This window comes from Pseudomonas piscis (assembly GCF_009380155.1).
Taxonomy (GTDB): Bacteria; Pseudomonadota; Gammaproteobacteria; order Pseudomonadales; family Pseudomonadaceae; genus Aquipseudomonas; species Aquipseudomonas piscis.
The window spans coordinates 227,339-284,159 of sequence record NZ_WHUV01000007.1 but is presented as its reverse complement, the minus strand read 5'-3'; the positions used below and the strand labels follow the sequence as shown (position 1 = coordinate 284,159).

Sequence of the window (56,821 nt, the reverse complement as noted above, 5' to 3'; positions counted from 1 at the left end):
TCGACCGTTGCCACCCAGCGCACTCCGGAACTTACGTTCCAGCCAGCATCGACCACCAATGACGACTCGCCAGGGGGAGCGCACCGCACTGGCGTCGCACATACCGGCCAGGCGCCCCCCTTGCGCACTTGCGCCTCGCCCAGGCGCAATGCCGTCTCGGCGGCCTGGAAGGCACGATGCTGCTGGGCCAGGCTGGCGGCCATCCGCTCCTGCAAGGTGGCATTCTGCATGGCTGAAACACCGATCATCGTCAACAGCGACAGGAACAACAGGCTGGCCAGCAAGGCCATGCCTCGTTCGAAGCGCAAACCGGGCAGCGACTGCATCAGGACAACCTGTTGCGCAAGGCCGCCACGAGAGTGAACTCCTGGGGCCGGACGGCACCACTTGGGTCGCTCAAGGTCAGGCGCAGCCGTACGCTGAGGATCAATGCGGGGTCGCCAGGCTGGCGGCTATAGCCTGCCAGGACATTGTCCGTAGCCGAGCGGGCCAGGCCAAAACCGACGTCGAAGGACTGGACGTTGTCCAGCAGCACCATCTGTTGTTGCTCAAGGCCGGTACCGAACAGCAACTGCTGGTTCCTGAAGCGGTAGGACACCCGGCGCAAGGCGAACACCTGTTGCCCCTCACCGGCTTTTCGAGCTCCCGAATAGACTACTGCCTCCTTCCGGCAGTCGGTGACCAGGCTCCAGGTCGGCGCGCCATCGACCTCTCCTGCATCGACGGTCACCAGGCTCAGCCTCTGCTCCGTGTCACTCCAGTGAATTGGCGTTGCCGCCAAGCGAGAAAAACTCCCACCCTCACTGGCATCGCGAATCCTCTTCAGGCAACCAGAGAATCCAGCCATGCGGATTTCCCGGAGCATCTTGCTCAGGACGAAACGCGCCTCTTCTTGCTGGTAGGCCGAGGCACCCTGGCTGAGATAGGTCTGCTTGGCCGCCATGAATACCCGACTCGCCCCGAGCATCAACACCAGGCTCAGCAACAGCACCATCATTACTTCCACCAAGCCGAAACCCCGACTCCAACGATTCACGGCGTACCATCCGAGGCTATTGCCAGCCGGCTGCCAAGCATCAACTCACGCGGCTGCCCGCCGGAACCCGAGGCACGCGAATCATCCCAAGTGATGTGAACGATGTAGAGGCCCTGGCCGGCATCGACGCGGCCCCGGGCATCGACACCAGCGAAATTCGCAACATCACTGGCGAAATCCGCCAGGTCCTGGGCTCGCAGGCCGCCTGAAGCCGCCTCCCCCGGCTTGGCCTGGAGAACATCCGACTGGGTACTGGTTCGAATCCGCTCGAGCATGCCGTGGGCGATGAAGCTCGCCTGGGTACTCATCCGTGCGCTATCGGTGTACTGCAACGCCTTGAGCTGCACCGCCGCAGCCCCCAGCAAGCCCAAGGCGAGGACCAACAACGCCACCAGGACCTCGACCAGGGTCATGCCGAACTCGCTTCCTGCTCCTTTCATCCGAAGTTCTTCCGATCCGTGGAGAGCGACATACCAGGCTCGATCAGCCTCGCCGCCTCTTGAGGTTAGCCGGCAATGGAGCGCGGTTTGGTATCTGGTACACCCGGCAACACATTGCCGGGATTGGCCCGGGGCCAGGTGCCAATGGTCGGCAATTCCTTGTAAGCAAATTGACCATCTAACCTGGGAACGCCCGGGCTATAACAAACGAGTCCTTGAATCACCAAGGGCCGCGCACGTATAGCGTGAAGTTGTGTTTCCAAGGAGGGAGACGCCATGCAACAGAAAGGCTTCAGCTTGCTAGAACTCCTGGTCACCCTGGCCTTGCTGGCGATCCTGCTGCCTCTGTCCGGCACCGGACTCGGCCAACTGCTGCAATCGAATCGACAATTGGATACTGCTCGAACCCTCGCCAGCGACCTGCGCAACGCCCGGGCGGCAGCCATCCTGCAACGTCATACGGCCCTGGTACACGGGCTGGACGGTGACTGGAGCAAGGGTTGGCGAATCATCCTTGATGCCAGCGGCAAGGGGCCGGACGATCCGGAAAATCCCCTGCTGATAGAGCGTCGGCATGCCGGGCACGTGCAGATAATAGGCAATCGCCCGGTGCAGCAATTCGTGCGCTTTGGCGTTCTGGGCAACCCATTGCTGCCCACGGGCGCCTTCCAGGCCGGCACGCTGCACATCTGCCAGAAGGGTCGAGGAGACAGCCGCCACCAGGTGGTGCTGTCGCGTAGCGGTAGGATCAGCCTGCGCAGCGACATCGCCGAGCAGGCCCTGTGCATGAGTGCAGGATGATCAGAGCAGGGAACGGACCCGCAGTTCCTTGGGCATGGAGAAGGTGATGTTCTCTTCACGGCCGGCCAACTCGTCGGCACCGGTGGCGCCCCAGGCTTGCAGCTGCTGGATCACGCCACGTACCAGGACTTCCGGAGCCGAGGCGCCGGCGGTGATACCGATGCGCTCGACGCCATCGAACCAGTTGCGTTGCAGGTCCTCGGCGCCATCGATGAGATAGGCCGGGGTGGACATGCGCTCGGCCAGCTCACGCAGGCGATTGGAGTTGGAGCTGTTGGGGCTACCCACTACCAATACCACGTCGCACTCGTCGGCCAGTTGCTTGACGGCGTCCTGGCGGTTTTGCGTGGCGTAGCAGATATCGTCCTTGCGCGGCCCGCCAATGGCCGGGAAACGAGCACGCAAGGCGTCGATCACCCGGCTGGTGTCGTCCATGGACAAGGTGGTCTGGGTCACGAAGGCCAGTCGCTCGGGATTCTGTACCTGCAGCTTGGCGACGTCGTCCTCATCTTCCACCAAGTAGATGGCGCCGCCGTTGCTGGCGTCGTACTGGCCCATGGTGCCTTCGACCTCCGGATGACCAGCGTGGCCGATGAGGATGCATTCCCGACCATCACGGCTATAGCGCGCGACTTCGATATGCACCTTGGTCACCAACGGGCAGGTGGCGTCGAATACCTTGAGGCCGCGACCGGCCGCTTCGCTGCGTACAGCCTGGGATACGCCGTGGGCACTGAAGATGACGATGACATCGTCCGGCACCTGGTCTAGCTCCTCGACGAAGATCGCCCCGCGATTACGCAGGTCCTCGACGACGAACTTGTTATGCACCACTTCGTGCCGGACATAGATCGGGGGCCCGAAGACCTCCAGGGCGCGATTGACGATTTCGATCGCCCGGTCCACACCGGCGCAGAAGCCACGGGGGTTGGCGAGTTTGATTTGCATGCTGTGCCTCGTGTCTTGCGCGCAAGGAATAATCATGGCAACCGCTTCGCGGTTGATCGCAAGCAAGCCCGCCCCCGCAAGAACACCGAGGTTCTTGCGGGGGCGGGCTCGCCCGTGATGCGGTTAAAGCGCCTTGACGTCGATGATCTCGACATCGAAGGTCAGGGTCTTGCCGGCCAGCGGATGGTTGAAATCAACGGTGACCTGGGCGTCATCGAAGCTTTTGACCACGCCGGGCAATTCGGTGTTCGCCGCATCGTTGAAAATCACCAGCAACCCCTCCGACAGCTCCATGTCCTGGAACTGCGAACGGGGAATCACCTGCACGTTCTGCGGGTTTGGCTGGCCAAAGGCGTTTTCCGGCTCGATGGTCAGGTTACGCTTGTCCCCTGCCTTGAAGCCGAACAGCGCCGCCTCGAACCCTGGGAGCAGGTTGCCATCGCCAACCTTGAAGGTCGCCGGGGCCTTGTCGAAAGTACTGTCCACCGTGTCACCGTTCTCCAGGCGCAATGCGAAATGCAAGGTGACTTCGGTGTTCTGGCCGATACGTTGTCCAGCCAATACCTGTTCAGTCATGAACGGTTTCTCCGGTTTTCTTACTCTTGAACATATCCAGGGCCAGCATCACGGCACCGACGGTAATAGCGCTGTCGGCGAAGTTGAATGCCGGGAAGTACCAGCGGTTCTGCCAGTGCACCAGGATGAAATCGATCACATGACCCAGGACGATACGGTCATACAGGTTGCCCAGGGCACCACCGAGCACCAGGGCCAGGGCGATGGCCAGCCAGGTTTCGTTACGCCCCAGGCGCTTGAGCCAGACCACCAGCACCGCGCTGACCACGATGGCGATCAGGGCGAACAGCCAGCGCTGCCAGCCCGAACCATCGGCCAGGAAACTGAAGGCGGCACCGGTGTTGTAGGCCAGGGTCCAGCTGAAGTAGTCGGGAATCACCACGATCTGCTGGTACATGGTCAACGAGTTTTCGAAGTGCAGCTTGCTGACCTGGTCGATGACCAGGACCAGCACGCTCAGCAACAGCCAGCCCAGACGACCGAAACGGCCTGCGGCATTAGGCATAGTGACGGACCTCGCCTTCACCGCTGATGTTATCTACGCAGCGACCGCAGATCTCCGGATGCTCAGGGTGGACGCCGACATCTTCACGGCAATGCCAGCAACGGGCGCACTTGGCGAAGCTCGACTTGACCACTTTCAGCTTGAGACCGCTGACCTCGGTGGCTACCGCGTCCGCCGGAGCCTGCACCAGGGGCGCGACACTGGCGGTGGAGGTGATCAGCACGAAGCGCAGCTCATTGCTCAGCTTGGCCAGGTCGGCAGACAGCGCGTCCTCGGCGTACAGCGTCACTTCGGCCTGCAGGTTGCCGCCCACCGCCTTGGCGGCACGCTGGTTCTCCAGTTCCTTGTTGACCGCGACCTTGACCGCCATGATCCGCTCCCAGTAGGTGCGATCCAGCTCGAAGCCTTCCGGCAGCTCGCTCAGCCCCTCGTACCAGGTGTTGAGCATCACCGACTCGTTGCGCTCGCCCGGCAGGTATTGCCACAGCTCGTCGGCGGTGAAGGCCAGGATCGGCGCGATCCAGCGCACCAGCGCCTCGCTGATGTGGAACAGCGCGGTCTGGCAGGAACGACGGGCCTTGCTGTCGGCGCCGGTGGTGTACTGGCGGTCCTTGATGATGTCCAGGTAGAAACCACCCAGCTCCTGCACGCAGAAGTTGTGCACCTTGGAGTAGACGTTCCAGAAGCGGTACTCGCCGTAGTGCAGCTCCAGCTCACGCTGCAGCAGCAAGGTGCGGTCCACGGCCCAGCGATCCAGGGCCAGCATGTCTTCGGCCGGCAGCAGATCGGTGGCGGGGTTGAAGCCGCTCAGGTTGGAGAGCAGGAAACGCGCGGTATTGCGGATCCGCCGGTAGGCGTCGGCACTACGCTGCAGGATCTGGTCGGATACCGCCATCTCGCCGGAGTAATCAGTGGCCGAGACCCACAGGCGCATGATGTCGGCACCCAGGGTGTTGTTGACCTTCTCCGGCTCGATGGTATTGCCCAGCGACTTGGACATCTTGCGCCCGCTCTCGTCCACGGTGAAACCGTGGGTCAGCAGTTCGCGATACGGCGCGTGGCCGTCGATGGCGCAACCGGTGAGCAGGGAAGAATGGAACCAGCCACGGTGCTGGTCGGAACCTTCCAGGTACAGGTCGGCACGCGGGCCAGTGGCGTGGCCGATATCGTGGGAGCCACGCAGCACATGCCAGTGAGTGGTGCCGGAATCGAACCAGACGTCCAGGGTGTCGGCGATCTTGTCGTACTGGCCAGCTTCATCGCCGAGCAGCTCGGCGGCATCCAGCTTGAACCAGGCTTCGATGCCTTCCTGCTCGACACGCTTGGCCACTTCTTCCATCAGCTCGACGGTGCGCGGGTGCAACTCGCCGCTTTCCTTGTGCAGGAAGAACGGGATCGGCACGCCCCAATTGCGCTGGCGGGAAATGCACCAGTCCGGACGGTTGGCGATCATCGAGTGCAGGCGCGCCTGGCCCCAGGCCGGCACGAACTGGGTGTTCTCGATAGCCTGCAGGGCACGCTCGCGCAGGGTGTCGCCGGCCACCGGCTGCTTGTCCATGCCGACGAACCATTGCGCGGTGGCGCGATAGATCAGCGGAGTCTTGTGACGCCAGCAATGCATGTAGCTGTGGCTGATGGTCTCGGTGTGCAACAACGCACCGACTTCGCTCAACTTGTCGACGATGGCCGGGTTGGCCTTCCAGATGAACTGGCCACCGAAGAACTCCAGGGAAGGTGCGTACACACCATTGCTCTGGACCGGGTTGAGGATGTCGTCGTTGACCATGCCGTAGCGCTTGCAGGTCACGAAGTCGTCTTCACCGTAGGCCGGCGCGGAGTGAACCACGCCGGTACCGGCGCCCAGCTCCACGTAGTCGGCCAGGTATACCGGCGACAGGCGATCGTAGAACGGATGGCGGAAATTGATCAGCTCCAGGGCAGAGCCGGGGGCCGTGGCGATCACCGAACCTTCCAGGCCGTAACGGGCCAGGCAGGACTCCACCAGCTCCTCGGCCAGGACCAACAGGCGCTCGCCGGTATCCACCAGGGCGTAGTTGAACTCCGGATGGATGTTCAGGGCCTGGTTGGCCGGGATGGTCCACGGGGTGGTGGTCCAGATCACGATGGCTGCGGGTTTGGCCAGCTTGGCCAGGCCAAAGGCGGCGGCCAGCTTGTCCTCGTCGGCGACCGGGAAGGCCACGTCGATGGTGGCGGACTTCTTGTCCTGGTACTCGACTTCCGCCTCGGCCAGGGCCGAACCGCAATCGAAGCACCAGTTAACCGGCTTGAGGCCCTTGAACACGAAGCCACCCTTGACCATCTCCGCCAGGGCACGGATTTCTCCGGCCTCGTTGGCAAAGTTCATGGTCTTGTAGGGATTTTCCCAGTCCCCCAGCACGCCCAGGCGAATGAACTCGGTCTTCTGGCCTTCGATCTGCTCGGAAGCGTAGGCACGGCACAGCTCGCGAGTCTGGTCCGAGGTCAGGTTCTTGCCGTGGGTCACCTCGATCTTGTGCTCGATCGGCAGGCCGTGGCAGTCCCAGCCCGGTACGTAGGGCGCGTCGAAGCCGGACAGGGTCTTGGAACGAACGATCATGTCCTTGAGAATCTTGTTCAGCGCGTGACCGATGTGGATCTTGCCATTGGCATAGGGAGGACCGTCGTGCAGAACGAACTTGGGACGATCCTTGCCAATCTCGCGCAACTTTCCGTACAGGCCAATGCTGTCCCAACGCTGCAGAATCTGTGGTTCGCGCTGAGGCAGGCCGGCCTTCATTGGGAAGGCGGTGTCCGGAAGGTTTAACGTGGCTTTATAGTCGGTCATTTAAGGCTCTTCATTAGCGATTGGCGCTATGGATACGTGCAACTTGGGCACGGGCGGCGGCAACATCCGCATTGATCGCCGTCTTCAACGCCTCCAGGGAGGCGAAACGCTGCTCTTCACGCAGCTTTTGGTGGAAAACCACCGTCAAACGCCGGTCGTACAGGTCACCGGCAAAATCTAGAAGGTGAATCTCCAGGTGGGCCTTGCCATCACCTGCGACCGTGGGCCGGACGCCGATGTTGGCGACTCCGGGCCAGGCCTGGCCATCGATATCGACACTGACCAGGTAAACCCCGGAAAGCGGTACGCGACGGCGTTTCAACTGCACGTTGGCAGTGGGGGTGCCCAGCTGGCGCGCCAGCTTCTGCCCATGCAGGACCCGACCGGCAATCCGGAAGGGGCGACCGAGCAGACGCTCGGCAAGATCGAAATCGGCAGCGGCCAGGGCATTGCGGACCTGGGTGCTGCTGATGCGCAACCCATCCATTTCCACAGTGCGGGCCGCTTCGACGGTGAATCCGTGGGTCGCACCGGCCTGCTGCAGGAACTCGAAGTCACCGACCCGGTCGCAGCCGAAGCGGAAGTCGTCACCGACCTCCAGGTGCCGCACACCCAGGCCATCCACCAGGATTCGCTCGACGAACTCGCTGGCGCTGAGCTTGCTCAGGCGCTGGTTGAACGCCAGGCACAGAACCCGGTCGACCCCGGCTTGCGCCAGCAATTGCAGCTTGTCCCGCAGGCGGGTCAGGCGCGCTGGAGCGGTTTCGGGAGAAAAGAACTCACGCGGCTGCGGTTCGAAAATCACCACGCAGCTGGGTACGCCCAACTCGAGCGCACGCTCACGCAGCCGGTCCAGGATAGCCTGGTGACCACGGTGAACACCGTCAAAGTTGCCAATAGTGGCGACGCAGCCCCGATGCTGGGGGCGCAGATTGTGAAGGCCTCGAACCAGCTGCATAACGCGCTTCTTGCTCATAAAGTGGCCGATTATAACCACACCGGGCGGCTGACGACAGGCAGCACCGCAACCCAAAGTGATCGAACCGACAAAACCTGTGTCCACCCTGCTGCGACGACCGGATCCTCGTCAGCCCAGGGCCTTGCGATTGAAATCCCGCAGGCGGAAGCCCTGCAGGGCCAGCATGCCGAAATAGGCCACCACGCCGGCTACCACCAGAGCGCCCAGGCGCAGGAAACGCTGGAGCATATGCCCCTCGTCCCAGGCTGGCATGTAGTGCATCGCACCCAGCAGCACCGCCGACATGACTACCACGGCAACCAGCAACTTGAGGATGAACATTCCCCACCCTGGCTGCGGCTGGAACATCCGCTGCTTGCGCAGCTGGTAGAACAGCAGGCCGGCGTTGATGCAAGCCCCGCCACTGATGGCCAGGGCCAGCCCGGCATGCTTCAGGGGGCCGATCAGCGCCAGGTTCAACAACTGGGTGACCACCAGAGTGAAGATGGCGATTTTCACCGGGGTCCGGATGTTCTGCTGGGCATAGAAGCCCGGAGCCAGCACCTTGATCATGATGATGCCCAGCAAACCGATTGCGTAAGCCACCAGCGCCCGCTGGGTCATGGATGCGTCGAAGGCGCTGAATTCACCGTACTGGAACAACGATACCGTCAACGGCTCGGCCAGGATCCCCAGCGCCAGGGAGCAAGGCAGCACCAGGATGAAGCACAAGCGCAGCCCCCAATCGAGAATTCGCGAATACTCATGACGATCCTTGCTGGCGTAGGTCTTGGCCAGGGTCGGCAGCAGGATGGTCCCCAGCGCCACGCCCAGCACTCCGGACGGCAGCTCCATGAGCCGGTCGGCGTAGTACATCCAGGAGACCGAGCCAGCCACCAGGAACGAGGCGAAGATCGTGTTGATGATCAGCGAGATCTGGCTCACGGATACCCCGAGGATCGCCGGCAGCATCTGCTTCAACACTCGCCAGACCCCGGTATCGCGCAGGTTGAGGCGTGGGAGCACGAGCATGCCGATCTTCTTCAGGTGCGGCAGCTGGTACAGCAACTGTGCCAGGCCACCGGCCAGTACCGCCCAGCCCAGGGCCATCACCGGCGGATCGAAATACGGCGTGAGGAACACCGCGAAGATGATCATGCTGACATTGAGCAGGGTCGGCACGAAGGCCGGTACCGAGAAGCGGTTCCAGGTATTGAGGATGGCTCCGGCCAGGGATGAGAGGGAGATCAGCAATATATAAGGAAAGGTCACCCGCAACAGGTCCGCAGTCAGGGCGAACTTTTCCGGGGAATCGACGAACCCCGGCGCCGTGGCCCAGATGACCCAGGGCGCGGCGATCATTCCCAGGGCCGTGACCAATGCCAGCACCAGGGTCAGCAAGCCGGATACGTAGGCGATGAAGGTGCGCGTCGCCTCTTCGCCCTGCTGGGTCTTGTATTCCGCCAGGATCGGTACGAAAGCCTGGGAGAACGCCCCCTCGGCGAAGATCCGTCGCAGCAGGTTGGGCAGTTTGAAGGCGATGAAAAAAGCATCCGTGGCCATGCCGGCACCGAAGGTGCGCGCGATGATGGTGTCGCGCACGAAGCCCAGCACGCGGGAAAGCATCGTGATAGAGCTGACGGCGGCCAACGACTTGAGCAAGTTCATGAAAAGGTTTGTGCCTTGTAGATAAACAGTGGGCGAAAAGACGCCCACTTGTGCGATACTCCGCGCCGCAACAGCACAGAGCCAAAGCTCGCGAGTTTACAGGTCAAGCGCCGGAAATAAATATCCCGCCTCTACAGATCGACCACTCAGCGGAACGCATCAGCTGCCCTTGACAACACACCAACTCATCGGCATGATTCGCGGCCTATTTTGTTTGCTATTTCCCAAAAAGTCTTTCGAGGAGCTCGACGGTGGCCAACTCACCTTCCGCCAAAAAACGTGCAAAACAGGCTGAGAAGCGTCGCAGCCACAACGCCAGCCTGCGTTCCATGGTTCGTACCTACATCAAAAACGTAGTTAAAGCCATCGACGCAAAAGACGCCGAAAAAGCGCAAGCCGCTTACGTTCTGGCCGTGCCAGTTATCGACCGTATGGCCGATAAAGGCATCATCCACAAGAACAAAGCTGCTCGCCATAAAGGCCGCCTGAATGGCCACATCAAGGCTCTGAAGCTCGCTGCTGCAGCCTAAGCGACACGCTTGTTGAAAAACCGACCCAAGGGTCGGTTTTTTATTGCCTGCGATTTACCCCGCCCAGCGAGCCAACCCAGCATTCACTGGACCGACCCGCCAGCGATCAGATCACTGATGCGACCACGGCAGGATCGGAATCGCCGTCACCGCATTCTGCGGACTACCCTCGATCAACCGGTCGCTATAGACCAGGTACACCAGGGTATTGCGCTTCTTGTCGAGAAACCGCACCACCTGCATGGTCTTGAACACCAACGAGGTGCGCTCCTTGAATACTTCCTCGCCATCCTTCAGATCACCCTTGAAGGCGATCGGCCCGACCTGGCGACAGGCAATCGAGGCCTCGGCCCGATCCTCGGCCAAGCCCAGGCCGCCCTTGAGACCACCCGTCTTGGCTCGCGACAGATAACAGGTGACGCCATCGACCTTGGGATCATCGAACGCCTCGACCACGATCCGATCATTCGGCCCGACGAACTTGAAAACCGTGGACACCTGGCCAATCTCCTCGGCCGACACCATGAACGGCATCACCAAGAACAAACCCAACAATCCCTTTGCCATGCGCATGCGTTTTTTCCTTATGCCACTCAAACCAGAATCAGATTGTCACGATGGACCAGCTCCGGCTCAGCCATGTAGCCCAGCACACCGACAATCGCATCGGAAGGCTGGCCGATGATCTTCTGCGCCTCCAAGGCGCTGTAGTTGGCCAAGCCGCGGGCGATCTCGCGCCCATCAGGCGCCACGCAGACCACCATCTCGCCGCGCCGAAAGCCGCCCTGGACCTGCTTGACCCCCACCGGCAACAAGCTCTTGCGCCCTTCGGACAAAGCGGACACCGCGCCCTCGTCCAGCACCAGGGTGCCACGGGTTTGCAAATGACCGGCCAGCCATTGCTTGCGCGCAGCCAACATACCGCGCTCCGGAGACAGCAAGGTACCAATGCGCTCGCCCGCCTTCAGCCGATCCAGCACCCGCTCCAGGCGCCCACCGACGATGATGGTGTGCGCCCCGGAACGCGCCGCCAGACGCGCCGCACGCAGCTTGGTCTGCATACCGCCACGCCCCAGGGCACCGCCAGTACCGCCAGCCACCGCATCCAGGGCCGGATCATCGGCTCGCGCCTCGTAGATCAGCTGGGCGCCTGGATTGCTGCGCGGGTCGGCATCGAACATGCCATCGCGATCGGTCAGGATCACCAGCAGGTCAGCCTCCACCAGATTGGCCACCAGCGCCGCCAGGGTATCGTTATCGCCAAAACGGATTTCATCGGTGACCACGGTGTCGTTCTCGTTGATCACCGGGATCACCTTGAGCTCGACCAAAGCCCGCAGGGTACTGCGCGCATTGAGGTAACGCTTGCGATCCGACAGGTCGTCATGGGTCAGGAGGATTTGCGCGGTATGCCGATCATGCTCGGCGAAGCTCGACTCCCAGGCCTGCACCAGACCCATCTGGCCAATGGCCGCCGCCGCCTGCAGCTCATGCATCGCACTCGGTCGTGCGGTCCAGCCCAGCCGGCTCATGCCAGCAGCAACAGCACCGGAAGATACCAGCACCAATTCGACACCAGCCTCATGCAAGGCCACCATCTGCTCGACCCATACCCCCATTGCCGCACGATCCAGCCCCTTGCCGTCCGCCGTCAGCAACGCGCTACCGATCTTCACGACCCAGCGCTGTGCACCCGTCACCTTGCTCCGCATCTCATTCAACCTTTGCCAGCGAGCGGCGCGACCGAGCGCCACTCATGGGGTTATTCGTATTTACGCCGTGCAGACACCAAAACGCCGCTCAGATGAGCGGCGCATTGAAAGCTGGCCCGACAGCGATGATAACACCGCACCAAGCCAGATAAACCGTCTTCGCGGGCAAGCCCGCCAACGATGAATCAGTCGCGAACGTAGATGATTTCCGGGCCATCCTCGTCATCCACATCTTCCTCGTCCCAGTCATCGTCGCCGATGTCGTGGACGCTCTTCACGCCAGTGCGGCGCAGGGCCCGCTGGTCATCCAGGGCCTGCAGCTGGGCACGCGCCTCATCCTCGATGCGCTGATCCAGCTCGGTCAGCTCATCGGCAAAGGCCGGGTCAGCCGCCAGGCGATCGGCACGATCCTCCAGGTACCGCATGATGTCGCGGCTCAGGCGCTCGGTCCCCTCTTTGGAGATGGCCGAGATCACATACACAGGACCGGTCCACTCCAGACGCTCGACAACCTCCTTGACCCGCTCCTCCTGCTCCTCCTCGAGAAGCATGTCGCTCTTGTTCAGCACCAGCCAGCGCTCGCGCTCAGCCAGGGACGGACTGAACTTCATCAGTTCGTTGACGATCACCTCAGCGGCATCGGCAGGACTACTCTCATCCAGCGGCGCCATGTCCACCAGGTGCAGCAGGATCCGCGTACGCGCCAAGTGCTTGAGGAAGCGAATCCCCAGGCCGGCACCATCGGAAGCCCCTTCAATCAGACCAGGAATGTCGGCGATCACGAAGCTCTTCCAGCGATCGACACTGACCACGCCCAGGTTCGGCACCAGGGTCGTGAACGGATAGTCGGCGACTTTCGGCTTGGCTGCGGAAACCGAACGGATGAAGGTGCTCTTGCCGGCATTCGGCAAGCCCAGCAGACCAACGTCCGCCAGCACCTTCAACTCCAACTTGAGGTCACGCTGCTCGCCCGGCTTGCCCGGCGTGGTCTGGCGCGGCGCACGGTTGGTACTGGACTTGAAGCGAGTGTTACCCAGGCCGTGCCAACCACCCTGCACCACCATCAGGCGCTGGCCCGCCTTGGTCAGGTCACCAATGACCTCCTGAGTACCAGCATCGATCACAGTGGTACCAACCGGAACCCGCAACTCCAGGTCCTCACCTTTCTTGCCAGTGCAATCGGTGCTGCCGCCATTGGAGCCACGCTCGGCATCGAAATGACGGGTGTAGCGATAGTCCACCAGGGTATTGAGGTTCTCGTCGGCGACCATGAAGATCGAGCCGCCATCACCACCATCACCACCGTTGGGACCACCGTTCTCGATGAACTTTTCGCGACGGAAACTCATGCAACCATTGCCGCCGTCGCCAGCCTTTACTCGGATCGAAACTTCATCAACAAACTTCATGATCAAACGCCTCTCGCCGCCTGGGCGAGCTGAAAAAACCAAGACATAAGACTCTTGCAAAAATGAGCGCAGCGGCCTCAATCAACGACCGAAAATTCCAACGCTGGCAGCCCGTACAAACAGCTTTGCAAGAGACTCATCCCACAAACGAAAAAGCCCCGTCGCGAGACAGGGCTTTTCCAGCGATCGCGCAATTAAGCTGCGACAACGCTCACGTAACGACGACCGAAGGCGCCTTTTACTTCAAACTTGATCACGCCTTCGATTTTCGCGAACAGGGTGTGATCTTTACCCATGCCAACGCCGTAGCCAGCGTGGAATTGGGTGCCGCGCTGACGCACGATGATGTTGCCGGCCTTGATGACCTGGCCGCCATACATCTTCACGCCAAGGCGTTTGGCTTCTGAGTCGCGACCGTTACGGGTACTACCACCAGCTTTTTTGTGTGCCATGAGTTCAATTCTCCTAGTGAGGAATTAGGCTGAAATTAAGCCTGAATACCGGTGATTTTGATCTCGGTGAACCACTGGCGGTGGCCCATACGCTTCATGTGGTGCTTACGGCGACGGAACTTGATGATGCGGACTTTATCGTGACGACCTTGGGAGATCACTTCAGCCTTGACGGTTGCGCCAGCAACAACAGGTGCGCCGATGTTCACGTCGTCGCCATTGGCGACCAACAGAACGCGGTCAAAAGTCACGGATTCGCCAGTGGCGACTTCCAGTTTTTCGATCTTCAGGTATTCACCTTCAGCGACCTTGTATTGCTTACCGCCGGTAACGATTACTGCGTACATGGTATTTCTCCGATAATCCTGCTCACCCAGCTCTTAATAGGAAGAGGTATTGGCTGGCATGGCTGCTTGGGGCTGGAACGGCCCTGTGCAATTGCGTAAGGCAGGTGCTGCCCAGGAAGTTCAGGGTGCGCGATTGTACGCAAGGCACAATTGCCTTGCAAGTGCCGCTCAGGCGGCGCGGCGCGGAATCACTGGGGCCCGCGGATGGGAGGAACAACTGCCTGTGGTCAGGTTTTCATGGCAAACCATGACCATTAACCTAGTGTTCTACCCTGACAAATTAACGCCCGCCGGGGCTTTGGCTACCCGGGAAGGCGCCTTGACACCTGGGGACGCGGGTCCTAGCATGCCGCGCACCCCTTCTGGAGCACCTGTCACTGATGCAACCCCAAGCTTTCTACCGCGCGGTGGCGGAAGATTTTAACGCCGTCGACGGCATCATCAAGAAGCAACTGACGTCCCGCGTACCGCTGGTCTCGAAAATCGGCGACTACATTACGTCGGCCGGCGGCAAACGCCTGCGCCCCTTGCTGGTGCTGCTATGCGGCAAGGCCCTGGGCCGCGAAGGCGAAGAACTGCGCCTGCTGGCCGCCACCATCGAGTTCCTGCACACCGCTACCCTGCTGCATGACGATGTGGTCGACATGTCCGGCATGCGCCGTGGCCGCTCGACCGCCAATGCCATGTGGGGCAATGCGCCCAGCGTATTGGTGGGTGACTTCCTGTATTCGCGCTCCTTCGAGATGATGGTCGAACTGGGTTCGATGCCGGTCATGCGCATCCTGTCCCAGGCTACCCGGGTCATCGCCGAAGGCGAAGTCCTGCAGCTGTCCAAGGTGCGCGACGCCAGCACCACCGAAGAAACCTACATGGAAGTCATCCGCGGCAAGACCGCGATGCTCTTCGAAGCCTCGACCCACAGTGCCGCGGCCCTGGCCGGTGCCACACCGGAACAGGCCGAGGCCTTGCGAACCTTCGGCGACCACCTGGGCGTGGCCTTCCAACTGGTCGACGACCTGCTGGACTACCGCGGTGACGCCGAGACCCTGGGCAAGAACGTGGGCGACGACCTGGCGGAAGGCAAGCCTACGCTGCCGCTGATCTACACTATGCGCGAAGGTACCCCGGAACAGGCCGCCCTGGTTCGCCAGGCGATCCAGAAAGGCGGGATCGAGGACCTGGAAAGCATCCGCAATGCCGTCGAAGCCTCGGGCTCCCTGGACTACACCGCGCAACTGGCTCGCGACTACGTCGCTCGCGCCATCGCCTGCCTGGAAGCCCTGCCGGCAAGCGAGTATCGCGACGCCCTGGTGGAACTGAGCGAGTTCGCCGTCGCCCGCACCCACTGACAGGCTCACGGCCCCTGCCTGCAGCAGGGGCCGGCTCCGCGCCACAGCCCTGCTCGCCCCCCCCCTGCCCGGCAAAACCCTGTACAATGTGCGCCTTTAGCCATCCTGACCTTGAGGAGCTTAAGTGAGCACTTTGCCACCCTGCCCAAAATGCAATTCCGAATACACCTATGAGGACGGCATCCAGCTGATCTGCCCCGAGTGCGCCCATGAGTGGTCCGCCGGCGGCGAAGCCGAAACCGTATCCGCTGAAACTGTGAAGAAGGATTCGGTGGGCAACGTGTTGCAAGACGGCGACACCATCACCGTGATCAAGGACCTCAAGGTCAAGGGCACCTCGCTGGTAGTCAAGGTCGGCACCAAGGTCAAGAACATCCGCCTGTGCGATGGCGACCATGACATCGACTGCAAGATCGACGGTATCGGTCCGATGAAACTCAAGTCCGAGTTCGTCCGTAAAGTCTGAATCCCTTCCCTCTCGCGCCCGGCGCGAGAGGGGCCCGCCCCGCCCCCCGTGACGTAGCAAGCGAAAGGCCATGGTCTTTGCGCGACAGCAACTCTTGGGCAGAAAAAAGCAGAAACCGCCAATAGGTACTTGCTATTCATTGAATAAGAATTATTCTCATTGAACCCCAATTCAAGGAGATGAGAACCATGACTTATTTGATCGATGCCTGGCTGGACCGCCCACATCCCTACCTGCGAATCCTGCATCGGGAAACCGGGGAAGTCTGTGCAGTACTGGAAGAGGAAGCCCTGAACGAGCTGCAGGACCAGGGAGACCTGGACCTCAATGGCTTGAGCTCCAGCGAGCCGCTGGTACTCAAGGAGTTGGTGCGTAACCTGTTTTTGTTCTGCTACGCCAGAGCCTTGCGGCCGACCGGCGCCGAAAGCCAAGGCCTGAGTGCAAGAATCCGCGTATGAAACCCAAGCCGATAAAGGAGCCTGCCTGCTGGCGATGAACCATCCGCGGCCAAGCCGCCATCGCTCGCAGGTCGGCTCCTCGGGGAATTACAGAACGTCCAGCAGCTCGACGTCGAACACCAGAACGCTATGCGGCGGGATGCTACCTACGCCTTGTGCGCCGTAAGCCAGTTCGCTCGGCACGTACAGACGCCATTTGCTACCGGCGTTCATCAGCTGCAGCGCTTCAGTCCAGCCCGCGATCACACCACCCACCGGGAACTCGGCAGGTTGGCCACGCTCGTAGGAGCTGTCGAATACGGTACCGTCGATCAGGGTGCCGTGGTAATGGGTACGCACGCTGTCTTCACGGCTCGGCTTGGCGCCTTCACCCTGGGTCAGCACTTCGAATTGCAGGCCGGAGGCCAGGGTGGTGATGCCTTCGCGCTTGGCATTTTCAGCCAGGAAAGCCAGGCCAGCGCCTGCTGCGGCTTCAGCCTTGGCAGCGGCTTCAGCCTGCATGATTTCGCGGATGACCTTGAAACTGGCGGACATTTCTTCCTGGCCCACACGGCTTGGCTTGCCGGAAAACGCATCGGTCAGGCCAGCCAGGATCGCTTCCAGGCTCACACCTGGTGGTGGGTTGTCACGCAGTTGGTCGCCCAGCTGACGGCCAATGCCGTAGCTGACGCGGGTTTCGTCGGTAGACAGGTTTACTTCGGACATGACGCTGCTCCGCTGTGCGGACGGCTCGGGAAAGGCCGTGCAGACACAGCGCATTCCGGAGCGCCCGGAACCAAAAGGGCGAGCAGACTAGCACAGAAGGCCGGCGCGGATCATCGCCGCCCGGACTCAACCACCGGAGTGCAGGACGATGGGAACTTTCAGATTGTCCTCGACAGTACCGGACAAGCCGCACATCTCATCATGCACCGAGGTATGGATCAGGTTGAATGGCAAGTCGGGAAAGGCTTGCAGCACCTCGCGAGCATGCTCCACCGAACGCAGGTGGAACGTCTGCCCGTGGGCATCGCTCAGTGGATAGGCCGTCCCGCGCATGCGCGCCTCGAGCAGGTAGATCCCGCCTTCCAGGGAGATCAGGTTCAGTTCGTCGAGTTTTCCGGCGATGGCATAGGCATTCATTTCCTGCAGGTTCATGAGCGCACCTCATGCATTCCAGGCCCGTGACACCTAAAGGGATATGCCGCGACCAGGAAAAGCACAAGCCACAAACGACACCGCCCGTCCGTTTCACAACGGCCGGGCGGCTTACAGGCAATCAAGAGTTCTTCAGTGCTTGGTCAGCTTGTCCAGGTAGCCCATGGCAAACGCCGAGACCACGAAGGTCATGTGGATCACCACGTACCACAGCAGGTACTCCGTAGGAGTGTTCTTGGCATCCATGAACACCCGCAGCAGGTGGATCGAGGAAATCGCCACGATGGATGCCGCCACTTTCATCTTCAGCGACGAGGAGTCCATCTTGCCCAGCCAGCTGAGCTTTTCCTTGTTTTCGTCGATATCCAGTTGCGACACGAAGTTCTCGTAGCCAGAGATCATCACCATCACCAGCAAGCCGCCCACCAGTGCCATGTCGATCAACGACAACAGGACCAGGATCAGCTCGGACTCAGCCATGGCGAACACGTTGGGAATGACGTGGAAAACTTCCTGGAAGAACTTCAATGCCAGCGCCAGCAGGCCCAGTGACAGACCGAAGTAGATCGGCGCCAGCAGCCAACGTGATGCATACATTGTATTTTCGATAAAACGTTCCATTGGAATCTCGCAGCCGGTGTGAAAACGGCGGCGAGTATATCAGCGCCCCAAAACCCCATAAACCACAGCTCCACGGGTTTTTCCGAGCGTTTTTTCTGCTAGTGTCGAAGCCACTCCAACCGCCCACCGACCCTGGACAGGAAAACTGGAAAATGGATTTGCGATTGCCTTTGGCGAGCCTCGGCCTTGGTCTGGCCCTGCTGAGTAGCGGCGGCTGTTCGCCCAGCGATGAAAAGCAAGAGGCCAACCTCAAGGACGAAGCCGCGCAACTGGAAAAGTCCCTTGCGGCCATCCAGGACCCCAAGCTCAAGGATGCCTTCGCCGACCTTGGCGGTTCGCTGCTGTTGCTGGAGCGAGCCCAGCTCAAGCTCGCCACCAAGCCCATCGAGACCGAGTACGGCGATGACAGTCTCGCCGTGCTCAAGCACTACCCTACCCCGCAGGCCCTGGTGGATACCTATGTCAATGGCCTGTTCGTACTGCGCAAGCGTTCGAACTCGGACTACCTGACCGACCTGCAACCGATCTTTCCCTTCAACTTCAGCATCCCCGGGCACTTTCCTTTTCCCCATGGCCTGGAATGGCAATCGGTCACCCTGAGCAACAAGAAAGTCGTGGACTTCCAGCCTGAATGGTCGGAAACCGATCCAGGCATCCAGCTGAGTCCTTCCAGCTCGAACATGACCAACCCGGATGACCTGACCGTCGCCTACCCCTTCGTCGAAGGCCTGGAAATCGACAACAAGAGCCAGCCGCAGCCGGTCTCCCTGCAAGGCAAGCTCGAGGTCATGGCGCCCCAGCGAGTGCTGACTTTCGAGCTGGCCAAGGCCGACATCGGCAAGCCACGCAAGGACGGCAACATCAGCCTGACCCTGCTGGCCCTGGAGAAAAACGTCGCCGAGATCGAGATGAACAACAACGCTCCAGTGCTCGAGGAGGCCAGTGACGTTTCGGTCAATACCCTGATGGTGCAGGCCCGGGACAGCAGCGGCCAGGTCCTCTCGCGTTCCGGATCGATCAACGAGGACGCCGAGCAGATCGCCTTCTATCGGCGCCAACTGGCCGCAATGCAAAAGCAGAGCGCATGGAGCGATGCCTTCGAAAAGCAACTGGAAGATGAACAGCAAGCCTTCGACCGCAAGCACACCCGACGCTACGCCAAGGTCTACTTCAACGGCATGGTGGACAAACTGGAGGTCGCGGTACTGGATTTCTCCAAGGCACAGGTCACACGCAAGGATCTTGACCTGCCGGTATTGAGTTTCGAACGCAACACCACCGACAAGACCATCCAGGCACTACCAATACCGGTGGTGGTCTATGACGACCAGGCGGCCAGCTACCTCAAGGGAGCGCAGATCGACGAGGAGTCGCTGAAGAAGTCAGTGACCATCAGCCAGTCGGTGGAGGACGCCAGTGATGCACGCATCGAGTTCAGCCATCCGCGGACCTTCAACGACGAGCTGCTGGGCGGGCAGTTCAGTACAGGCGACACACCACTGACTTTCTTTACCCAGAACGACCAGGGTCAGCGTGGCGAGCCCATCGAGTTGCCGGACGAAGCATTCGAGATCGACGCCTTGCGCGGCTTGATTACCTATGACCTGAACCTGTTCCCGGAAACCCCCGCCTATGCGGTCGGCTCGATCCCATTGTTCCTGGCCAATATCGAGAAGCAGACCCTCACTGCGCAGCAGTTGCCCAAGGGCCTGGAGCTCAAGGGCAATGCACTGATCGTCGACCAGCAGCTCTTTGCCTCGGATGCCTGGCGCTTCTATGCCAAGGATGCGAGCGGCCAGTACCTCAAGGAGATCCTCGCCGTCTCCCACAGCGCGCCGCATGGCGGCCCGGCGTTGTATGACGTGCATTACTTCTACGGCCAACCGAGCCAGCTGGAAAGCTACAACCGCACGGAGCTGAACACCGTGGAATACGGCTTCGAGGTCAGGCTCGACAAGGTCGAATCCGCGCCTGCCGCGCCCTAGCCGGGCATCGAGGCCCGGCTTTCAGTGCTCGGGGTGGAACTGGAAGTCGCCACTGTTGCGCCCCCGTTCCCCGTTGATCTGACGCAACTGGGCCTGCAGGTGCAGGCACCAGATCTGCGGATCGTCCGCCAACTGGTAGCCATGGGTAGTCAGGCTTTCAACGATGGAATCGAGGATGGACTCGGCCACCACCGGACCGCAGAACGGTCCCTGGGACTTGATTGCCGAAGGTTGTTCACCGGCCATTCCGGCGGCGAAGAGCAGGGTCCACATACCGTTGTCTCCCGCCAGGGGGCGGACGCAGCATTCGATACGGGTGACGAGGCCAAGGCATTGGCGAGTGAGGCAAAGGTTGCGCGACATGGCGGCGACCCTCGGGTAGATCCACTATTCAGCCTTCGGTCGAAGGCTGTTTCGATCCAGCGACGGTTGTCGTTCTCCTTGCCCTGAGAATAGAAGAAAAGCCCGATAAACAAAGTTGACCGATCCAACAGGCGCCGAATGGTCTACTTTGAAAAATTGGCGTCAGCGCATCGACGCCGATGGCGAGAGCCAATGCCCTCGCCATCGTCCGTCATCAGGCCGGCTTGGCTTCTGCCAACGCCTCCTGCGCCGACTCCTTCTCCGCCTCCTTCAGGTCTTCCTCGCTGATCATTTCGGCGATCACCCGCAAGCGCTCAACCACCCGGGCATTCACGCTGCCCTCGGGAAACTGGCCATCGGCATCCGGTTCGCCGGCAGGTTCGCCCACCAGCAGGCTCAGGGCCTCGTCGGCCTGGCGCACTGCATACACATGGAACATCCCATCACGCACTGCCTGCAGGACCTTCTCGTCGAGCATCAGGGTGGCGACGTTGGCCTGGGGAATGATCGCGCCCTGCTCACCGGTCAGCCCACGGGCTTCGCACAGGCGGAAGAAACCTTCGATCTTCTCGTTGACCCCGCCGACCGCCTGCACTTCCCCGAACTGGTTGATCGAACCGGTGATGGCGAAGCACTGCTTGAGCGGCGTCCTCGACAACGCCGAGATCAGCGTGCAGGCCTCGCCCAGCGAAGCACTATCGCCATCCACATAACCGTAGGACTGCTCCAGGGCGATGCTTGCCGAAATCGCCAGGGGGAATTCCTGGGCATAACGGCTGCCCAGGTAACCGGTCAGGATCATCACCCCCTTGGAGTGGATCGGCTGCCCCAGGTTGACCTCGCGCTCGATGTCGACGATGCCGCTGCCGCCGGGGTAGACCGTGGCGGAAATTCGCGCCGGCACGCCAAAAGCCGAATCACCCACCTCCAGTACGGTCAGGCCGTTGCACTTGCCCACGGCCGCGCCATCGGTGTCGATGAGGATGATGCCGGCCAGCATGTCGTCGAGAATCCGCGCCGAGACCCGGCCGGTACGGGTGGCCTTGGCCTTGAGCGCCCGTTCGATATGCCCCGCATCGGTCATTTCGTCCGAGGCCAGGTGGCGGATGAAATCGGCCTCGCTGACCAGCTGGAACAGGTCGCCGATCCGCGCCGACAAGCGCCCCTGGTGCTCGGCCAGGCGCGCGCTGTAGGTAGCCAGGCGCGCCACCGCATCCGCGGTCAGAGGCGCCATGCCCTCCTCCGAGGTACGGGTCTTGAGCAACTGGGCGAACTGTTCGAGGCTCTCGTCCACCATCGGGATGTCTTCGTCGAAGTCCACCAGCACGCGGAACATTTCCTGGAAGTCCGGATCCAGGTCCTGCAGCGTGTAGTACAGCTGGCGAGCACCGATGATGATCACCTTGACCTGCAGCGGGATCATCTGCGGCGTCAGGGTCACGGTGGCCAGGCGGCCCATTTCCCCCAGCGGCGACTCCATCTTCAGCTTGCGCGACTGCAAGGCGCGCTTGAGCGCGTCCCAGACGAAGGGCTCGCTGAGCATCTTCTCGGCTTCCAGGATCAGGAAGCCGCCATTGGCCCGGTGCAGGGCACCGGGGCGCAATTGCCGGTAGGTGGTGTAGAGCGCGCCCTGGTCGGTGCTGTACTCGATCCGCCCGAACAGGTTGTCGTAGGTCGGATGGGGCTCGAACACCACCGGGGCACCGCCGCTGGCGGGATGGCCGACCACCAGGCTCGGGCAGTACTGCTCCTCCAGCAGCTTGCGCGCCACGGCGTCGGTCTTGCTGTCATCCACCAATTGCTCGACCACGGTTTTCAGCAGGTAGACCTGCATGGCCTGCAGGTAGCCACAGACCCCGGCGTTCTCCGCGTACTTCTCAGACAATGGCGCCAGCAACGGCTGCAGGGCCAGGGTGATGGTTTCCTCGTTGAGCTGGCGCAGCTGGTTGCTCGACTCGCGCTTCCACTGCGGCAGGCTCGCCAACTCTTCGTTGAGGCGCTCTTCAAGGGCAGAAATGTCCTCGTGGAAACGTTCGCGATCGGCCTCCGGCAACTGGGCGAACTCGGCCTCGTCCAACGCCTTGCCTTCGTACATCGGAGTGAAGGCGATATTGCTGCTATCGCGATACAGCGCCACGTCCTTCTCCAGGGCCAGGCGTTCGATCACATCCAGGGCACGGTCATAGCGCTGGTTGAAGGCGCGGTCGATGGCGCTCTTCTTCTGCTGGTAGGACGGGTGTTCGAAGACCGCTGGAAAGGTTGCCAGCAGGTTGTCGATCAAACCGTTGATATCGGCGATGAAGCTGCCCGCGGCCCCCGCCGCCAGTTCCAGCGCCCGGGGCTCGCGCGGCTCGTCGAAATTATTGACGTAGACCCAGTCCGATGGCGTCTGCAGGCGCTTGCCCTCGGCCTTCAGGTAGCGTTTGACGAAAGAGAAGCGCCCGGTGCCCGGCTCGCCCATGACGAATACGTTGTAACCGGGGCGGGGCATGGCCACGCCGAATTGCAGGGCCTCAACCGCGCGTTCCTGGCCAAGTACACCGCGAAAGGGCTCCAGATCATTGGTGGTCGAGAAGCTGAACTGCTCAGCGGAGAACGGACGGGTCAAGGCCTCAGGCGCGAGACGCAGGCTGGCGGCAACAGGATCAGGCATCGGACTTCCTTACATCAGGCGGGGCGGATGGCGGCATTCTGGCGCTGGCCAGGCCCGGCTGGCAAGGCGCGCCTGATGGCCGAACAGGGACGAGCCGTAGCCTGTCCCCCCATGCCAGGGGCCACCTGGCATTTCCAGTATCGCGTTGTAAATACTTACGGAACCGATGGAATCTGCCTAAACTCCAACCTGCGCGACCGGATAAATAACCGGTCCCCTGGTGCCAGCACGGACCAACCTCCCTGTCCATTATTGGTATGCACAAAGAGAACAACGCTATGAAACGGATTCTTCTCGGTACTCTCTTCACCGCCGTCTCCCTGAACGCCATGGCCCAAGCGCCAGGTGGCCCGGACTGCGGTTGGGGCAACATGCTGTTCAAAGGCCAGCGCGGCACTCCTGCCCACTTCCTGGCTTCCACCACTAACGGTACCTCCGGCAACGCCACTTTCGGCATGACCTCCGGCACCAACGGCTGCTCCACCAACGCCGCCCTGACCTACGGTGGCAAATCCTGGTTCGCCATGAACGGCATGATGAACGAGCTGTCCGAAGACATGGCCAAGGGCCAGGGCGAAGCCCTGACCACCTACGCCGTAGTCCTGGGTGTAGCTCCAGAAGACCGTGCGCACTTCGCCGCGGTTACCCATGAACACTTCCAGCAGATCTTCAGCAAGGCCGACGTGACCGCCGAAGACGTGCATACCAACACCCTGGCCGTACTCAAAGGCGATGCTCGCCTGGCCAAGTACGCCACTCCAGCCTAAGCCGGCCCCCGCCCGCTCCTTTCGGGGAGCGGGTTTTTCTTTCTGATCCTGCCCCTTCCGGGCTTTTGTATTTCCGACTCAAGTTGCCCACCATGCTCAAACGCCTTGCCTACCTGGCGCTCTGTGCCTGCGCCCCGCTGTACGCCGCGCCCCACATTGACTCACAACGTTTGCAGCAACTGGCCAACGACCCCTTCTGGATCTCCATCGGCCACTACGAGACCGCCAAGCTCGGCGGCTGGCGCAGCTATGTCAGCGATCCACGCTTCTTCCTCGCCGCCGACGGCGCCCATCATCCCGATGCCGAGCTGAGTGCGACCCTCGATGCTCTCTATGCTCCAGCCAGCACCGGCGAACGCCATGCCCAGTGCGTCTACCCGGCCCGCACCCGCTGGCTCAAGGCGCAGCTGGGGCTCAACGACCTGCCTGCGGTCCAGTGCAACGAGTTCAGCCAATGGTTCAAGGACGTCGCCCCCCACAGCACGGTGATGATCTTCCCGGCGGCCTACCTCAACAGCCCTTCGTCGATGTTCGGCCACACCTTGCTGCGTATCGACCAGGCAGACGTGCAGAGCAACCACACCGCCCTGCTCAGCTACGCGATCAACTTCGGCGCCTATATCGAAGGTTCGGACAACAGCATCCTCTATGCCTGGAAAGGCCTGATGGGCGGCTATCCCGGGCTGTTCGCCCTGGTTCCCTACCAGGAGAAGCTGGCGGAATACCGCAGCCTGGAGAACCGCGACCTGTGGGAGTACCGGCTGAACCTGACCCAGGAAGAAACCGAGCGCATGGTGGAGCATGTCTGGGAACTGAAGCAGATCAAGTTCGACTACTTCTTCTTCGACGAGAACTGCTCCTACCGCTTGCTGGAACTGCTCCAGGTCGCCCGCCCGAGCCTGCGCCTGACCGGCCAGTTCCCGCTCACCGCGATCCCCACCGACACGGTCAAGGCTGTCAAGGACGCCGGGCTGGTGGAGCGCATCGACTACCGTCCGTCCCGCGAGCGCGAGCTGCTCAGCCGCGCCCAGCCCTTGAGCCATGAAGAACAGCAGTGGGTACTCAAGGTCAGCGCCGACCAGAAACAACTGCAAGACCCCGGGTTCAAGGCCATGCCCCGGGATCGCCAGGCCCTGATCGTCGACGCGGCCTACCGCCTGGAACGCTATCGGGCCAACGGCCAGGAGCGCGACGCCGAACGCTCGCAGCGCAGCTTCGAGCTGCTCAAGGCCATCAACCAGAACCCGGCGCCGGAGCTGCAGATCCAGCGTCCGGGTCTGCCTGAGGACGGCCACCAGTCCCGGACCTGGCAGCTCGGCGTCGGCACGCGGGACGACAAGGCCTTCGCCGAATACGGCCTGCGCATGGCTTATCACGATCTCAACGACAACGCCGAAGGTTTCCCCCTCGGAGCGCAGATCGAGATCCTGCAGATGAAACTGCGCCAGTACGAAGGCAACCACTGGCAGCTGCAACAGCTGGACCTGGCGACCATCCGCTCCCTGACCCCACGCAACGAGTTGCTGCAGCCATGGTCCTGGCAAGTCACCGGTGGCCTGGAGCGGGTACCTGGCAAGCACGACGATGAAACCCTGGTCAGCCACGTCAACGGGGGTGCCGGTGGTACCTGGCAATTGGGCGAGGACACCCTGGGCTTTGTCCTGGGCACGGTACGGGTGGAACACAATGCCGACTTCGCCGGCTTCATCGCTCCGGCGGCCGGCTTCGACTCCGGCATCCTCTGGAAAAACCCCCTGGGTAACTTCAGCCTCGAAGCCAAGGGCGACTACTTCACCAACGGCGAAGTCCGCCGCAGCCTGAGCCTCAACCAGCAATGGGAGCTGTCACGCAACCTGGGCCTGCGCCTGAGCGCCCAGCGCGAGTTCAGCCAGCTGGCCAGCCCGGTCAATGAAGTCATGCTCGAACTCAAGTGGTACCACTACTAGTCCTGTGATGAGCTGCAGCCTGCGCCCCGCAGGCTGCAGCAGCCACGGATAAACGAGATGCTCACCCACCTTTCACCGCTCGGCGACAAATGCCCATCTAGACTTCCCCCATGAATATGCGAGGGGTTGGCGATGTGGCGTTATGCGTGGGTCGTGCTGTTGCCGGTGCTGCTCGGTGGTTGCGAATCGAATCACCAGTACTTGCTCAAGCAGGGTTATCCACCGGCCTTTGCCGATGGTTTCGACGACGGCTGTGTCAGCGGCCGACAGGCAGCCGGCTCCATCAGTGGAGAGTTTCGCAAGGACGTCCCCCGCTATCTCAAGGATGCGCAATACGCCGAGGGCTGGAGCGACGGCTTCCGCCAGTGCCAGGCCATGCTGGAGAACCAGGACCGCGAACAGTATCGCCAGCGCCACTGGGATGAGCGTGAGCGGGCCTGGCAGCAGGAGAAGGATCGCGATGCCGCCCGGGCCTATCGTTCGCAATAGGTCGCTTTCAGGCATTGCTCCAGGCCTGGGACCTGCCACCATGGCCAACCCCAACCAGGGAAAACCGCCATGAGTCGTGCTTTCGTCAACGAAGACCAGGCCGCCGCCCAAGCCGCACAGCCGGTGGAGCGCCAGGTCAGCAGCCAGCCCAACTACGTTACGCCACAGGGGCTGGTGGAGCTCCAGGACAAGGTTGCGCAGCTACAGCACCAGCAGCGCGGGCTGCAAGATGCCGGCGATCCCCAGCGCCTGGCGGAGCTGGAGCGGGACCTGCGCTACTTCACCCAGCGCCTGCACAGCGCCCAGGTGGTACAGGCGAGCGCCACCGACCGGGTACAGATTGGCAGCCGGGTGACTTATGTGGATGAAACAGGCGACCAAAAGAGTGTGCAACTGGTCGGCGAGGACCAGGCCGATGTCGCCAGGGGCCTGGTGAACTGGGCCTCGCCCCTGGGTCGCGCCTTGCTGGGCGCGCGTCTCGGGGACGAGGTCTTGTGGCAGCGGCCGGCGGGCGACCGCTTGATCGAGGTCATCGGCATCGAACCGGCCTGAACCGATTCAGACCACGCCCTGGGCCAGCATGGCATCGGCCACCTTGACGAACCCGGCGATGTTGGCGCCCTTGACGTAGTTGATCCGGCCGTTTTCTTCACCGTAATGCACGCAGGCATGGTGGATCGACTGCATGATGGCGTGCAGCTTGCTGTCCACTTCGCCGGCGGTCCACAGCAGGCGCATGGCGTTCTGCGACATTTCCAGCCCGCTCACCGCCACCCCACCGGCGTTGGAGGCCTTGCCCGGGGCGAACAGGATGCCAGCGTCGATGAAGATATCCACAGCCTCCAGGGTCGTGGGCATGTTGGCGCCCTCGGCGACACAGATGCAGCCATTGCGCAGCAGCGTGCGGGCCGCCTCGGCGTCCAGCTCGTTCTGGGTGGCGCAAGGCAGTGCGATATCGCAAGGCAGGTCCCATGGCGTCTTGCCGGCACGGAACTCCAGGCCGAAGCGGCTGGCCAGTTCGCTGATGCGCCCACGCTGGACGTTCTTGAGCTCCAGCACCGCTTGCCATTGTTCTTCGCTCAAGCCGGGCTCGCAGTACAGGGTGCCTTCGGAGTCCGACAACGAGATCACCTTGCCGCCCAGGTCCATAACCTTGCGGGCGGCGTATTGCGCCACGTTGCCGGAGCCGGAGATCGCCACGCGCTTGCCTTCGACCCGGTCGTCACGCCGCTTGAGCATTTCCTCGGCGAAGTACACGCAGCCAAAGCCCGTGGCTTCCGGGCGAATCAGGCTACCGCCGTAACTCATGCCCTTGCCGGTGAGCACCGAGGTGAACTGATTGCTCAGGCGTTTGTACTGGCCGAACAGGAAGCCGATTTCCCGGGCACCGACACCGATATCCCCGGCCGGCACGTCCACGTCCGCACCGATGTGCCGGTACAGCTCGCTCATGAAGGCCTGGCAGAAGCGCATGACTTCGGCATCGCTCTTGCCCTTGGGGTTGAAGTCCGAGCCGCCCTTGCCGCCGCCCATGGGCAGGGAAGTGAGGGAGTTCTTGAAGGTCTGCTCGAAAGCCAGGAACTTCAGCACGCCCATGTTCACCGACGGATGGAAGCGCAGGCCGCCCTTGTAGGGACCTATGGCGCTGTTCATCTGGATGCGGAAACCACGGTTGACCCGAACCTTGCCCTGGTCGTCGACCCAGGACACACGAAACACCACGGCACGTTCCGGCTCGCAAATCCGCTCCAGAATCCCGGACTCCAGGTAATGCGGGTTGGCTTCGAGAAACGGCCATAGGCTACGCAGTACCTCCTCCACCGCCTGGTGGAATTCTGGCTGGTCCGGATCGCGCTTTTTCAGGCGGGCGAGGAAGTCTTCGACGGATTCGATCATGGAAAGTCTCGGCGGATTTATTGTCGTTAAGGGGGAGATTTGCCAGGGACTTTAGCAATTCAATCTGCACTGGGACAGAGCAAAATGTCGCAGTTATGAATTTAAATGGTGCAAAAAATATAAATCGACCCGATCTGCGGGCTTCGTACGCACTGGATTGGTGACAAAACGCCGCAGCTTTGCACTCACTTTGAACGTGCTCCACAGCCGGGAAATTACCCCGCCGATACATTCTCCAGGCATAAAAAAACGGAGCCCAGTGGGCTCCGTTTTTCTCCAGCAGCGAGCCGATCAGGCCAGCTTCTTGTGCCGTACACGGTGCGGTTGCGCCGCGGCTTCGCCCAGGCGCTTCTTGCGGTCGGCTTCGTACTCGGTGTAGTTGCCTTCGAAGAATACTGCCTGGGAATCATCCTCGTAGGCCAGGATGTGGGTGGCCACGCGGTCCAGGAACCAGCGATCGTGGGAAATCACGATGGCGGCGCCAGGGAAGTCCAGCAGGGCTTCCTCCAGGGAACGCAGGGTCTCGACGTCGAGGTCGTTGGACGGTTCGTCGAGCAGCAGGACGTTACCACCCTCCTTCAGGGTCAGGGCCAGGTGCAGACGGCCACGTTCACCACCGGAAAGGTCCTTGACGAACTTCTGCTGGTCGCCGCCCTTGAAGTTGAAACGGCCGACATAGGTGCGCGACGGGATCTCGTAGTTGCCGATGCGGATCTGGTCGGAACCGTCGGAGATCTGCTGGAACACGGTCTTGCTGCCATCCAGGTCCTCGCGGCTCTGGTCCACGCAGGCCAGCTGCACGGTTTCGCCGATCTCGATGCTGCCCGAGTCCGGAGTCTCCTTGCCCATCAGCATGCGGAACAGGGTCGACTTACCGGCGCCGTTGCCGCCGATCACGCCGACGATGGCGCCCTTGGGCATGGAGAACGACAGGTTGTCGATCAGCACGCGATCTCCATAACCCTTGGTGACGTTCTTGAACTCGATGACCTTGTCGCCCAGGCGCGGACCGGCCGGGATGTAGATCTCGTTGGTCTCGCTGCGCTTCTGGAATTCCTGGGACTGCATTTCCTCGAAACGCTGCAGACGGGCCTTGGACTTGGACTGGCGGGCCTTGGCGCCTTTGCGCACCCACTCCAGCTCTTCCTTCATGGCCTTCTCGTGGGCCGACTGCTGCTTGGATTCCTGGGCCAGACGCGCCGACTTGGCCTCCAGCCAGCCGGAGTAGTTGCCTTCGTACGGGATGCCCGCGCCACGGTCCAGTTCCAAGATCCAGCCAGCGACGTTGTCGAGGAAGTAACGGTCGTGGGTAATGGCTACCACGGTGCCCGGGAAGTCGTGCAGGAAGTGCTCCAGCCAGGCCACCGAGTCGGCGTCCAGGTGGTTGGTCGGTTCGTCGAGCAGCAGCATGTCGGGGGCCGACAGCAGCAGGCGGCACAGGGCCACGCGGCGTTTTTCACCACCGGACAGGTGCTCGACGCGGGCGTCCCAGGCTGGCAGGCGCAGGGCATCGGCGGCGACTTCCAGCTGGCGCTCCAGGTTGTGGCCGTCGCTGGCCTGCAGGATGGCCTCCAGCTTGGCCTGTTCGGCGGCCAGCTTGTCGAAGTCGGCATCAGGGTCGGCGTAGGCAGCATAGACCTCGTCCAGGCGGGCCTGGGCGTCCTTGATCACGCTGACCGCTTCCTCGACCACTTCACGCACGGTCTTGGACGGGTCCAGCTGTGGCTCCTGGGGCAGGTAGCCGATGTTCAGCTCCGGCATCGGCCGTGCTTCACCTTCGAATTCGGTATCGACGCCAGCCATGATCTTCAGCAGCGTGGACTTACCCGAACCGTTGAGGCCCAGTACGCCGATCTTGGCTCCGGGGAAGAAGGACAGGGAGATGTTTTTCAGGATTTCCCGCTTCGGCGGAACGACCTTGCCCAGCCGATGCATGGTGAAAACGTATTGAGCCAAAATATGGACCTCGTGAAAAAGGTGAAAACAGGCCTGCTAAGCCTCGTGGTGCGATACACAGCACTCCCAACCTTCAAGGTTAACCTAACTGAGCGACGGCGGGCAGACCGCCGGGAGCTTCAGCCGCGCTTTTTCTTGCTGCAGCCCCTGTGGCACAAGCCCTCCGCCAATAGCCCAAGAGCTTGTAGAAACAAGGCCACGGGCAAGCTCGGGCATGAGCCTGCCATCGGGCCACTACCCGGCCGGCGGTCAGTTTTCCTCGAAAGCGCTCTCCAATGCTTCTACGCTACCTTTCGCCCCTCTCCATGGAACAAGACAGACAAGCCATATGGAACGTGCCTTCTGGAGTACTCCCTACCTCACCTCCCTGGATGCTCGCGTGCTGAGTGTCGAAGGATCCGACGTCATGATCAGCCCGACGATCTTCTTCGCCGAGTCCGGCGGCCAGGAGTCGGACCAGGGCACCATCGATCGCATCCAGGTCACCCAGGCCACGGTCGTCGGCGAACACATCGTCTATCGGCTGGCCTCGGCGCCGGACTTCGCCGTGGGCGACCTGGTCAATGTGCAAATCGACTGGCCACGGCGCTACGCCCTGATGCGGCTGCACTTCGCCGCCGAAATCGTCCTGGAGCTGTTCTACAAGAAATTCCCCGGGCTGGATAAGATCGGCGCCCATATAGGCCAGGCCAAGGCACGTATCGACTTCACCATGGACGGCAGCATCAGCCAGTACTTTCCCGAGATCCTCGCCGAGGTCGAACGGCTGGTGGCGGCCGACCTGCCGATCGAAAGTCGCTTTACCGATACCGAGCATCTGCGCCGTTGCTGGCTCATCGAGGGCTTTTCCCAGGTGCCCTGCGGTGGTACGCACCTGCGCAGGACTGGCGAAGTCGGGCGGATTCGCCTCAAGCGCAACAACATCGGGGCGCACAAGGAGCGCGTCGAGATCTACCTGGTGGATTAGCCGCCGCCAGTCGTTCGTGGCCCGGTGGACTCAGAGGAAACCGCTTGCATGCTGAACATCATGTCCGCACTCGGACTGTTGCTGCTGATGCCGGGCCCGACCAACACCCTGTTGTTGCGCTCGGGGGCACTCAACGGTTTCAGGCGCGCCTGGCCCTTGAGCCTGCTGGAATGGCTGGCCTACCTGTTGCAGATCTCCTTCTGGGGTTACCTGCTGGGTCATATCGGCGATGGCGCCCCCTGGTGCCTGCAGTTGATGCAGCTGGTTTCGATCGGCTACCTGGCCAGGACCTCGTACCTGCTCTGGCGCAGGCCCGACGGCGGCCTGCCGGGTTCACCGGAGAGCCTGGTGTCCCGAAGGCATTTTTTCCTGCTGACCCTGATCAATCCCAAGGGCTTGCTGGTGGTGTCGTTCATTGTCCCGCTGCAGACCTTCGCCGATTTCGAGCCGTACCTGCATTTCGTCGCACAGTTCACCGCGGTGGTGATCCCGGTGGGTTGCGCCTGGGTGCTGTTCGGTGCCCGGATCAAGCGCAGCGGCCACGCCTGGTTGACGCCCCACGCCATCAACCGCACGGCCTCGGTGGTGATCTGCTGCTTCGCGCTAGCCATTCTCTGGCGGCTGGCGGATTTGCAGCTCGATAGCAGGCTGGCTCTCTAGTCGGCCAGGCGGGTCTGGCACTTTGCCACAACTCAAGGCATGCTAGCCGCCCTTCGGGCGTCCGGCTTATAGTGCACGTCGCGCCAGCCCAGCCAAACCGCAGGATCACAGCTTGTCCAACGTTACTTCGCCACAGCCAGCGCGCGCTAAAGCCCCTGTGTCGGCCCCTCCTTTGCGCGGCACCCTCAAAGGCGCACTGGCGACCCTGGTGCTGCTGCTCCTGGCCCTGCTGTTCTGGCAGTTGCTCGACCAACTGCAACAGGCTCGCCACGACCAACGCCAGCATGCCATCGACTACAGCGCCGACCTCGCCGACCACCTGAGCCTGAACCTGGCGCTCAATGCGCAGATCGCCCTCAACCTGCTGCCGATCGTCGAAGCCCCCCAGAACAACCAGCAACAACAGCAACTGCTGGAGAAGCTCCAGCGTTCCCTGCCGGATGTGCGCAGCTTCGCGCTGCTCGATGCCCAGGGCGAAATCATCAGCGACACCGCCGAGGGCAGCCAGGATGCCGTGTGGCTCGCCGAACTGGTGCAGCGCAGCCGCTCGCAGCGCTTCTATTACAGCAACCCCGCCGACGGCTCGGTGGTGCACGTACTACTGCACCAGGCCAGTGGCTCGACCCGTGGCTACTGGATCCTGCGCATGGCGCCAAGCTTCCTGCAGAGCCTGGTGCGCCAGAGCGAAGACGGCTTCAAGCCGAGCTGGGTGATCGAGAACCGCCTGAGCCGCCAGGTGATCAAGCGTGACGAGCGCAGCACCCCGACCCCGGGCATGCTCGACCCCGACGAAATGGCCAGCAGCGTGCTGCTGTTGCCCCTGGGCAACAGCGACTGGCAATTGCGCGGTTTGTTCGACCAGCGTGCGGTACTCGAGGAACTGCTGCCGGCCTTCATCGGCAAGTGCCTGCTGGGGCTGGCCTTCTCCTTGCTGCCGGTGATCGCCCTGCTCAACATCCGTCGGCGCCAGCGCCAACTGCACGAGGGCCGGCGCCGCTACCAGGACATTTTCGAGGGCACCGGAGTGGCCCTCTGCGTGCTGGACATCTCCGGCCTGCCAGGCCTGCTGGAGAAACACCACCTGCATTCGCTCAACCAGCTCAAGCGCTGGCAGGACGGTCATGCGGAGCAATACCGCCAATTGCTCCAGGAACTGCGCATCACCGAAGTCAACCAGGTCGCCCTGAGCCTGCTCAACGTCCACTCCGGCGACGAAGCCTGGCAATTGCTGATCGAAGGCAGCCCGAATCCCGGCAGCGCCATCGGCGGCCAGTTGCTCGAGGCCCTGGTCAACCAGCACAAGCAGCTGGAACTGGAGATCAAGCTCAGCGACGCCCAAGGCAATGATCAGCACCTGTGGCTGGTGATGCGCCTGCCGGAACAGCCCGACGACTTCAGGGCGGTGATCCTCAGCATCAGCGACATCACCAGCCGCAAGCTGATCGAACTGTCGTTGCTGGAGCGCGAGGGCTTCTGGTCGGACGTGGTGCGGACCGTGCCCGATCACCTGTACGTGCAGGACGTGATCAGCCAGCGGATGATCTTCAGCAACCACCATCTGGGACAGACCCTGGGCTACAACAGGACCGAACTGCAACAGATGGGCGAGTACTTCTGGGAGATCCTGCTCAACCCCGAGGATGCCGACCTCTATCACCAACTGCGCCAGGACCAGCGACATTCCGGTTATGCCCAGCTCCTGCAGTGCCAGTTGCGCTTCCGCCATCGCAGCGGCCAATGGCGGCGCTTCGAGATCCGCGAACAGGCCCTGGCCCGGGACCGTTATGACCAGGTGACACGCATCATCGGCGTGGCCAAGGACATCACCGACCAGATCGAGGCCAGCGAATCCCTGCGCGACAGCGAACAGCGCTACCGCATGCTCGCCGAGAGCATCAGCGACGTGATCTTCTCCACCGACAACAAGCTCTCGCTGAACTACGTCAGCCCATCGGTGCAGTCGGTGCTCGGCTACGACGTGGAGTGGGTGTTCCAGAACGGCTGGCAGTCGACCATCGCCAACCCGCAGCAGCTGACCGGCATCTACGTGCTGATGGACCGGGTCAGCAAGGCCCTGGACAAACCCGAGCAACTGGCACAACTGCGCAGCCAGGTGCAGACCCAACTGTTCCTGTTCGACTGCCTGCGGGCCGATGGCCGCAAGATCCCCATCGAACTGCGCCTGGTGCTGGTCTGGGACGAACACGGCGCCTTCGAAGGCGTGCTCGGGGTCGGCCGCGATATCAGCCAGCAACGCCGGGCGGAAAAAGACCTGCGCATGGCGGCCACGGTATTCGAGCACTCGACCTCGGCGATTCTCATCACCGACCCGGCGGGCTACATCGTCCAGGCCAACGAGGCCTTCAGCCGGGTCAGCGGCTACGCCGTATCCCAGGTGCTGGACCAACTGCCGAACATGCTCACCGTGGATGAACAGCAGGAAGCCCACCTGCGCTACGTGATCAAGCAGTTGAACCAGCACAGCACCTGGGAAGGCGAAGTCTGGCTCAAGCGCCGTGATGGCGAGCACTATCCGGCCTGGGTCGGGATCACCGCCGTGCTCGACGACGAAGGCGACCTGGCCAGCTACGTGTGCTTCTTCAGCGACATCAGCGAGCGCAAGGCCAGCGAACAGCGGATCCACCGCCTGGCCTACTACGACGCCCTGACCCACCTGCCCAACCGCACGCTGTTCCAGGACCGCCTGCATACCGCGCTGCAATCGGCGGAGCGGCAGAAGTCCTGGGTGGTGCTGATGTTCCTCGACCTCGATCGCTTCAAGCCGATCAACGACTCCCTGGGCCACGCCGCCGGCGACCGCATGCTCAAGGAGATGGCCGTCCGCCTGCTGGGTTGCGTCGACGATGACGACACCGTGGCGCGCATGGGCGGCGACGAGTTCACCCTGCTGCTGCAACCCCGCGCCAGCCGGGAAATCGCCCTGAACCGGGCGATCCACGTCGCCGAGCAGATCCTCGCCAGCCTGGTCAAACCCTTCGTCCTCGAAGGCCGGGAGTTCTTCGTCACCGCCAGCATCGGCATCGCCCTGAGCCCCCAGGACGGTAACGAACTGAGCCAGCTGATGAAGAACGCCGACACCGCGATGTACCACGCCAAGGAACGCGGCAAGAACAACTTCCAGTTCTACCAGGCGGACATGAACGCCAGCGCCCTGGAACGCCTGGAACTGGAAAGCGACCTGCGCCATGCCCTGGAGCAGCAGGAGTTCGTGCTCTACTACCAACCGCAGTTCAGCGGCGATGGCAAGCGCCTGACCGGTGCCGAGGCCCTGCTGCGCTGGCGCCATCCACGCCGTGGCCTGGTGCCGCCGGGCGACTTCATTCCGGTGCTGGAGGAGCTGGGGCTGGTGGTGGACGTCGGCGACTGGGTGATCAGCGAAGCCTGTCGCCAGCTCAAGGCCTGGCATGTGGCCAAGGTGCGGGTACCGAAGGTTTCGGTGAACATTTCGGCCCGGCAATTCTCCGACGGCCAGTTGGGCATGCGCATTGCCACCATTCTCCGGGACACCGGCCTGCCGCCGGCGTGCCTGGAGCTGGAACTGACCGAGAGCATCCTGATGCGCGAGGTCAGCGAGGCGATGCAGATCCTCGACGGCCTGAAGAACCTGGGCCTGAGCATCGCGGTAGACGACTTCGGCACAGGCTATTCATCGCTGAACTACCTCAAGCAGTTCCCCATCGACGTACTGAAGATCGACCGCACCTTCGTCGACGGCCTGCCGTCCGGCGAGCAGGACGCGCAGATCGCCCGCGCCATCATCGCCATGGCCCACAGCCTGAACCTGGCGGTGATCGCCGAAGGGGTAGAGACCCACGAACAGCTGGACTTCCTGCGCGAGCACGGCTGCGACGAAGTCCAGGGCTACCTGTTCGGACGGCCGATGCCGGCCAACCGCTTCGAAGCGCAATTCAGCAACGACGCCTTGTTCATGTTCGACTAGCGGCAGCGGCAAGCTACAAGCAGCCAATCGCAAGGGAAAGCGATCCGCTTGCAGCTTGCAGCTCGTCACTTGAATGCGGCTTCTGTGCGACATGATGTCCTTTCATATGCCATCCAAAACCCATTGGGTTAGAATGCCTGCCTTTTCTGCCCCCCGATCCTTGAGGACCGCCATGTTCAGCCGTGATTTGACTATTGCCAAGTACGACGCAGATCTCTTTGCCGCCATGGAGCAAGAAGCTCAGCGCCAGGAAGAGCACATTGAGCTGATCGCTTCGGAAAACTACACCAGCCCAGCGGTGATGGAAGCTCAAGGCTCGGTACTGACCAACAAATACGCCGAAGGCTACCCAGGCAAGCGCTACTACGGTGGTTGCGAGTACGTCGACGTGGTCGAGCAGCTTGCGATCGACAGAGCCAAGGAGCTGTTCGGTGCCGATTACGCCAACGTCCAGCCACACGCCGGCTCCCAGGCCAACGCTGCGGTCTACCTGGCCCTGCTGCAAGGCGGCGACACCATCCTGGGCATGAGCCTGGCCCACGGCGGCCACCTGACCCACGGTGCTGCGGTTTCCTCCTCCGGCAAGCTGTACAACGCCGTGCAGTACGGCATCGACGCCAACGGCCTGATCGACTACGACGAAGTCGAGCGCCTGGCGGTCGAGCACAAGCCGAAGATGATCGTCGCCGGCTTCTCCGCCTACTCGCAGATCCTGGACTTCCCACGCTTTCGCGAAATCGCCGACAAGGTCGGTGCCTACCTGTTCGTCGACATGGCCCACGTGGCCGGCCTGGTAGCCGCTGGCGTGTACCCGAACCCAGTGCCGTTCGCCGACGTGGTGACCACCACTACCCACAAGACCCTGCGCGGTCCACGTGGCGGCCTGATCCTGGCTCGCGCCAACGCCGACATCGAGAAGAAGCTGAACTCCGCCGTATTCCCTGGCGCCCAGGGTGGCCCGCTGGAGCACGTGATCGCCGCCAAGGCCATCTGCTTCAAGGAAGCCCTGCAGCCTGAGTTCAAGACCTACCAGCAGCAAGTGGTGAAGAACGCCCAGGCCATGGCCAGCGTGTTCATCGAGCGCGGTTTCGACGTGGTTTCCGGCGGTACTGAAAACCACCTGTTCCTGCTGTCGCTGATCAAGCAGGACATCTCCGGTAAAGATGCCGACGCCGCCCTGGGCAAGGCCTTCATCACCGTGAACAAGAACTCCGTGCCAAACGACCCACGCTCGCCGTTCGTCACCTCCGGCCTGCGCTTCGGTACTCCAGCCGTGACCACCCGTGGCTTCAAGGAAGCCGAGTGCCGCGAACTGGCCGGCTGGATCTGCGACATCCTGGCTGACCTGAACAACGAAGCGGTGATCGACGCCGTACGTGAGAAGGTCAAGGCCATCTGCAAGAAACTGCCGGTGTACGGCGCTTAATCAGCACCGCACCGCAACAGAAAAGCCCGGCCTGGCGCCGGGCTTTTTCATGCCTGCAGAAAACTCCCTCTAACGGCTAATGCAGGCGGTAACGCGCCCCGCAAAAAACCTCCAAGGCTCTGCAATGGACCTTGCACGGCTCCTGAAAGCCACCAGGCCGAAAGCCCGGGTAGACGGCGCAAGGCCACTGGTCAGACCGGTTAAGCCAATTTTCCCGATCCCTCTTGTAAACCCAAAAAAACCGAGCGTAGACTGCGCCTGCACTGGACAAACCGGTAAGACCACAATAATTAAGTCCGCCACCCGCTGCGTCTCGAATGCACGGCAGGCCGGACACCGACCAGGACTCCTCCCATGCTCAAATGGTGCTCGCGTTCGATCTTCCTCCAAGTGGTGCTCGGGCTGTTGCTCGGCATCGTGTGCGGCCTCACCCTCCCCGAATACTCCTCGCAACTCAAACCCCTGGGCGATGCCTTCATCAAGCTGATCAAGATGCTCATCGGCCTCATCGTGTTCTGCGTGGTGGTCAGCGGTATCTCCTGCGCCGGCGACCTGAAGAAGGTCGGCCGCATCGGCCTGAAATCAGTGATCTACTTCGAAATACTCACCACCCTGGCCCTGGTGATCGGCCTGGTCATGGCCTTCAGCACCGGCATCGGCAGCGGCGCCAACATCCACCTGGAGCAGCTGTCTCCCGCCGACATGGGCGATATCGCCCAGCGCAGCGAGCATATGCACACCACCACCCAGTTCCTCATGGACCTGATCCCCTCCTCGGTGCTCGGTGCCTTCGCCGAGAACAACATCCTCCAGGTGCTGCTGTTCTCGGTGCTGTTCGGTAGCGCGCTGAACCTGGTAGGCGAAGCCGCCTCGGGGATCTCGCGCCTGATCAACGAACTGAGCCACGTGATCTTCCGCATCATGGGCATGATCGTCCGCCTGGCGCCCATCGGCGTGTTCGGCGCCATTGCCTTCACCACCAGCAAGTACGGCCTGGACTCGCTACAGCACCTGGGCAGCCTGGTGGGCTTGTTCTACCTGACCTGCATCGCTTTCGTCACACTGATCCTGGGCCTGGTGATGCGCCTGTCGGGCCTGCGCATGCTGCCTTTCCTCAAGTACCTGCGCGAGGAGCTGCTGATCGTCCTTGGCACTGCGTCATCGGACGCGGTACTGCCACAGATCATGCGTAAGCTGGAACACCTGGGGATCGGCAGTTCCACCGTGGGCCTGGTGATTCCTACCGGTTACTCGTTCAACCTCGACGGTTTCTCCATCTACCTGACCCTGGCCATCGTCTTCATCGCCAATGCCACCGGCACGCCGCTGTCCATGGCGGACCTGCTGACGATCCTGCTGGTATCGCTGATCACCTCCAAGGGCGCCCATGGCATTCCCGGTTCGGCCCTGGTGATCCTGGCGGCGACCCTGACCGCGATCCCGGCGATCCCGGTGGTGGGCCTGGTACTGGTGCTGGCGGTGGACTGGTTCATGGGCATCGGCCGGGCCCTGACCAACCTGATCGGCAATTGCGTGGCCACGGTCGCCATCGCCCGCTGGGAACAGGACATCGATCTACAGCGAGCCGACAAGGTGCTCAGCGGCCAGCAAGGCTATGGTTTCCAGGCCCGCAAGGCTGCGAGCGGGAGCCAGCAGGAATTCTGATCCATCCTTGTGCCGGCCCGCGCCAGGCACAGCAATCAGCGCGCGACAACGCGCGCCCCTTACATGGAGTCGACAGTGATCAGCTCGTCAACAGTTGTGAACTCAGTGGTAGAGAAGCTGCGGGCCGCCCTGGCCCGCGGCCAGTGGCGCTCCGGCGATATGCTGCCCGGACAGCGTGAACTGGCCGAACAGCTGGGGATCAGCCGGCCCAGCCTGCGTGAAGCGGTGATCGTCCTGGAAACCCTGGGCCTGGTGCGTTCCATGCCCGGCAAGGGCGTGCTGGTGCTCGATGCTCCCCTGGACGAGCTCCAGGGCCCGGAAGCCACGCTGGCCGGCGCCAGCCTGGAGGATGTATTGCAGCTGCGCTATACCCTGGAGCCCTTCATCGTCGGCCTGGTGGCGCAATCCATCAGCAGCCGGGAGATCGGCCAGCTACGCCTGACCCTGATGGACATGCGCGAAGCCCTGGAAGCCAGCGACGCCGAAGCCGGGGCCAATGCCTACATCGCTTTCCATGAAGAACTGTTCACCCTGACCAGCAACCCGATCTTCCAGAACGTGGTGCAGCAGACCAGCAACGCCCTCAGGCAGAGCGCGCGGATCCTGCGCGAGTCTCCCGAGCACCTGGCCGAACGCCTGGAGGAAAACGAAGCGGTGGTCCGGGCGATCCGCAATCGCAACAGCGCCCAGGCCAGCGCCGAGATGCGCCGGCACATCCTCCAGGAGGGCCAGCGCATGGGCATCGAACTGAACATCCCGGACGACCACCTGGGCCCGGACGCCCGGTAACCCATCCCGTATCAGCAACTGGACCGGAGACCGGCCATGGTCAGCCACGCCTTGGAAAACCCTCGCTTCACCCCGGTAGCCAACCTGCGTCGACGTGGTGCGAAGAAGCTGTTGGTGGACGATGTCTACCCGCAGATCTTCGATGCCATTCTCGAGCAGCGCATCGCCCCCGGCAGCCGCTTCACCGAGGACAGCCTGGGCCAGGCCTTTGGCGTCAGCCGCAGTATCGTGCGTCAGGTACTGGCGCGCCTGTCCCACCAGCAGGTAGTGATCCTGCGACCCAACCACCGGCCCCAGGTGGCGGCACCGGACCTGGAGCAGACCCGGCAGATCCTCCACGCCCGGCGCCTGGCGGAAATCGCCCTGGTGCGCCTGGCCTGCCAGCAGCCACGCAAGCGCTTGCAGCCCTTGCACCAACTGGTTTCCCGCGAGCGCGAGGCCATCGAACGCGGCTGGCATGGCCCGGCCATCCGCCTGTCAGGGGAGTTCCACCTGCAACTGGCGCAACTGGCCGGCAATGCGCCCCTGGCCAACTTCCTCGGCAGCCTGGTGCCCCTGACCTCCCTGGCCATCGCCCAGCTGGCGGGCCAGGCCTTGCAGCATTGCGCCTGGCAGGAACACGCCGCCATCGTCGAGGCGTTGCAGGAAGCCGACGCCACGGTGGCCGAGGCGTTGATGCAACAGCACCTGGAACACCTGCAACTGCGCTTGCTCAGGGGCCTGGAGGAGCAGGCTGCACAGCGCCGTGTCAGCCGGCCAGCATCCGCGCGAAGCCCTGGCGAATCTTCTCTTCCGGCAAGTCATCGGCGATGAACACCATCACGCTCTCGCGAACTTCGTCTGCAGCCCACTCGCTGTCCCAGTCGAAGCCGTAGAGCTTGAGCACCCCCTGGAACACCATGCGCCGGGGTTCGTCGATGACGTTCAGCACGCCCTTGTAACGCAGCAACTGCTGGCCGTGCTCTTCCAGCAGCTCATTCATGAATTCGCTCAGGAGCTCCAGGTCCAGCGCCTGCTCGGTGCGCAACACCAGGCTGGCGATGCGATCCACCGATGGCGCCTTGCTCACCGGACGCAGGCTGATGCCCCCACCCAGGTCGGCATTGAGATTGAAGCCGCGCACATCCAGCAGTTGCGCCAGCTCGATATTGCCGTGATCCACCACATGGATCGGCGCCCGGCGGTTGATCCGCGTCAGGCGCTGGCAGAGGGCCTCGAAGCTGTCCTGGTCCACCAGGTCGCGCTTGCTCACCAGCAAGCGGTCGGCAAAGCCGATCTGCGCCTGGGCGATGGTCTGGCTCAGATGGAACTCGGCGTGCTTGGCATCCACCAGGGTGATGATGCCATCGAGGATATAGCGCTCGCGCAGCTCTTCATCGATGAAGAAGGTCTGCGCCACCGGCGCCGGATCCGCCAGGCCAGTGCACTCGATCACCAGCCGGTCGAAGGCGATCTCGCCGCTGTCCAGGCGCTCCAACAGCAAGTACAGGGCCTTGCTCAGGTCGGTGTGGATGGTGCAGCAGACACAACCATTGGACAGGGTCATGACTTGAACCGGCTCGGTGCCCAGCAACTGGCTGTCGATACCGGCGTCGCTGAATTCGTTTTCGATCACGGCGATCTTCAAACCGTGCTCGGCCTTGAGCAGGTGGCGCAACAAGGTGGTCTTGCCGGCGCCGAGAAAACCGCTGAGAACGGTGACGGGAACAGGATTGTGCAAAACAGGGTCTCCCATGCCTGAAAACGCAGGAGCCGGCGAACCTGGCGAGAGCGCTCCTTGGAACGCCATCGTCGGGCCCGCCGGCTCCTGCCGGGGTATTGCCTAAACGCAGTGCCTCAACAGCACTTCGGACCGCCCTTGCCGCCGTAGCGTGCCTCCTGGCGTTCCCGGAAGAACGCCTCGTACGACATCACCGGCTTGTCCGGGTGCTTGGTTTGCATGTGTTCGACATAGTTGTCGTAGTCGGGCATGCCGACCATCAGGCGCGCGGCCTGACCGAGGTATTTACCGAGGCGACTCAGGTCATTGAACATCGTTGCAATCCTCGGGTCAGGCGTCCGGTACCGCTTGGTATGGCGATTCCTTGTCCGTGCGCTCCTTGCTGCCCCAGGCGGCGACACCGACCTTGAGCGCGTAGAACAGGACACTGAATACCACCAGCAGGAACAGGCCGGTCAGGGCCGCGTTGGTATAGGCGTTGAAGATCACGTGCTGCATCTGCGTGATGTCCTTGGCCGGGGCGAGGATCTGGCCGTTGGCCAGGGCATCGCTGTACTTCTTGGCCAGAGACAGGAAGCCGATCGCCGGGTTGGCGTCGAACAGCTTGATGAAGCCCGCGGTGGTGGTGCAGATCAGCAGCCACACAGCCGGCAGCAGGGTGACCCAGATGTAGCGCTGGCGCTTCATCTTGATCAGGATCACGGTGCCGAGCATCAGGGCGATACCGGCCAGCATCTGGTTGGAGATGCCGAACAGCGGCCACAGGGTGTTGATGCCACCCAGCGGATCGATCACGCCCTGGTACAGCAGGTAGCCCCAGAGGGCCACGCAGCCGGCGGTGGCGATCAGGTTGGCGCCCCAGGATTCGGTGCGCTTGAGCGCGGGAACGAAGGAGCCCAGCAGGTCCTGGAGCATGAAGCGCCCGGCCCGGGTACCGGCATCCACTGCGGTAAGGATGAACAGCGCTTCGAACAGGATCGCGAAGTGGTACCAGAACGCCATGGTGTTCTCGCCCGGCAGCACGTGATGGAGGATCTGCGCGATCCCCACCGCCAGGGTCGGGGCACCACCGGCACGGGCCAGGATGGTGTTCTCGCCGATGTCCTTGGCCACTGCCTGCAGTTGCTCGGGGCTGATGACGAAGCCCCAGCTGCTGACGGTCTGGGCGACCGCGACCACGTCACCACCGACGATGGCCGCCGGGCTGTTCATGGCGAAGTACACGCCAGGCTCGATCACCGAGGCCGCGACCATGGCCATGATCGCCACGAAGGACTCCATGAGCATGCCGCCGTAGCCAATGTAGCGAGCGTTGGTTTCGTTATCCAGCAGCTTGGGCGTGGTCCCCGAGGAGATCAGCGCATGGAAGCCGGATACCGCGCCACAGGCGATGGTGATGAACAGGAACGGGAACAGGCCGCCTTTCCACACCGGGCCGGTGCCGTCGGTGAACTGGGTCAGGGCCGGCATCTTCAGTTCGGGCATGGTGATCAGGATGCCGATCGCCAGGGCGATGATGGTGCCGATCTTGAGGAAGGTCGACAGGTAGTCCCGTGGCGCCAGGATCAGCCAGACCGGCAGCACCGCAGCGACGAAACCGTAGCCGATCAGCATCCAGGTGATCTGCACGCCGGTGAAGGTGAACATCTTGCTCCAGACTGGATCGGCCGCCACCTGGCCACCCAGCCAGATGGAAGCGAGCAACAGGATCACGCCGATCAGCGAGATCTCGCCGATGCGGCCCGGGCGGATGTAGCGCATGTACACGCCCATGAACACCGCGATCGGGATGGTCGCCATCACCGTGAAGATGCCCCATGGGCTCTCGGCCAGGGCCTTGACCACGATCAGCGCCAGCACCGCGAGGATGATGATCATGATCAGGAAGCAGCCGAACAGGGCGATGGTCCCGGGAATGCGCCCCATCTCCTCGCGGACCATGTCACCCAGGGAGCGGCCGTTACGCCGGGTGGACAGGAACAACACCATGAAGTCCTGTACCGCGCCGGCCAGGACCACGCCGGCGATCAGCCACAGGGTACCGGGCAGGTAGCCCATCTGCGCCGCCAGGACCGGGCCCACCAGGGGACCTGCACCAGCGATGGCCGCGAAGTGGTGGCCGAACAGGATGTGTTTGTTGGTCGGCACATAGTCCAGACCGTCATTGTTGAGTACGGCGGGGGTGGCGCGGGTCGAATCCAGCTGCATCACGTTGTTGGCGATGAACAGGCTGTAGTACCGGTACGCCACCAGGTAGATGGCCACTGCCGCGACCACGATCCACAAGGCGTTGATCGCCTCCCCTCGACGCAATGCAACTACGCCAAGGGCGCATGCTCCTACGATTGCCAGCACCAGCCAGGGCAGGTGGCGTAGCGGGCTATTATTGTTTTTCATTTTTATATTCCAGCCAGGTGGACAGAAAGATAGCGCTTGCGAGTGTAGCGCTACTCCACCCAAAGGCCAGCCCCCACGTTGGTCTAGAGCATTCTTTCCCGCACCGTGGCAGCTTCGCGGGCCTGCTTCGCGCGGGCGGCGAATGTCTCCCGGGCAGCGTTTACGGCGACTGCTTCGCAAGGCGCGACATGGGTTGTAGCGGCGGGCCGGTGCCGGGGTCTATAGTCAGTGCACCACGCAGAGGGCCAGTCCATGAGCGAGCAACACGACGACCGCCGACGCTTCAAACGTATCGCCTTCGATGCCAAGACCGAACTCAGCCAGGGCACCCACCGCTGGCCGGTGCAACTGCTGGACCTGTCCCTCAAGGGCTTGCTGATCGAGCGCCCCGCCCCCTGGCTGGGAGATCCCAAGCGCCCCTTCGAAGCCGATATCCACCTGGGCCAGGACGCCGATGTGCGCATGGATGTGCAATTGGCCCATGACAACAACGGCCAGCTGGGTTTCGTCTGCCTGCATATCGGCCTGGAGTCCATCGAGCACCTGCGGCGCCTGATCGAGCTGAACCTGGGCGACCCCGAGGAGCTGGAGCGGGAGCTGGGCGCGCTGATCGATATCTGACCTGCCGCAGCGAGTCAGGGAAACAGCGCGGGCTCGGGGAAATCGTGCTCCATGTCCCAGTAGCCCGGCTGTTGTCGGGAAACCGCCGTCCACTGTCCATCGATATAACGGAAGGTGCGATAGGTGGTGATGAACTCATCGTCCACCATGGTCGAGGCCGACGACACCTGCTGGATGGTTTCGGTCCCGCCCCCGCTGGCGGGCACTATCTGCCAGGCCGCCTTGCCGGTATGGCTGAACATCAGCGGCCGTTTCTCGCCGGTCTCGTCCTGGCATGGCACCGGGTCCAGGCGGTTCTGCGCCGGCACCAGCACCTCGGTGAGCGGACCGCTGTAGCTGCCCAGGGGGGCGGTCTGGTCGATGGACAAAAAGAAGGTCGGCGATGGCAGGCCGCTGAGCGGGGCCTTCTTCACATTGGCCAGGGGATAACCCAGGGCCCGCTGCGCCAGCACCTGGCCACTGTCCGAGACCAGGCGCGCCTGGGCTTCCAACGGCTCCGCCGGCTGGCCGTCCGCGGCCTCTGGTAGATTGTCCGCGTCCATGCCGCTGCCCCAGTTTTCGTCATGGACCTCCCGGGTGATGCGTTGGTCTTCCAGCACCTGCAGCGTCGTGCCATCCCCCACCGGCAGTTGTTGCGCGATCCAGTAGCCCGGCGGCGCCTCGGCCTGCTGCGCCAGGGCCAGGCTGCAGCCACAGAGCAAGCCGATCCCCAGCAACCAGTCCTTCATGTTTGTCATGCCCATGTCGTGTGCGTCCCTTCAGTAACAGCCCGAGTTATTCGAAAAGTGCATCCAGTGCCTGCTCCAGGCGGGTCACGGCGATGATCTTCAGCCCTGCCGGCGGCTCCTTCGGCGCGTTGCCCTTGGGCACGATGGCCCGCTTGAAGCCATGCTTGGCCGCTTCCTTCAAGCGTTCCTGGCCACTGGGCACCGGGCGCACCTCGCCGGACAGGCCAACCTCGCCGAACACCAGCAGGTCATGGGGCAACGGCCGGTTGCGCAGGCTCGACATCACCGCCGCCATCAACGCCAGGTCGGAGGCGGTCTCCAGCACCTTGACCCCACCCACCACGTTGAGGAACACATCCTGGTCGTGGGTCGGGATGCCGCCGTGGCGGTGCAGGACCGCCAGCAGCATGGACAAGCGGTTCTGATCCAGGCCCAGGGTGACCCGGCGCGGGTTGGCCAGGTGGCTGTCATCCACCAGCGCCTGGACCTCCACCAGCATCGGCCGGGTGCCTTCCCAGGTGGCCATGACCACGCTGCCCGGCACTTCCTCCTGGGCCCGGGTGAGGAAGATCGCCGACGGGTTGGAGACCTCCTTCAGCCCACGGTCGGTCATGCCGAACACGCCAAGCTCGTTGACCGCGCCGAAGCGATTCTTCACCGCCCGTAGCAGGCGCAGGCGACCATCGGACTCACCCTCGAAATACAGCACGGTGTCCACCATGTGCTCCAGTACCCGCGGGCCGGCCAGGGCGCCTTCCTTGGTCACGTGGCCGACCAGGAAGATCGCCGTGCCGCTCTGCTTGGCGTAGCGCACCAGCAAGGCGGCGCTCTCGCGAACCTGGGACACACCGCCTGGGGCCGATTGCAGTTGTTCGGTGAAGATGGTCTGGATGGAGTCGATCACCATGACCTTGGGCTTCTCTACCCGGGCCGTGGCGATGATGGTCTCGATACAGGTCTCGGTCATTACCCGCAGTTGGTCCTGGGGCAGGCCCAAGCGACGGGCGCGCATCGCTACCTGCTGCTGGGACTCCTCGCCGGTGACGTACAACGCCGGCATGCGCGTGGCGATGTTGCACAAGGTCTGCAGCAGGATGGTCGACTTGCCGATCCCCGGATCACCGCCGATCAGCACCACCGAGCCGTCCACCAGGCCGCCGCCGAGCACCCGGTCGAGCTCGCCGGAAGCGGTGGAGAAACGCGGGATCTCCTCGACGCTGACCTCGGCCAGGGTCTTGATCTGCGCCTGCTGCCCGGCCCAGCCGGTACGCCCGGCGGGCGCCGCGGCACCGCCGCTTTCGATCATGGTCTCGACCAGGGTGTTCCAGGCGCCGCATTCACCGCATTGCCCGGCCCATTTGGGAAAGGTGGAGCCGCACTCGGTGCAGCCGTACATGCGCTTGGCCTTGGCCATCTGAACCCCCGGCAAAAACCGCGATGATAGCTCAGCTGGCGCCGATCAGCGCGGCGCGGCGGTGCGGATCTGCCCGCTGGCCAGGCGCGTGGCGCTATTGCCCAGCGGGTCCTCGGCCTCAAGATCGGCGCCCTTGGCCGCCAGGGCCTGGAGCAACTCGGTACGCTTGAACAGGCCGGCGTACATGGCCGCAGTCTGGCCAGCGGCATTGTGCTGGTCAGGGCTGCAATCGGCCGCTATCAGGCGCCGGGCTATCCGTACCTCGCCCTTGAAGATCGCCCCCATCAACGCGGTATTACCGCGCTCATCCTGGGCGCAAGCATTGGCGCCGGCGGCCAGCAGGTGCTCCACCGCCGCCCCGTGGCCGTGATAGGCGGCCAGGATCAACGCGGTATAGCCCTTTTCGTCGCGGGTATCGAGGGCGTAGCCAGCCTCGATGAAGGTGTCGAGGATCTCGATATCGCCGCGGCGGGCGGCATCGAAATAGTAGTTGGCCAGCTGGGCCTTGACCGCAACCGGGTCGGCAACGCCCGCTTGCTCCGCATAAGCCCCCAGGGAGCAGACGGCCAGCAGCAGTGAAATGAACAGGCGCATGGTGCGACTCCCCTTGTTTCAAGAAACTCCGTAAGCGCGAGGCTTGCCACCGATGCCTCCAGCCCGGGAAACAGGGCTCCAGGCAGAATCGGTATTGGGGCCGCTGTGCGGCCCATCGCGGGCAAGCCTCGCTCCTACAAAGAAAGGTGCGTCACGCCCGAGAGCGTGACGCGGGTCGAGGTCAATCCGCCAGTTTGGCGGCCAGGGCCTTGACCCGGGCCAGGTCGCCCTTGGCCACCTTGGCCACGCCAGCGCCGTACTCGGGGTCGGCCTTGTAGAGGAACGACAGCATGATGTGCTTGCTCTGGTCGTCAGTGTCGGCCAGGGACTGGCCGAAGCTCTCGATCAGGTCCTGGCGCTCCTTCTTGCTGTAGGAGCGGTACAGGTCGCCGGCCTGCTTGAAGTTCTGCTCACGCTGGATCTTCGCCTGCTGGGTGCTGCCCGCCAGCACCTGCTGGCTGTAGCGCGCCGCCGCGGGCTCCTCGCGTGGCTCAAGCCGGCTCGGCTGGTAGTTGACCCCGCTCTGGGTGTGCCCCTGGTTCATGGCGCCATCCTGGTTGCCATTGTTCACCGCAACCTTCGGCGCATTGATCGGCAGTTGCAGGGCGTTGGCCCCCAGGCGGTACATCTGGGTATCGGCATAGGAGAACACCCGGCCTTGCAGCAGGCGGTCCTCGGAGGGCTCGATACCCGGCACCAGGTTGGCCGGAGCCATGGCCACCTGCTCGGTTTCCTGGAAGACATTGCCCGGATTGCGGTTCAACACCATCTGCCCGACCTTGCGCTCGGGAATGCCGGGCCAGATCTTGGTGGCGTCCAGCGGATCGAACTCGAACTTGGCCAGGTCTTCGGGCTTCAATACCTGGACATACAAGTCCCACTTGGGAAAGTCCCCTTTATTAATGTGGGATACCAAGTCATGGGTCATATGGCTGTAATCGCGCCCCTGGACCTCGACCACTTGTTGCGGATCGAGATTCTTCACACCCTGCAAACTCTTCCAGTGGAACTTCACGTAGTGCACTTCGCCCTTGGCGTTGATCAACTTGTAGGCGTGCACGCCATTCCCGTCCATTTCCCGATAACTGGCCGGGGTCCCGGAGTTGGAATACAGCTCGGTCAAAGTGCGGGTGGCTTCGGGAACATGGGAGAAGAAATCGAAACGCCGCGAATCATCGTCCAGGTTGGTACGCGGGTCGGGCTTGAAGGCATGGACCATGTCCGGGAACTTGATCGCGTCACGGATGAAAAAGGTCGGGAAGTTGTTGCCCACCAGGTCCCAATTGCCGTCCGCGGTGTAGAACTTGGTGGCGAAACCCCGAGGATCGCGCAGGGTTTCAGGGGAATGGTTGCCATGCACCACCGCCGAGAAACGCACGAATACCGGGGTCACCTCGCCAGCGGCGAAAACCTTGGCCCGGGTCAGGTCGGTGAGGTTGTCGGTGACGGTGAAGGTGCCGTGGGCGCCGGTGCCGCGCGCATGCACCACCCGCTCTGGAATACGCTCGCGGTCGAAACGCTGGAGCTTCTGGATCAGTTGCACATCCTGCAGCAACACCGGTCCAGTGGCGCCTGCGGTCTGCGAGTTCTGGTTGTCGCCTACCGCCGCGCCGTTGTCGCGGGTCAGTGTGGCGGCCTGTACGGAAAGGGACAGCATACTGGCGGCGAGCACGCCCAGTACGCCACGCGGGGAAAGATTCCCCAGGCCAATGGAAACAGTCATGTCGGATTCCTCTAGTTATATAAGGCGTATCTCGATACGCCTGCTAGAGGCTAGTGGCTAAACATTTGAAAGCTAAATAGAAAGCCCGCAAGCGCTTGATTGACAGAATGTTGTGGTTATAGCGGCAATGACGAGGTATATCGCGCGCGAAAAATGATGGCACTTTGATTAAACTCTTCGCCGATATATCGGTCATACGCCGCGAGCTGTAGAAAGTTGAGTCGGCAAAATGCTTTTTGCTGACTTACACTGCTTTAACCAACCTCATCTGCAACAAGGAAATAACCTATGGGCGTGTTAAGTGAGTTCAAGGCCTTCGCGGTCAAAGGTAATGTGGTCGACATGGCCGTCGGTATCATCATCGGCGCCGCATTCGGCAAGATCGTCTCGTCTTTCGTCGGTGACGTGGTCATGCCGCCAATCGGCATGCTGATCGGCGGCGTGGATTTCGCCGACCTGGCCATCACCCTCAAGGCGGCCGTGGGCGACACGCCAGCGGTGGTCCTGGCCTATGGCAAGTTCATCCAGAGCATCATCGACTTCATCATCATCGCCTTCGCCATCTTCATGGGCGTGAAGGTGATCAACCGTCTCAAGCGCGAAGAAGCCGTGGCACCAGCGGAGCCGCCAGTTCCGACCAAGGAAGAAGTGCTGCTGACCGAGATCCGCGACCTGCTCAAGGCCCAGAACGACAAGTCCTGAGGCACGCCGTAGCGACCCGTGGCCGCGCGAAGCAGCGGCCACGGGGCTTTTCCCCTACCAATAGGTTTCCACTGCCACCTGTCCCGGGCGTCGGCTCAGGCTCAGGTTCAGGCCCCGCTGCTTGAGCAGGGCCCGGGTGTCGTCGATCATCTGTGGGTTGCCGCAGAGCATCACCCGGGAGTGTTCAGGACTCAGTTCCAGACCCGCCGCACGCTCCAACTCACCGTTCTCGATCAGCTGGGTAATGCGCCCGTCGAGGCTGCCCGGATGCTGTTCGCGGGTAACGGTGCTAATGAACTGCAGCTTGTGGGCAACTTCGGCCAGGTATTCACGCTGGGGCAACTCGGCGAGCAATTGCTGGTAGGCCAGTTCCCTGGCCTCGCGCACGCTGTAGACCAGGATGATGCGCTCGAATCTCTCCCACACCTCGAAGTCCTGGAGGATCGACAGAAATGGCGCAATGCCGGTACCTGTGGATAACAACCAGAGGTCGCGCCCATCGACGAAACGGTCCAGGGTCAGGTAACCGAAGGCCTGGCGATCCACCAGCAGGCTGTCGCCTTCACGCAGGCGGCTCAACTCGCTGGTGAACTCGCCGTCGGGCACGACGATGGAAAAGAACTCGAGGAACTCGTCGAACGGCGAAGACACCATGGAATAGGCACGCCACACCGTACTGCCGTCGGCCCGGATCACCCCGAGGCGGGCGAACTGGCCGGAACGGAAGCGAAAGCCCGGGTCCCGGGTGGTGCGCAGGGTGAACAGGCTGGGGGTCAGCGGCTGGACATCGAGCAGGGTCTGGCGGGTGTACTTTTCTTCACTGGCAGTCATGACGAACTCCACAAAACCGATGCTCCTAGTGTCCCGCAAAGCGTCGTGCACAAACACCGGTGGTTTGTAGTGGCATAGACGGCGGGCAATCCCCGGCGAAAAAACGTAAAATCGCCGCATTTGCACAAGCCCGCCCGCGCGTTGCAACAGCGCTGCCCCAAGGCTCCTGTCCGCCACGGTCCCGCGCCGACAGGCCCACCTATTACCTAGAGTCCGCCCATGCCCCTGCTTGCCAGCCCCTTCGCCCAGCTCGACCTGATCCGCCAGCCCGAACAGCAGAACGAGCCGCTGCAAGCCTTCGACGCCGCGGACGAGTACCTGCTCAGCCACCTGGCCGAACAGCAACCGGGCAGCGAGACCCGGGTCCTGGTGCTCAACGACAGCTTCGGGGCCCTGGCCGCGAGCCTGCTGGGCAAGGTCCGGGTCACCAGCAGCGGCGACTCCTACCTCGGCGCCCTGGCCCTGGAAAAGAACCTGGCACGCAATGGCCTGCCCTTCGATGCCGTGCAGGTGCTGCCGGCCAGCGAACCACTGGTGGGTCCCTTCGACCGGGTGCTGGTCCGTGTCCCCAAAACCCTGGCCCTGCTGGAGGAGCAACTGATCCGCCTGCAAGGCCAGCTGGCTCCCGGGGCCCAAGTGGTGGCCGCGGCCATGGTCAAGCATCTGCCCCGAGCCGCCGGCGACCTGCTGGAGCGCTACATCGGCCCGGTCCAGGCGTCGCTGGCGGTGAAGAAAGCCCGCCTGCTGATCGCCACCGCCGAGGCCAGGCCGCCGTTGGCCTCGCCCTACCCGACCCGCTATCGCCTGGACAAGCCTGCTGTCGAGCTGCTCAACCACGCCAACGTGTTCTGCCGCGAAGGCCTGGATATCGGTACCCGCGCCTTCCTCCCGCACCTGCCGCAGAACCTCGGCAATGCCCGGATCGCGGATCTGGGCTGCGGCAACGGTATCCTGGCCATCGCCAGCGCCCTGGACAATCCACAGGCCTGCTACACCCTGGTGGACGAGTCGTTCATGGCGGTGCAGTCGGCCCGGGAAAACTGGCAGGCGCTGCTTGGCGAGCGCGAAGCCGTGATCCGCCCCGGCGACGGCCTGGCCGGCCAGGAGCCGCAATCCCTGGACGTGGTGCTGTGCAACCCACCGTTCCACCAGCAGCAGGTGGTGGGCGACTTCCTCGCCTGGCGCATGTTCCAGCAGGCCCGGGAAGCCCTGGTGGTGGGCGGTGCGCTGTATATCGTCGGCAACCGCCACCTGGGTTATCACAGCAAGCTGGCCCGCCTGTTCCGCGGTGTTGAGCAGGTGGCGGCGACGCCCAAGTTCGTCATCCTCAAGGCCCGCAAGTAACCCCACCCTGCCCCGTAGGCGCAAGCTTGCTCGCGGTGAGTCCCCCGCGAAATGCCAAGTACCGCGTTGTCGCTCATCACGAGCCCACCGGCTGCACCTGCAAAGAAAAGACGTAGCAAGCCCAGGTCAAAAAAAACCCTCCAATGGAGGGTTATAAACCGCGCCGCACGACACGGGATGGGATGAGCGGTGATGAAGATCAGTGTGTGGTCAGGCCCGCGGCATTCATGAACATGCGCATCAGGCTGGCCACCAGGAACAGGGCCAGGACGCTACCGCCCCAGATCATGGCCAGCCAGCCCAGGCGCTGCCAGAGCGGCTTCTTTTCCGCCTGCTCGATTTCCTGCAATGAATGTTTACCAGCCATCATCGAATGCTCCTTTCGCAAGGGGGGGCGATGGCGCCTGCAAGGGCGCCGTCGCGAGCAGGCTGCGCTCCTCTCGAGGAGCGAGGCCTGACTAGTGGTAGCCGTCCTCATGGGTGACCTTGCCGCGGAACACGTAGTAGCTCCAGAAGGTGTATCCCAGGATGAACGGAATGATGAACAAGGTGCCCACCAGCATGAAGCCCTGGCTCTGCGGCGGTGCGGCGGCGTCCCAGATGGAGATCGACGGCGGCACGATGTTCGGCCACAGGCTGATGCCCAGGCCGCTGTAGCCGAGGAAGATCAGTACCAGGGTCAAAAGGAACGGCGTGTAGTGAGCGTTGCGCGCCACGGCCCGGAGCAGTCCGTACAGGGTCACCAGCACCAGGATCGGCACTGGCAGGAACCAGAACAGGTTCGGCAGGGTGAACCAGCGCGCGGCGATCTCGGCATGGGCCAGGGGCGTCCAGATACTGACCACGCCGATCACCGCCAGCAGGACGAAGGCCAGGGGCCGCGCCAGGTCATGCATCTGCAACTGCAGCTTGCCTTCGGTCTTCATGATCAGCCAGGTGCAACCGAGCAAGGCATAGGCCACCACCAGCGCCAGGCCGCAGAACAGGGTGAAGGGCGTCAGCCAGTCCATCGAGCCGCCGGCGAACTGGCGGTTGACCACCGGCAGGCCATCGATGAAGGCCCCCAGGGCCACGCCCTGGAAGAAGGTGGCCGCAGCGGAACCGCCGATGAAGGCCTTGTCCCAGATATGGCGCTTGGCTTCCTTGGCCTTGAAGCGGAACTCGAAGGCCACGCCACGGAAGATCAGCCCCACGAGCATCAGGATCAGCGGCATGTACAGCGCCGAAAGCACCACCGAGTAGGCCAGCGGGAAGGCGCCGAACAGCGCCGCCCCGCCCAGTACCAGCCAGGTCTCGTTGCCGTCCCAGACCGGGGCGACGGTGTTCATCATTACGTCACGGTCGCGGCTGTCCTTGACGAACGGGAAGAGAATCCCGATCCCGAGGTCGAACCCGTCCATGACCACGTACATCATGATGCCGAAGATGATAATCACGGCCCAGAGCAGCGGAAGATCGATACCCATGACTCAATTCCCCTTGTTCAGGCTGGTGCTGTGGTCGTCATCGTCGGCCGCGGAAAGCGGACGGGCCGGCGTGCGTTTGCGGCCGGGGCCACCATGGCTGGTCTCGGCGCCTTCGTTGGTCACCGGTCCCTTGCGCACCAGGCGCATCATGTAGCCGATGCCCACGCCGAACAGCGCGAAGTACACCACCACGAACAACGCCAGGGTGATGCTCATCTGCACCAGGCTATGCCCGGAAGAAGCATCGGCGGTGCGCATCAGGCCGTAGACCACCCAGGGCTGGCGACCGATCTCGGTGGTGAACCAGCCCGCGAGGATCGCGATCAGCCCGGACGGCCCCATCCACAACGCCAGGTACAGGAACGGCCGCGAGGTGTAGAGGCTGTCCCGCTTGCGCAGCCAGAGGCTCCACAGGCCGGTGAAGATCATCAGCATGCCCAGGCCGACCATGATCCGGAACGACCAGAAGACGATGGTCGAGTTGGGCCGGTCCTCGGGCGGGAACTCCTTGAGCGCCGGCACCTGCTTGTCCAGGGAGTGGGTGAGGATCAGGCTGCCCAGGTAGGGGATTTCCACGGCGAACTTGGTTTTCTCGGCCTTCATGTCCGGCCAGCCGAAGAGGATCAGCGGAGTCGGCTCGTTACCGACGTTCTCCCAGTGGCCTTCGATGGCGGCGATCTTCGCCGGCTGGTGCTTGAGGGTGTTGAGACCGTGGAAGTCACCGATCACTGCCTGCACCGGGGCCACGATCAGGGCCATCCACATGGCCATGGAAAGCATGCGCCGGATCGCCGGGTTGTCCCGCCCGCGCAGCAGGTGCCAGGCCGCCGACGAGCCGACGAAGAACGCCGTGGCCACGAACGCGGCTACCGCCATGTGCGCCAGGCGATAGGGGAAGGACGGGTTGAAGATCACTGCCAGCCAATCCACCGGGATCACCTGGCCGTTGACGATTTCATAGCCCTGAGGAGTCTGCATCCAGCTGTTGGACGAGAGGATCCAGAAGGTCGAGATCAGGGTACCGATGGCCACCATCACCGTGGAGAAGAAGTGCAGCTTGCGCCCGACCTTGTTCCAGCCGAACAGCATCACCCCGAGGAAACCGGCCTCCAGGAAGAATGCGGTGAGCACCTCGTAGGTCAGCAACGGACCGGTGACCGAACCGGCGAAGTCGGAGAACCGGCTCCAGTTGGTGCCGAACTGATAGGCCATCACCAGGCCGGACACCACGCCCATGCCGAAGTTGACGGCGAAGATCTTCGACCAGAAGTGGTAGAGATCGCGGTAGGTATCGTCGTGGGTCTTGAGCCACAGGCCCTCGAGTACCGCCAGGTAGCTCGCCAGGCCGATGGTGATCGCCGGGAACAGGATGTGGAACGAGATGGTGAATGCGAACTGGATTCGGGCGAGATCAAGAGCCTCTAAACCGAACATAAGCTTTCCTCTGTCAGGTAATACCGGCTGCCGGCCAGAGGCCTGCACCCACTGCCCCCACGGATATGGAGTGCGGCGAATTCGGATTCGTTCTTTTAAACCATCGCTACGCAGGGATCCTGGCCTTGCGGCCACCACACCAATCCTCGAAATAGGCCTTGATCTGGATCAATCAACGTTAAAAGAGTAGTCCTAAATTTGCCGGGCAACTCTGTGGTTATTTGCCGCGTGACAGCTTGCCTCACCTTGTCAAAACCGGGGTTTCCCAGCACTTCTCCAGCCCACATCGAACCTGTAGCAGCTGCTGAGCCCGCGAAGCTGCGACAAGGCCCCCAGGGCCTTCGGTGACCGACCGATCAGCCGGGAACCTGCGGTCGCGGCGACAGGGCCTCGCATCGAAAAAAGGAGCCAGAAACGAGATAGATGCGCGGCTAACGATTTTTCCTGGACCGCAACCATTGGTTACATCTTGGTGATAACCTCGTCCCCCTCCCCGCTCAGATCTACCTGCCGATGCCCAGCCCAGAACCCTTGCTGCTCCGCCACCACCGCCCGTTCATCGCCTTCTGGATAGCCCGGATCTTCACCGCCAGCGGTTTCCAGATGCTCACCGTGGCCATTGGCTGGAACCTCTATCAACTGACCGGCAACGTCCTGGACCTGGGCCTGGTGGGGCTGGTGGAGTTCGCCCCACGGGTGCTGTTCATGCTGCATACCGGACATGTAGCCGACCGCTACGACCGGCGCCGCGTGGCCGCCATCTGCCAGTCGCTGCAAGCGTTGATCGCCCTGTCCCTGGCCATAGGCAGCCTGACCGACAGCGTCAGCCGGGAGCTGATCTTCATCCTGGCGTTCCTGCTCGGGGCCGCGCGTTCCTTCGAGATGCCCACCACCCAGGCCCTGCTGCCGAGCATCGTGCCCGCCGCACTGTTTCCCCGGGCGGTGGCCGCGGCCCAGTCGGCCCAGCAATCGGCGACCATCGTCGCCCCGGCCCTGGGCGGCTTGCTCTACGCCTTCGGCAGTGTCTGGGTCTACGGTCCGACCGTGGTGCTGTACCTGATCGCCTGCCTGCTGATGCTCAACCTGCCAGCCCGCCAGGCCGCCCTGAACAAGGGCAAGGCCACCCTGGACTCGCTGCTGGCGGGCATCCGCTTCATCCGCAGCCGCCCGGACATCCTCGGCGCCATCTCCCTGGACCTGTTCGCCGTACTGCTCGGCGGCGCCACCGCGCTGTTGCCGGTATTCGCCAAGGACATCCTGCTCACCGGCCCCTGGGGCCTGGGCCTGCTGCGCTCGGCGCCAGCAGTGGGCGCTCTGCTGATGTCGCTGTGGCTGGCGCGCTTCAGCGTCGAGCGCAAGGTCGGGCGGGTGATGTTCACCGCCGTCGGGGTGTTCGGCGTGGCGACCATCGCCTTCGGCCTGTCCACCTCGTTCTGGTTCTCCCTGGCCGTGCTGGTGGTGCTGGGGGCGGCGGACATGATCAGCATGGTGATCCGCGCCTCCTTCGTGCAGCTGGAAACCCCGGATGAGATGCGCGGCCGGGTCAGCGCGGTGAACGGCCTGTTCATCGGCGCCTCGAATCAACTGGGGGAGTTCGAATCCGGGCTCACTGCCCACTGGTTCGGCACGGTGCCGGCGGTGGTGCTGGGCGGAGTCGGCACGCTGCTGGTGACCGGGACCTGGATCAAGCTGTTCCCGACCCTGGCCCAGCGTGACCGGATGCACGAACCACAAATGGAGCAAACCCGGGCTGGCTAGCTGGCCGAACCGGGACCGCCGGCGGCCTACTTGATGTAGATTTCTGCGCTCATGCTGTTGCCCGGCGCATTGATCGAAGTGTTGCTGAAGCGGAAGGTGCCTTCCTTCTTGTCGGCCAGGTCGAAGATATAGAGGTAGCCGGCGGTGATCCCGCCAGGGGCGCAGGGTTCGTAGCTGGAGCCGTCTTCGCATACCGGGGTCCGGGTGCCATCGACCTCGAAGCCGTCCAGGGTCACGTAGGGCTCGCGGCCGTAGCCGATCTCCAGCACATAGACCTTGATGCCCGGCCCGCTGTGGTCGCACTGGGTCCGCTCACGACCGTCGGAGAC

At 62.7% G+C, this 56,821-nt stretch carries 54 protein-coding genes (2 of these 54 cut by a window edge); 21 read left to right on the top strand and 33 right to left on the bottom strand.

From position 1 onward, the window contains the following. The 3 genes in view from GDH07_RS30225 to pilV are tightly spaced (each overlapping or abutting the next) and all read right to left on the bottom strand, a layout consistent with a single transcriptional unit that may run on beyond the window. On the bottom strand, positions 1–326 hold the 5' portion of the coding sequence (locus GDH07_RS30225) for a pilus assembly PilX family protein (protein WP_246196056.1). The gene continues 148 nt to the left of window position 1, outside the view; 326 of the gene's 474 nt are visible here — the first part of the coding sequence; its start codon is at positions 324–326; its stop codon lies off the left edge, out of view. Beyond that, entirely contained in the window at positions 326–1,036 is a 711-nt protein-coding gene (locus GDH07_RS30220; protein WP_343038360.1) for a PilW family protein, read from the bottom strand. The genes GDH07_RS30225 and GDH07_RS30220 overlap by 1 nt, the downstream gene beginning before the upstream one ends. Further along, positions 1,033–1,476, bottom strand: a complete 444-nt coding sequence (gene pilV, locus GDH07_RS30215; protein WP_246196055.1) for a type IV pilus modification protein PilV — start codon at positions 1,474–1,476, stop codon at positions 1,033–1,035. The genes GDH07_RS30220 and pilV overlap by 4 nt, the downstream gene beginning before the upstream one ends. Before the next feature lie 276 nt (positions 1,477–1,752). On the opposite strand from pilV, the gene GDH07_RS30210 reads away from it, so the two are divergent. Beyond that, positions 1,753–2,277, top strand: a complete 525-nt coding sequence (locus GDH07_RS30210) for a GspH/FimT family protein (protein WP_053134634.1) — start codon at positions 1,753–1,755, stop codon at positions 2,275–2,277. Here GDH07_RS30210 and ispH read toward each other — a convergent pair whose 3' ends face one another. The 6 genes from ispH to murJ all read right to left on the bottom strand — a co-directional run bounded on the left by ispH (position 2,278) and on the right by murJ (position 9,756). Continuing rightward, positions 2,278–3,225 carry a 4-hydroxy-3-methylbut-2-enyl diphosphate reductase gene (ispH, locus tag GDH07_RS30205; RefSeq protein ID WP_152899681.1) on the bottom strand — a complete coding sequence of 316 codons (948 nt, stop codon included), beginning with the start codon at positions 3,223–3,225 and terminating at the stop codon, positions 2,278–2,280. A gap of 123 nt (positions 3,226–3,348) precedes the next feature. Beyond that, entirely contained in the window at positions 3,349–3,801 is a 453-nt protein-coding gene (fkpB, locus tag GDH07_RS30200; RefSeq protein ID WP_053134640.1) for an FKBP-type peptidyl-prolyl cis-trans isomerase, read from the bottom strand. Then, positions 3,794–4,306, bottom strand: coding sequence for a signal peptidase II (lspA, locus tag GDH07_RS30195; RefSeq protein WP_053134643.1), 513 nt, complete (start codon positions 4,304–4,306; stop codon positions 3,794–3,796). Before lspA ends, fkpB begins: the two co-directional genes overlap by 8 nt. Continuing rightward, positions 4,299–7,130, bottom strand: coding sequence for an isoleucine--tRNA ligase (gene ileS, locus GDH07_RS30190; RefSeq protein ID WP_152899680.1), 2,832 nt, complete (start codon positions 7,128–7,130; stop codon positions 4,299–4,301). The genes lspA and ileS overlap by 8 nt, the downstream gene beginning before the upstream one ends. Before the next feature lie 13 nt (positions 7,131–7,143). Then, positions 7,144–8,088: a bifunctional riboflavin kinase/FAD synthetase gene (gene ribF / locus GDH07_RS30185; protein WP_022641088.1), complete on the bottom strand. Its 945-nt coding sequence runs from the start codon at positions 8,086–8,088 to the stop codon at positions 7,144–7,146. 129 nt (positions 8,089–8,217) lie between these two features. Continuing rightward, positions 8,218–9,756 carry a murein biosynthesis integral membrane protein MurJ gene (gene murJ / locus GDH07_RS30180; protein ID WP_085597044.1) on the bottom strand — a complete coding sequence of 513 codons (1,539 nt, stop codon included), beginning with the start codon at positions 9,754–9,756 and terminating at the stop codon, positions 8,218–8,220. 251 nt (positions 9,757–10,007) lie between these two features. Here murJ and rpsT point away from each other — a divergent pair, with 251 nt between their 5' ends. Then, complete coding sequence (gene rpsT / locus GDH07_RS30170; RefSeq protein WP_009050949.1) at positions 10,008–10,286, top strand: 30S ribosomal protein S20; 279 nt, start codon at positions 10,008–10,010, stop codon at positions 10,284–10,286. Between the two features lie 111 nt (positions 10,287–10,397). Here rpsT and GDH07_RS30165 read toward each other — a convergent pair whose 3' ends face one another. The 5 genes from GDH07_RS30165 to rplU form a co-directional block, all read right to left on the bottom strand. Continuing rightward, positions 10,398–10,859, bottom strand: a complete 462-nt coding sequence (locus GDH07_RS30165) for a CreA family protein (protein ID WP_022641089.1) — start codon at positions 10,857–10,859, stop codon at positions 10,398–10,400. Positions 10,860–10,879: 20 nt separating this feature from the next. Continuing rightward, positions 10,880–11,998, bottom strand: a complete 1,119-nt coding sequence (gene proB / locus GDH07_RS30160; protein WP_152899679.1) for a glutamate 5-kinase — start codon at positions 11,996–11,998, stop codon at positions 10,880–10,882. A gap of 185 nt (positions 11,999–12,183) precedes the next feature. Further along, a complete protein-coding gene (gene cgtA / locus GDH07_RS30155; RefSeq protein ID WP_152899678.1) occupies positions 12,184–13,407 on the bottom strand; it encodes an Obg family GTPase CgtA in 1,224 nt (407 codons plus the stop codon). A gap of 194 nt (positions 13,408–13,601) precedes the next feature. Beyond that, positions 13,602–13,859, bottom strand: a complete 258-nt coding sequence (gene rpmA / locus GDH07_RS30150) for a 50S ribosomal protein L27 (protein WP_003228360.1) — start codon at positions 13,857–13,859, stop codon at positions 13,602–13,604. Between the two features lie 35 nt (positions 13,860–13,894). Further along, on the bottom strand, positions 13,895–14,206 hold the full coding sequence (rplU, locus tag GDH07_RS30145) for a 50S ribosomal protein L21 (protein ID WP_003228361.1): 312 nt from the start codon (positions 14,204–14,206) through the stop codon (positions 13,895–13,897). Positions 14,207–14,586: 380 nt separating this feature from the next. Between rplU and GDH07_RS30140 the strand changes: the two genes are divergently transcribed. The 3 genes from GDH07_RS30140 (at position 14,587) to GDH07_RS30130 (ending at position 16,479) form a co-directional block, all read left to right on the top strand. Then, positions 14,587–15,555 carry a polyprenyl synthetase family protein gene (locus GDH07_RS30140; protein WP_053134658.1) on the top strand — a complete coding sequence of 323 codons (969 nt, stop codon included), beginning with the start codon at positions 14,587–14,589 and terminating at the stop codon, positions 15,553–15,555. A 124-nt stretch (positions 15,556–15,679) separates the two neighbouring features. Then, complete coding sequence (locus GDH07_RS30135) at positions 15,680–16,021, top strand: zinc ribbon domain-containing protein YjdM (RefSeq protein WP_022641094.1); 342 nt, start codon at positions 15,680–15,682, stop codon at positions 16,019–16,021. Between the two features lie 188 nt (positions 16,022–16,209). After that, entirely contained in the window at positions 16,210–16,479 is a 270-nt protein-coding gene (locus GDH07_RS30130; protein ID WP_022641095.1) for a PA4570 family protein, read from the top strand. 87 nt (positions 16,480–16,566) lie between these two features. Here the strand turns inward: GDH07_RS30130 and bamJ are convergent, their stop codons facing one another. The 3 genes from bamJ to GDH07_RS30115 form a co-directional block, all read right to left on the bottom strand. Next, on the bottom strand, positions 16,567–17,184 hold the full coding sequence (gene bamJ / locus GDH07_RS30125) for a BamJ family beta-barrel-assembly machinery protein (RefSeq protein WP_022641096.1): 618 nt from the start codon (positions 17,182–17,184) through the stop codon (positions 16,567–16,569). A 126-nt stretch (positions 17,185–17,310) separates the two neighbouring features. Next, on the bottom strand, positions 17,311–17,616 hold the full coding sequence (locus GDH07_RS30120; protein WP_022641097.1) for a DUF6482 family protein: 306 nt from the start codon (positions 17,614–17,616) through the stop codon (positions 17,311–17,313). Between the two features lie 132 nt (positions 17,617–17,748). Continuing rightward, positions 17,749–18,237 (bottom strand): TIGR00645 family protein, encoded by a 489-nt coding sequence (locus GDH07_RS30115; RefSeq protein WP_031320561.1) that lies wholly within the window; start codon positions 18,235–18,237, stop codon positions 17,749–17,751. 152 nt (positions 18,238–18,389) lie between these two features. On the opposite strand from GDH07_RS30115, the gene GDH07_RS30110 reads away from it, so the two are divergent. Continuing rightward, on the top strand, positions 18,390–20,222 hold the full coding sequence (locus tag GDH07_RS30110; RefSeq protein ID WP_152899677.1) for a hypothetical protein: 1,833 nt from the start codon (positions 18,390–18,392) through the stop codon (positions 20,220–20,222). A gap of 21 nt (positions 20,223–20,243) precedes the next feature. On the opposite strand, the gene GDH07_RS30105 is transcribed toward GDH07_RS30110, so the two are convergent. Then, on the bottom strand, positions 20,244–20,585 hold the full coding sequence (locus GDH07_RS30105) for a PA4575 family protein (protein WP_031320562.1): 342 nt from the start codon (positions 20,583–20,585) through the stop codon (positions 20,244–20,246). 214 nt (positions 20,586–20,799) lie between these two features. After that, on the bottom strand, positions 20,800–23,238 hold the full coding sequence (locus GDH07_RS30100; RefSeq protein WP_022641101.1) for a Lon protease family protein: 2,439 nt from the start codon (positions 23,236–23,238) through the stop codon (positions 20,800–20,802). A gap of 278 nt (positions 23,239–23,516) precedes the next feature. On the opposite strand from GDH07_RS30100, the gene GDH07_RS30095 reads away from it, so the two are divergent. From GDH07_RS30095 to GDH07_RS30080, 4 genes are all read left to right on the top strand, one after another. Then, the gene (locus GDH07_RS30095; RefSeq protein WP_022641102.1) at positions 23,517–24,005 is read left to right on the top strand and encodes a DUF3015 domain-containing protein; all 489 of its coding nucleotides are present in this window, start codon (positions 23,517–23,519) and stop codon (positions 24,003–24,005) included. A gap of 92 nt (positions 24,006–24,097) precedes the next feature. Next, entirely contained in the window at positions 24,098–25,951 is a 1,854-nt protein-coding gene (locus GDH07_RS30090) for an Lnb N-terminal periplasmic domain-containing protein (protein ID WP_022641103.1), read from the top strand. A gap of 132 nt (positions 25,952–26,083) precedes the next feature. Further along, positions 26,084–26,440 (top strand): hypothetical protein, encoded by a 357-nt coding sequence (locus tag GDH07_RS30085; RefSeq protein ID WP_152899676.1) that lies wholly within the window; start codon positions 26,084–26,086, stop codon positions 26,438–26,440. Positions 26,441–26,509: 69 nt separating this feature from the next. Then, positions 26,510–26,992 (top strand): GreA/GreB family elongation factor, encoded by a 483-nt coding sequence (locus GDH07_RS30080; RefSeq protein ID WP_022641105.1) that lies wholly within the window; start codon positions 26,510–26,512, stop codon positions 26,990–26,992. 6 nt (positions 26,993–26,998) lie between these two features. Here GDH07_RS30080 and gdhA read toward each other — a convergent pair whose 3' ends face one another. Both gdhA and ettA read right to left on the bottom strand, forming a co-directional pair. Beyond that, on the bottom strand, positions 26,999–28,336 hold the full coding sequence (gdhA, locus tag GDH07_RS30075) for an NADP-specific glutamate dehydrogenase (RefSeq protein WP_085597038.1): 1,338 nt from the start codon (positions 28,334–28,336) through the stop codon (positions 26,999–27,001). A 291-nt stretch (positions 28,337–28,627) separates the two neighbouring features. Further along, positions 28,628–30,292, bottom strand: coding sequence for an energy-dependent translational throttle protein EttA (ettA, locus tag GDH07_RS30070; RefSeq protein ID WP_031320563.1), 1,665 nt, complete (start codon positions 30,290–30,292; stop codon positions 28,628–28,630). 328 nt (positions 30,293–30,620) lie between these two features. Between ettA and GDH07_RS30065 the strand changes: the two genes are divergently transcribed. The 7 genes from GDH07_RS30065 (at position 30,621) to GDH07_RS30035 (ending at position 40,573) form a co-directional block, all read left to right on the top strand. Further along, the gene (locus GDH07_RS30065; protein WP_103326252.1) at positions 30,621–31,259 is read left to right on the top strand and encodes an alanyl-tRNA editing protein; all 639 of its coding nucleotides are present in this window, start codon (positions 30,621–30,623) and stop codon (positions 31,257–31,259) included. Between the two features lie 48 nt (positions 31,260–31,307). After that, positions 31,308–31,919 carry a LysE family translocator gene (locus GDH07_RS30060; protein WP_152899675.1) on the top strand — a complete coding sequence of 204 codons (612 nt, stop codon included), beginning with the start codon at positions 31,308–31,310 and terminating at the stop codon, positions 31,917–31,919. 112 nt (positions 31,920–32,031) lie between these two features. Beyond that, the gene (locus tag GDH07_RS30055) at positions 32,032–35,880 is read left to right on the top strand and encodes a bifunctional diguanylate cyclase/phosphodiesterase (protein WP_053134675.1); all 3,849 of its coding nucleotides are present in this window, start codon (positions 32,032–32,034) and stop codon (positions 35,878–35,880) included. 172 nt (positions 35,881–36,052) lie between these two features. Beyond that, complete coding sequence (gene glyA / locus GDH07_RS30050; RefSeq protein ID WP_022641112.1) at positions 36,053–37,306, top strand: serine hydroxymethyltransferase; 1,254 nt, start codon at positions 36,053–36,055, stop codon at positions 37,304–37,306. A 354-nt stretch (positions 37,307–37,660) separates the two neighbouring features. After that, positions 37,661–38,971: a C4-dicarboxylate transporter DctA gene (locus tag GDH07_RS30045; RefSeq protein ID WP_152899674.1), complete on the top strand. Its 1,311-nt coding sequence runs from the start codon at positions 37,661–37,663 to the stop codon at positions 38,969–38,971. A gap of 75 nt (positions 38,972–39,046) precedes the next feature. Further along, entirely contained in the window at positions 39,047–39,760 is a 714-nt protein-coding gene (locus tag GDH07_RS30040; RefSeq protein ID WP_085597033.1) for a FadR/GntR family transcriptional regulator, read from the top strand. 36 nt (positions 39,761–39,796) lie between these two features. Next, positions 39,797–40,573: a GntR family transcriptional regulator gene (locus GDH07_RS30035; protein ID WP_152899672.1), complete on the top strand. Its 777-nt coding sequence runs from the start codon at positions 39,797–39,799 to the stop codon at positions 40,571–40,573. On the opposite strand, the gene yjiA is transcribed toward GDH07_RS30035, so the two are convergent. The 3 genes from yjiA to GDH07_RS30020 all read right to left on the bottom strand — a co-directional run bounded on the left by yjiA (position 40,509) and on the right by GDH07_RS30020 (position 43,877). Continuing rightward, positions 40,509–41,495, bottom strand: a complete 987-nt coding sequence (gene yjiA / locus GDH07_RS30030; RefSeq protein ID WP_425502174.1) for a GTPase — start codon at positions 41,493–41,495, stop codon at positions 40,509–40,511. The genes GDH07_RS30035 and yjiA overlap by 65 nt on opposite strands. 101 nt (positions 41,496–41,596) lie before the next feature. Next, positions 41,597–41,794, bottom strand: coding sequence for a YbdD/YjiX family protein (locus tag GDH07_RS30025; protein WP_007937254.1), 198 nt, complete (start codon positions 41,792–41,794; stop codon positions 41,597–41,599). 16 nt (positions 41,795–41,810) lie between these two features. Continuing rightward, on the bottom strand, positions 41,811–43,877 hold the full coding sequence (locus tag GDH07_RS30020) for a carbon starvation CstA family protein (RefSeq protein ID WP_053134681.1): 2,067 nt from the start codon (positions 43,875–43,877) through the stop codon (positions 41,811–41,813). Positions 43,878–44,129: 252 nt separating this feature from the next. On the opposite strand from GDH07_RS30020, the gene GDH07_RS30015 reads away from it, so the two are divergent. Beyond that, the gene (locus GDH07_RS30015) at positions 44,130–44,498 is read left to right on the top strand and encodes a PilZ domain-containing protein (RefSeq protein ID WP_022641118.1); all 369 of its coding nucleotides are present in this window, start codon (positions 44,130–44,132) and stop codon (positions 44,496–44,498) included. Positions 44,499–44,512: 14 nt separating this feature from the next. On the opposite strand, the gene GDH07_RS30010 is transcribed toward GDH07_RS30015, so the two are convergent. The 4 genes from GDH07_RS30010 to katB form a co-directional block, all read right to left on the bottom strand. Next, positions 44,513–45,241: a hypothetical protein gene (locus GDH07_RS30010; RefSeq protein WP_152899670.1), complete on the bottom strand. Its 729-nt coding sequence runs from the start codon at positions 45,239–45,241 to the stop codon at positions 44,513–44,515. Between the two features lie 31 nt (positions 45,242–45,272). Continuing rightward, the gene (gene radA, locus GDH07_RS30005) at positions 45,273–46,640 is read right to left on the bottom strand and encodes a DNA repair protein RadA (protein WP_022641120.1); all 1,368 of its coding nucleotides are present in this window, start codon (positions 46,638–46,640) and stop codon (positions 45,273–45,275) included. 45 nt (positions 46,641–46,685) lie between these two features. Further along, complete coding sequence (locus GDH07_RS30000; RefSeq protein ID WP_152899669.1) at positions 46,686–47,234, bottom strand: ankyrin repeat domain-containing protein; 549 nt, start codon at positions 47,232–47,234, stop codon at positions 46,686–46,688. A 181-nt stretch (positions 47,235–47,415) separates the two neighbouring features. Beyond that, positions 47,416–48,957 carry a catalase KatB gene (katB, locus tag GDH07_RS29995; protein WP_152899668.1) on the bottom strand — a complete coding sequence of 514 codons (1,542 nt, stop codon included), beginning with the start codon at positions 48,955–48,957 and terminating at the stop codon, positions 47,416–47,418. A 288-nt stretch (positions 48,958–49,245) separates the two neighbouring features. Between katB and mscL the strand changes: the two genes are divergently transcribed. Then, complete coding sequence (gene mscL, locus GDH07_RS29990) at positions 49,246–49,659, top strand: large-conductance mechanosensitive channel protein MscL (protein ID WP_022641123.1); 414 nt, start codon at positions 49,246–49,248, stop codon at positions 49,657–49,659. A 54-nt stretch (positions 49,660–49,713) separates the two neighbouring features. Here the strand turns inward: mscL and GDH07_RS29985 are convergent, their stop codons facing one another. Continuing rightward, complete coding sequence (locus GDH07_RS29985; RefSeq protein ID WP_152899667.1) at positions 49,714–50,490, bottom strand: ferredoxin--NADP reductase; 777 nt, start codon at positions 50,488–50,490, stop codon at positions 49,714–49,716. 219 nt (positions 50,491–50,709) lie between these two features. Here GDH07_RS29985 and GDH07_RS29980 point away from each other — a divergent pair, with 219 nt between their 5' ends. Then, positions 50,710–51,834, top strand: coding sequence for a methyltransferase (locus tag GDH07_RS29980; RefSeq protein WP_152899666.1), 1,125 nt, complete (start codon positions 50,710–50,712; stop codon positions 51,832–51,834). 199 nt (positions 51,835–52,033) lie between these two features. Here GDH07_RS29980 and GDH07_RS29975 read toward each other — a convergent pair whose 3' ends face one another. From GDH07_RS29975 to GDH07_RS29965, 3 genes are all read right to left on the bottom strand, one after another. Beyond that, positions 52,034–52,201: a DUF2474 domain-containing protein gene (locus tag GDH07_RS29975; RefSeq protein ID WP_083456947.1), complete on the bottom strand. Its 168-nt coding sequence runs from the start codon at positions 52,199–52,201 to the stop codon at positions 52,034–52,036. A 91-nt stretch (positions 52,202–52,292) separates the two neighbouring features. Then, positions 52,293–53,300 carry a cytochrome d ubiquinol oxidase subunit II gene (cydB, locus tag GDH07_RS29970; RefSeq protein WP_022641127.1) on the bottom strand — a complete coding sequence of 336 codons (1,008 nt, stop codon included), beginning with the start codon at positions 53,298–53,300 and terminating at the stop codon, positions 52,293–52,295. A gap of 3 nt (positions 53,301–53,303) precedes the next feature. After that, entirely contained in the window at positions 53,304–54,734 is a 1,431-nt protein-coding gene (locus tag GDH07_RS29965) for a cytochrome ubiquinol oxidase subunit I (RefSeq protein ID WP_022641128.1), read from the bottom strand. Positions 54,735–55,247: 513 nt separating this feature from the next. Here GDH07_RS29965 and GDH07_RS29960 point away from each other — a divergent pair. Next, complete coding sequence (locus tag GDH07_RS29960) at positions 55,248–56,492, top strand: MFS transporter (RefSeq protein ID WP_031320570.1); 1,245 nt, start codon at positions 55,248–55,250, stop codon at positions 56,490–56,492. 26 nt (positions 56,493–56,518) lie between these two features. On the opposite strand, the gene GDH07_RS29955 is transcribed toward GDH07_RS29960, so the two are convergent. Further along, positions 56,519–56,821, bottom strand: partial view of a DUF4879 domain-containing protein gene (locus GDH07_RS29955; protein ID WP_031320571.1) — the 3' portion only. The gene runs 147 nt beyond the window's last position; the window shows 303 of its 450 coding nt (coding positions 148–450); the start codon falls outside the window, past its right edge; it ends in the stop codon at positions 56,519–56,521.

Coding starts and splice junctions, on each gene's coding strand:
- pilV (WP_246196055.1), bottom strand. CDS start 1,476: ATGAAAGGAGCAGGAAGCGAGTTCGGCATGACCCTGGTCGAGGTCCTG.
- GDH07_RS30210 (WP_053134634.1), top strand. CDS start 1,753: ATGCAACAGAAAGGCTTCAGCTTGCTAGAACTCCTGGTCACCCTGGCC.
- ispH (WP_152899681.1), bottom strand. CDS start 3,225: ATGCAAATCAAACTCGCCAACCCCCGTGGCTTCTGCGCCGGTGTGGAC.
- fkpB (WP_053134640.1), bottom strand. CDS start 3,801: ATGACTGAACAGGTATTGGCTGGACAACGTATCGGCCAGAACACCGAA.
- lspA (WP_053134643.1), bottom strand. CDS start 4,306: ATGCCTAATGCCGCAGGCCGTTTCGGTCGTCTGGGCTGGCTGTTGCTG.
- ileS (WP_152899680.1), bottom strand. CDS start 7,130: ATGACCGACTATAAAGCCACGTTAAACCTTCCGGACACCGCCTTCCCA.
- ribF (WP_022641088.1), bottom strand. CDS start 8,088: ATGCAGCTGGTTCGAGGCCTTCACAATCTGCGCCCCCAGCATCGGGGC.
- murJ (WP_085597044.1), bottom strand. CDS start 9,756: ATGAACTTGCTCAAGTCGTTGGCCGCCGTCAGCTCTATCACGATGCTT.
- GDH07_RS30165 (WP_022641089.1), bottom strand. CDS start 10,859: ATGCGCATGGCAAAGGGATTGTTGGGTTTGTTCTTGGTGATGCCGTTC.
- proB (WP_152899679.1), bottom strand. CDS start 11,998: ATGCGGAGCAAGGTGACGGGTGCACAGCGCTGGGTCGTGAAGATCGGT.
- cgtA (WP_152899678.1), bottom strand. CDS start 13,407: ATGAAGTTTGTTGATGAAGTTTCGATCCGAGTAAAGGCTGGCGACGGC.
- rpmA (WP_003228360.1), bottom strand. CDS start 13,859: ATGGCACACAAAAAAGCTGGTGGTAGTACCCGTAACGGTCGCGACTCA.
- rplU (WP_003228361.1), bottom strand. CDS start 14,206: ATGTACGCAGTAATCGTTACCGGCGGTAAGCAATACAAGGTCGCTGAA.
- GDH07_RS30140 (WP_053134658.1), top strand. CDS start 14,587: ATGCAACCCCAAGCTTTCTACCGCGCGGTGGCGGAAGATTTTAACGCC.
- GDH07_RS30130 (WP_022641095.1), top strand. CDS start 16,210: ATGACTTATTTGATCGATGCCTGGCTGGACCGCCCACATCCCTACCTG.
- bamJ (WP_022641096.1), bottom strand. CDS start 17,184: ATGTCCGAAGTAAACCTGTCTACCGACGAAACCCGCGTCAGCTACGGC.
- GDH07_RS30120 (WP_022641097.1), bottom strand. CDS start 17,616: ATGAACCTGCAGGAAATGAATGCCTATGCCATCGCCGGAAAACTCGAC.
- GDH07_RS30115 (WP_031320561.1), bottom strand. CDS start 18,237: ATGGAACGTTTTATCGAAAATACAATGTATGCATCACGTTGGCTGCTG.
- GDH07_RS30110 (WP_152899677.1), top strand. CDS start 18,390: ATGGATTTGCGATTGCCTTTGGCGAGCCTCGGCCTTGGTCTGGCCCTG.
- GDH07_RS30105 (WP_031320562.1), bottom strand. CDS start 20,585: ATGTCGCGCAACCTTTGCCTCACTCGCCAATGCCTTGGCCTCGTCACC.
- GDH07_RS30100 (WP_022641101.1), bottom strand. CDS start 23,238: ATGCCTGATCCTGTTGCCGCCAGCCTGCGTCTCGCGCCTGAGGCCTTG.
- GDH07_RS30095 (WP_022641102.1), top strand. CDS start 23,517: ATGAAACGGATTCTTCTCGGTACTCTCTTCACCGCCGTCTCCCTGAAC.
- GDH07_RS30090 (WP_022641103.1), top strand. CDS start 24,098: ATGCTCAAACGCCTTGCCTACCTGGCGCTCTGTGCCTGCGCCCCGCTG.
- GDH07_RS30085 (WP_152899676.1), top strand. CDS start 26,084: ATGTGGCGTTATGCGTGGGTCGTGCTGTTGCCGGTGCTGCTCGGTGGT.
- GDH07_RS30080 (WP_022641105.1), top strand. CDS start 26,510: ATGAGTCGTGCTTTCGTCAACGAAGACCAGGCCGCCGCCCAAGCCGCA.
- gdhA (WP_085597038.1), bottom strand. CDS start 28,336: ATGATCGAATCCGTCGAAGACTTCCTCGCCCGCCTGAAAAAGCGCGAT.
- GDH07_RS30065 (WP_103326252.1), top strand. CDS start 30,621: ATGGAACGTGCCTTCTGGAGTACTCCCTACCTCACCTCCCTGGATGCT.
- GDH07_RS30060 (WP_152899675.1), top strand. CDS start 31,308: ATGCTGAACATCATGTCCGCACTCGGACTGTTGCTGCTGATGCCGGGC.
- glyA (WP_022641112.1), top strand. CDS start 36,053: ATGTTCAGCCGTGATTTGACTATTGCCAAGTACGACGCAGATCTCTTT.
- GDH07_RS30045 (WP_152899674.1), top strand. CDS start 37,661: ATGCTCAAATGGTGCTCGCGTTCGATCTTCCTCCAAGTGGTGCTCGGG.
- GDH07_RS30035 (WP_152899672.1), top strand. CDS start 39,797: ATGGTCAGCCACGCCTTGGAAAACCCTCGCTTCACCCCGGTAGCCAAC.
- yjiA (WP_425502174.1), bottom strand. CDS start 41,495: ATGGGAGACCCTGTTTTGCACAATCCTGTTCCCGTCACCGTTCTCAGC.
- GDH07_RS30025 (WP_007937254.1), bottom strand. CDS start 41,794: ATGTTCAATGACCTGAGTCGCCTCGGTAAATACCTCGGTCAGGCCGCG.
- GDH07_RS30020 (WP_053134681.1), bottom strand. CDS start 43,877: ATGAAAAACAATAATAGCCCGCTACGCCACCTGCCCTGGCTGGTGCTG.
- GDH07_RS30015 (WP_022641118.1), top strand. CDS start 44,130: ATGAGCGAGCAACACGACGACCGCCGACGCTTCAAACGTATCGCCTTC.
- GDH07_RS30010 (WP_152899670.1), bottom strand. CDS start 45,241: ATGGGCATGACAAACATGAAGGACTGGTTGCTGGGGATCGGCTTGCTC.
- radA (WP_022641120.1), bottom strand. CDS start 46,640: ATGGCCAAGGCCAAGCGCATGTACGGCTGCACCGAGTGCGGCTCCACC.
- GDH07_RS30000 (WP_152899669.1), bottom strand. CDS start 47,234: ATGCGCCTGTTCATTTCACTGCTGCTGGCCGTCTGCTCCCTGGGGGCT.
- katB (WP_152899668.1), bottom strand. CDS start 48,957: ATGACTGTTTCCATTGGCCTGGGGAATCTTTCCCCGCGTGGCGTACTG.
- mscL (WP_022641123.1), top strand. CDS start 49,246: ATGGGCGTGTTAAGTGAGTTCAAGGCCTTCGCGGTCAAAGGTAATGTG.
- GDH07_RS29985 (WP_152899667.1), bottom strand. CDS start 50,490: ATGACTGCCAGTGAAGAAAAGTACACCCGCCAGACCCTGCTCGATGTC.
- GDH07_RS29980 (WP_152899666.1), top strand. CDS start 50,710: ATGCCCCTGCTTGCCAGCCCCTTCGCCCAGCTCGACCTGATCCGCCAG.
- GDH07_RS29975 (WP_083456947.1), bottom strand. CDS start 52,201: ATGGCTGGTAAACATTCATTGCAGGAAATCGAGCAGGCGGAAAAGAAG.
- cydB (WP_022641127.1), bottom strand. CDS start 53,300: ATGGGTATCGATCTTCCGCTGCTCTGGGCCGTGATTATCATCTTCGGC.
- GDH07_RS29965 (WP_022641128.1), bottom strand. CDS start 54,734: ATGTTCGGTTTAGAGGCTCTTGATCTCGCCCGAATCCAGTTCGCATTC.
- GDH07_RS29960 (WP_031320570.1), top strand. CDS start 55,248: ATGCCCAGCCCAGAACCCTTGCTGCTCCGCCACCACCGCCCGTTCATC.